53 protein-coding genes and 1 pseudogene (2 of these 54 running past the window's edge) are annotated in these 56,954 nt (G+C 68.4%); 15 read left to right on the top strand and 39 right to left on the bottom strand.

Features of this window, described 5'->3' with window-relative positions; genetic code table 11:
• From QWY84_RS08875 to dctP, 3 genes are all read right to left on the bottom strand, one after another.
• Positions 1–1,087, bottom strand: the 5' portion of a protein-coding gene (locus QWY84_RS08875) for a TRAP transporter large permease (RefSeq protein ID WP_290202223.1). 221 nt of this gene lie to the left of the window's left edge; the window shows 1,087 of its 1,308 coding nt (coding positions 1–1,087); the start codon lies at positions 1,085–1,087; its stop codon lies off the left edge, out of view.
• A complete protein-coding gene (locus tag QWY84_RS08870; protein WP_290202222.1) occupies positions 1,084–1,638 on the bottom strand; it encodes a TRAP transporter small permease subunit in 555 nt (184 codons plus the stop codon). The genes QWY84_RS08875 and QWY84_RS08870 overlap by 4 nt, the downstream gene beginning before the upstream one ends.
• Before the next feature lie 93 nt (positions 1,639–1,731).
• Complete coding sequence (gene dctP / locus QWY84_RS08865) at positions 1,732–2,769, bottom strand: TRAP transporter substrate-binding protein DctP (RefSeq protein WP_290202221.1); 1,038 nt, start codon at positions 2,767–2,769, stop codon at positions 1,732–1,734.
• A gap of 470 nt (positions 2,770–3,239) precedes the next feature.
• Between dctP and QWY84_RS08860 the strand changes: the two genes are divergently transcribed.
• Both QWY84_RS08860 and cfa read left to right on the top strand, forming a co-directional pair.
• Positions 3,240–4,103: a crotonase/enoyl-CoA hydratase family protein gene (locus QWY84_RS08860; RefSeq protein ID WP_290202220.1), complete on the top strand. Its 864-nt coding sequence runs from the start codon at positions 3,240–3,242 to the stop codon at positions 4,101–4,103.
• Positions 4,104–4,221: 118 nt separating this feature from the next.
• Positions 4,222–5,358 carry a cyclopropane fatty acyl phospholipid synthase gene (gene cfa / locus QWY84_RS08855; RefSeq protein ID WP_435372984.1) on the top strand — a complete coding sequence of 379 codons (1,137 nt, stop codon included), beginning with the start codon at positions 4,222–4,224 and terminating at the stop codon, positions 5,356–5,358.
• Here cfa and QWY84_RS08850 read toward each other — a convergent pair.
• Both QWY84_RS08850 and QWY84_RS08845 read right to left on the bottom strand, forming a co-directional pair.
• Positions 5,351–5,983: an SDR family oxidoreductase gene (locus tag QWY84_RS08850; protein WP_290202219.1), complete on the bottom strand. Its 633-nt coding sequence runs from the start codon at positions 5,981–5,983 to the stop codon at positions 5,351–5,353. The two genes, cfa and QWY84_RS08850, sit on opposite strands and share 8 nt — an antisense overlap.
• 158 nt (positions 5,984–6,141) lie before the next feature.
• Entirely contained in the window at positions 6,142–6,813 is a 672-nt protein-coding gene (locus QWY84_RS08845; protein ID WP_290202218.1) for a TetR/AcrR family transcriptional regulator, read from the bottom strand.
• Between the two features lie 135 nt (positions 6,814–6,948).
• Between QWY84_RS08845 and QWY84_RS08840 the strand changes: the two genes are divergently transcribed.
• The 4 genes from QWY84_RS08840 (at position 6,949) to QWY84_RS08825 (ending at position 12,842) form a co-directional block, all read left to right on the top strand.
• Positions 6,949–9,039, top strand: a complete 2,091-nt coding sequence (locus QWY84_RS08840) for a 3-hydroxyacyl-CoA dehydrogenase NAD-binding domain-containing protein (RefSeq protein WP_290202217.1) — start codon at positions 6,949–6,951, stop codon at positions 9,037–9,039.
• 45 nt (positions 9,040–9,084) lie between these two features.
• On the top strand, positions 9,085–10,263 hold the full coding sequence (locus tag QWY84_RS08835) for an acetyl-CoA C-acyltransferase (protein WP_290202216.1): 1,179 nt from the start codon (positions 9,085–9,087) through the stop codon (positions 10,261–10,263).
• A 228-nt stretch (positions 10,264–10,491) separates the two neighbouring features.
• Positions 10,492–12,252, top strand: a complete 1,761-nt coding sequence (locus tag QWY84_RS08830) for an AMP-binding protein (protein WP_290202215.1) — start codon at positions 10,492–10,494, stop codon at positions 12,250–12,252.
• A 170-nt stretch (positions 12,253–12,422) separates the two neighbouring features.
• The gene (locus QWY84_RS08825) at positions 12,423–12,842 is read left to right on the top strand and encodes a DUF4332 domain-containing protein (protein ID WP_290202214.1); all 420 of its coding nucleotides are present in this window, start codon (positions 12,423–12,425) and stop codon (positions 12,840–12,842) included.
• Positions 12,843–12,868: 26 nt separating this feature from the next.
• Here the strand turns inward: QWY84_RS08825 and QWY84_RS08820 are convergent, their stop codons facing one another.
• The 4 genes from QWY84_RS08820 to QWY84_RS08805 form a co-directional block, all read right to left on the bottom strand.
• Positions 12,869–13,090, bottom strand: a complete 222-nt coding sequence (locus QWY84_RS08820; RefSeq protein ID WP_290202213.1) for a YjfB family protein — start codon at positions 13,088–13,090, stop codon at positions 12,869–12,871.
• A 442-nt stretch (positions 13,091–13,532) separates the two neighbouring features.
• Positions 13,533–14,132, bottom strand: coding sequence for a hypothetical protein (locus QWY84_RS08815; RefSeq protein WP_290202212.1), 600 nt, complete (start codon positions 14,130–14,132; stop codon positions 13,533–13,535).
• A gap of 3 nt (positions 14,133–14,135) precedes the next feature.
• Complete coding sequence (locus QWY84_RS08810; RefSeq protein WP_290202211.1) at positions 14,136–15,182, bottom strand: GNAT family N-acetyltransferase; 1,047 nt, start codon at positions 15,180–15,182, stop codon at positions 14,136–14,138.
• Positions 15,183–15,193: 11 nt separating this feature from the next.
• A complete protein-coding gene (locus QWY84_RS08805; RefSeq protein WP_290202210.1) occupies positions 15,194–15,997 on the bottom strand; it encodes a UDP-2,3-diacylglucosamine diphosphatase in 804 nt (267 codons plus the stop codon).
• Positions 15,998–16,208: 211 nt separating this feature from the next.
• On the opposite strand from QWY84_RS08805, the gene QWY84_RS08800 reads away from it, so the two are divergent.
• The 4 genes from QWY84_RS08800 to phoR all read left to right on the top strand — a co-directional run bounded on the left by QWY84_RS08800 (position 16,209) and on the right by phoR (position 19,859).
• The gene (locus QWY84_RS08800) at positions 16,209–16,472 is read left to right on the top strand and encodes a hypothetical protein (RefSeq protein ID WP_290202209.1); all 264 of its coding nucleotides are present in this window, start codon (positions 16,209–16,211) and stop codon (positions 16,470–16,472) included.
• 36 nt (positions 16,473–16,508) lie between these two features.
• A complete protein-coding gene (locus QWY84_RS08795; RefSeq protein ID WP_290202208.1) occupies positions 16,509–17,660 on the top strand; it encodes a glycosyltransferase family 4 protein in 1,152 nt (383 codons plus the stop codon).
• Between the two features lie 150 nt (positions 17,661–17,810).
• A complete protein-coding gene (gene phoB, locus QWY84_RS08790; RefSeq protein ID WP_290202207.1) occupies positions 17,811–18,503 on the top strand; it encodes a phosphate regulon transcriptional regulator PhoB in 693 nt (230 codons plus the stop codon).
• Between the two features lie 6 nt (positions 18,504–18,509).
• Positions 18,510–19,859 (top strand): phosphate regulon sensor histidine kinase PhoR, encoded by a 1,350-nt coding sequence (phoR, locus tag QWY84_RS08785; protein ID WP_290202206.1) that lies wholly within the window; start codon positions 18,510–18,512, stop codon positions 19,857–19,859.
• A gap of 54 nt (positions 19,860–19,913) precedes the next feature.
• On the opposite strand, the gene phoU is transcribed toward phoR, so the two are convergent.
• The 5 genes from phoU to QWY84_RS08760 form a co-directional block, all read right to left on the bottom strand.
• Positions 19,914–20,636 carry a phosphate signaling complex protein PhoU gene (phoU, locus tag QWY84_RS08780; RefSeq protein WP_290202205.1) on the bottom strand — a complete coding sequence of 241 codons (723 nt, stop codon included), beginning with the start codon at positions 20,634–20,636 and terminating at the stop codon, positions 19,914–19,916.
• Positions 20,637–20,678: 42 nt separating this feature from the next.
• A complete protein-coding gene (gene pstB / locus QWY84_RS08775) occupies positions 20,679–21,503 on the bottom strand; it encodes a phosphate ABC transporter ATP-binding protein PstB (protein WP_290202204.1) in 825 nt (274 codons plus the stop codon).
• A gap of 73 nt (positions 21,504–21,576) precedes the next feature.
• Positions 21,577–22,749, bottom strand: a complete 1,173-nt coding sequence (gene pstA / locus QWY84_RS08770) for a phosphate ABC transporter permease PstA (protein ID WP_290202203.1) — start codon at positions 22,747–22,749, stop codon at positions 21,577–21,579.
• A 10-nt stretch (positions 22,750–22,759) separates the two neighbouring features.
• On the bottom strand, positions 22,760–24,007 hold the full coding sequence (pstC, locus tag QWY84_RS08765; RefSeq protein ID WP_290202202.1) for a phosphate ABC transporter permease subunit PstC: 1,248 nt from the start codon (positions 24,005–24,007) through the stop codon (positions 22,760–22,762).
• A 173-nt stretch (positions 24,008–24,180) separates the two neighbouring features.
• Positions 24,181–25,197, bottom strand: coding sequence for a substrate-binding domain-containing protein (locus QWY84_RS08760; protein ID WP_290202201.1), 1,017 nt, complete (start codon positions 25,195–25,197; stop codon positions 24,181–24,183).
• A 214-nt stretch (positions 25,198–25,411) separates the two neighbouring features.
• On the opposite strand from QWY84_RS08760, the gene QWY84_RS08755 reads away from it, so the two are divergent.
• Positions 25,412–26,008 (top strand): glutathione S-transferase family protein, encoded by a 597-nt coding sequence (locus tag QWY84_RS08755; RefSeq protein WP_290202200.1) that lies wholly within the window; start codon positions 25,412–25,414, stop codon positions 26,006–26,008.
• Between the two features lie 65 nt (positions 26,009–26,073).
• Here the strand turns inward: QWY84_RS08755 and QWY84_RS08750 are convergent, their stop codons facing one another.
• From QWY84_RS08750 to phnD, 20 genes and pseudogenes are all read right to left on the bottom strand, one after another.
• Positions 26,074–26,349, bottom strand: a complete 276-nt coding sequence (locus QWY84_RS08750) for a ComEA family DNA-binding protein (protein ID WP_290202199.1) — start codon at positions 26,347–26,349, stop codon at positions 26,074–26,076.
• Positions 26,350–26,478: 129 nt separating this feature from the next.
• Positions 26,479–27,183 (bottom strand): orotidine-5'-phosphate decarboxylase, encoded by a 705-nt coding sequence (pyrF, locus tag QWY84_RS08745; RefSeq protein WP_290202198.1) that lies wholly within the window; start codon positions 27,181–27,183, stop codon positions 26,479–26,481.
• A 2-nt stretch (positions 27,184–27,185) separates the two neighbouring features.
• Positions 27,186–28,355 carry a lipopolysaccharide assembly protein LapB gene (gene lapB / locus QWY84_RS08740; protein ID WP_290202197.1) on the bottom strand — a complete coding sequence of 390 codons (1,170 nt, stop codon included), beginning with the start codon at positions 28,353–28,355 and terminating at the stop codon, positions 27,186–27,188.
• A gap of 1 nt (position 28,356) precedes the next feature.
• Positions 28,357–28,650: a lipopolysaccharide assembly protein LapA domain-containing protein gene (locus QWY84_RS08735; protein ID WP_290202196.1), complete on the bottom strand. Its 294-nt coding sequence runs from the start codon at positions 28,648–28,650 to the stop codon at positions 28,357–28,359.
• 124 nt (positions 28,651–28,774) lie between these two features.
• Positions 28,775–29,092: pseudogene (locus QWY84_RS08730) on the bottom strand (integration host factor subunit beta); the annotation flags it as partial.
• Positions 29,093–29,188: 96 nt separating this feature from the next.
• Positions 29,189–30,880, bottom strand: a complete 1,692-nt coding sequence (rpsA, locus tag QWY84_RS08725; protein ID WP_290202195.1) for a 30S ribosomal protein S1 — start codon at positions 30,878–30,880, stop codon at positions 29,189–29,191.
• A 125-nt stretch (positions 30,881–31,005) separates the two neighbouring features.
• Complete coding sequence (gene cmk, locus QWY84_RS08720; RefSeq protein WP_290202194.1) at positions 31,006–31,689, bottom strand: (d)CMP kinase; 684 nt, start codon at positions 31,687–31,689, stop codon at positions 31,006–31,008.
• Entirely contained in the window at positions 31,682–33,022 is a 1,341-nt protein-coding gene (gene aroA / locus QWY84_RS08715) for a 3-phosphoshikimate 1-carboxyvinyltransferase (protein WP_290202193.1), read from the bottom strand. Before aroA ends, cmk begins: the two co-directional genes overlap by 8 nt.
• Before the next feature lie 10 nt (positions 33,023–33,032).
• Positions 33,033–33,917: a prephenate dehydrogenase gene (locus tag QWY84_RS08710; protein WP_290202192.1), complete on the bottom strand. Its 885-nt coding sequence runs from the start codon at positions 33,915–33,917 to the stop codon at positions 33,033–33,035.
• Positions 33,917–35,047: a histidinol-phosphate transaminase gene (gene hisC / locus QWY84_RS08705; RefSeq protein ID WP_290202191.1), complete on the bottom strand. Its 1,131-nt coding sequence runs from the start codon at positions 35,045–35,047 to the stop codon at positions 33,917–33,919. Before hisC ends, QWY84_RS08710 begins: the two co-directional genes overlap by 1 nt.
• A gap of 20 nt (positions 35,048–35,067) precedes the next feature.
• Positions 35,068–36,153: a prephenate dehydratase gene (gene pheA / locus QWY84_RS08700; protein WP_290202190.1), complete on the bottom strand. Its 1,086-nt coding sequence runs from the start codon at positions 36,151–36,153 to the stop codon at positions 35,068–35,070.
• A gap of 19 nt (positions 36,154–36,172) precedes the next feature.
• Positions 36,173–37,342, bottom strand: a complete 1,170-nt coding sequence (locus tag QWY84_RS08695; protein ID WP_290202189.1) for a phosphoglycerate dehydrogenase — start codon at positions 37,340–37,342, stop codon at positions 36,173–36,175.
• Positions 37,343–37,408: 66 nt separating this feature from the next.
• Positions 37,409–38,491: a 3-phosphoserine/phosphohydroxythreonine transaminase gene (gene serC, locus QWY84_RS08690; RefSeq protein WP_290202188.1), complete on the bottom strand. Its 1,083-nt coding sequence runs from the start codon at positions 38,489–38,491 to the stop codon at positions 37,409–37,411.
• A gap of 63 nt (positions 38,492–38,554) precedes the next feature.
• Positions 38,555–41,143 (bottom strand): DNA gyrase subunit A, encoded by a 2,589-nt coding sequence (gene gyrA, locus QWY84_RS08685; protein WP_290202187.1) that lies wholly within the window; start codon positions 41,141–41,143, stop codon positions 38,555–38,557.
• Positions 41,144–41,325: 182 nt separating this feature from the next.
• Positions 41,326–41,667 (bottom strand): DUF3301 domain-containing protein, encoded by a 342-nt coding sequence (locus QWY84_RS08680; RefSeq protein WP_290202186.1) that lies wholly within the window; start codon positions 41,665–41,667, stop codon positions 41,326–41,328.
• Complete coding sequence (locus QWY84_RS08675; RefSeq protein ID WP_290202185.1) at positions 41,664–42,530, bottom strand: LabA-like NYN domain-containing protein; 867 nt, start codon at positions 42,528–42,530, stop codon at positions 41,664–41,666. The genes QWY84_RS08680 and QWY84_RS08675 overlap by 4 nt, the downstream gene beginning before the upstream one ends.
• Positions 42,531–42,602: 72 nt before the next feature.
• A complete protein-coding gene (gene phnE / locus QWY84_RS08670; protein ID WP_290202184.1) occupies positions 42,603–43,448 on the bottom strand; it encodes a phosphonate ABC transporter, permease protein PhnE in 846 nt (281 codons plus the stop codon).
• Positions 43,412–44,218 (bottom strand): phosphonate ABC transporter, permease protein PhnE, encoded by an 807-nt coding sequence (phnE, locus tag QWY84_RS08665; RefSeq protein ID WP_290202183.1) that lies wholly within the window; start codon positions 44,216–44,218, stop codon positions 43,412–43,414. Before phnE (QWY84_RS08665) ends, phnE (QWY84_RS08670) begins: the two co-directional genes overlap by 37 nt.
• Positions 44,215–45,018: a phosphonate ABC transporter ATP-binding protein gene (gene phnC, locus QWY84_RS08660; RefSeq protein ID WP_290202182.1), complete on the bottom strand. Its 804-nt coding sequence runs from the start codon at positions 45,016–45,018 to the stop codon at positions 44,215–44,217. The genes phnE (QWY84_RS08665) and phnC overlap by 4 nt, the downstream gene beginning before the upstream one ends.
• Positions 45,019–45,098: 80 nt before the next feature.
• On the bottom strand, positions 45,099–46,121 hold the full coding sequence (gene phnD / locus QWY84_RS08655; RefSeq protein WP_290202181.1) for a phosphate/phosphite/phosphonate ABC transporter substrate-binding protein: 1,023 nt from the start codon (positions 46,119–46,121) through the stop codon (positions 45,099–45,101).
• A 333-nt stretch (positions 46,122–46,454) separates the two neighbouring features.
• On the opposite strand from phnD, the gene QWY84_RS08650 reads away from it, so the two are divergent.
• Complete coding sequence (locus QWY84_RS08650; RefSeq protein WP_290202180.1) at positions 46,455–48,824, top strand: esterase-like activity of phytase family protein; 2,370 nt, start codon at positions 46,455–46,457, stop codon at positions 48,822–48,824.
• A gap of 335 nt (positions 48,825–49,159) precedes the next feature.
• On the opposite strand, the gene phnE (QWY84_RS08645) is transcribed toward QWY84_RS08650, so the two are convergent.
• The 5 genes from phnE (QWY84_RS08645) to mtnA all read right to left on the bottom strand — a co-directional run bounded on the left by phnE (QWY84_RS08645) (position 49,160) and on the right by mtnA (position 54,143).
• A complete protein-coding gene (gene phnE, locus QWY84_RS08645; protein WP_290202179.1) occupies positions 49,160–49,969 on the bottom strand; it encodes a phosphonate ABC transporter, permease protein PhnE in 810 nt (269 codons plus the stop codon).
• 20 nt (positions 49,970–49,989) lie between these two features.
• Positions 49,990–50,793 (bottom strand): phosphonate ABC transporter ATP-binding protein, encoded by an 804-nt coding sequence (locus tag QWY84_RS08640; RefSeq protein WP_290202178.1) that lies wholly within the window; start codon positions 50,791–50,793, stop codon positions 49,990–49,992.
• A 103-nt stretch (positions 50,794–50,896) separates the two neighbouring features.
• Complete coding sequence (locus tag QWY84_RS08635; RefSeq protein WP_290202177.1) at positions 50,897–51,793, bottom strand: PhnD/SsuA/transferrin family substrate-binding protein; 897 nt, start codon at positions 51,791–51,793, stop codon at positions 50,897–50,899.
• Between the two features lie 85 nt (positions 51,794–51,878).
• Positions 51,879–52,892 carry a porin gene (locus tag QWY84_RS08630; RefSeq protein ID WP_290202176.1) on the bottom strand — a complete coding sequence of 338 codons (1,014 nt, stop codon included), beginning with the start codon at positions 52,890–52,892 and terminating at the stop codon, positions 51,879–51,881.
• A 201-nt stretch (positions 52,893–53,093) separates the two neighbouring features.
• Complete coding sequence (mtnA, locus tag QWY84_RS08625) at positions 53,094–54,143, bottom strand: S-methyl-5-thioribose-1-phosphate isomerase (RefSeq protein ID WP_290202175.1); 1,050 nt, start codon at positions 54,141–54,143, stop codon at positions 53,094–53,096.
• Between the two features lie 190 nt (positions 54,144–54,333).
• Here mtnA and QWY84_RS08620 point away from each other — a divergent pair, with 190 nt between their 5' ends.
• The 3 genes from QWY84_RS08620 to QWY84_RS08610 form a co-directional block, all read left to right on the top strand.
• Entirely contained in the window at positions 54,334–55,653 is a 1,320-nt protein-coding gene (locus tag QWY84_RS08620) for a TRZ/ATZ family hydrolase (protein ID WP_290202174.1), read from the top strand.
• 78 nt (positions 55,654–55,731) lie between these two features.
• Positions 55,732–56,445 (top strand): bifunctional 2-polyprenyl-6-hydroxyphenol methylase/3-demethylubiquinol 3-O-methyltransferase UbiG, encoded by a 714-nt coding sequence (ubiG, locus tag QWY84_RS08615; RefSeq protein ID WP_290202173.1) that lies wholly within the window; start codon positions 55,732–55,734, stop codon positions 56,443–56,445.
• Between the two features lie 4 nt (positions 56,446–56,449).
• Positions 56,450–56,954: the 5' portion of an HAD-IA family hydrolase gene (locus QWY84_RS08610; RefSeq protein ID WP_290202172.1), read on the top strand. It continues 311 nt past the right edge of the window; only the first 505 of its 816 coding nucleotides appear in the window; its start codon is at positions 56,450–56,452; its stop codon lies off the right edge, out of view.

The following is a 56,954-nucleotide window of genomic DNA, read 5'->3' as shown; positions in this document are numbered from 1 at the left end:
GGTCGAATCCGAAGCCGTTGATGATCGGCATGAACACCGGCAGCGTGATCATCATGATGCCCAGCGGATCCAGCACCATGGCCATGATGAAAATGATGATCAGGATGGCGATGAGCGCGCCCCACTGACCGCCGGGAATGGCCTGCATGAAATCCAGGATCATGGGCTGGGCGCCCATGGACTTGTACGCGGTACTGAACGCGTGCGCCGCGAACAGGATCCACATGATCATGCCGGTGAGCTTGAGCGTGCGCACGCAGGCCTCGCTGAGCATGGCCCAGCTGAAGCGCCGGTACACGATCGCCGACACCAGCGCCCCGAACACGCCGATGGCCGCCCCTTCGGTGGGTGTCGCCACGCCGCCCATGATCGAGCCCAGCACGATCACGACGATGAACATGGGCAGGATCACCGAGCGCAGGGCCATCAGCTTGTCACGGAGGCTGCCGCGATCCTCCTTCGCCAGGGCCGGGCCCAGGTGGGGCTGGAAGTAGCAACGGATGGCGATGTAGAGCGACACCAGCACCATGAGCAGCAGGCCGGGGACGATGCCGGCGGCAAACAGCGATCCCACCGAGACGCCGGTGATCAGCGCGTACAGGATCATGATGATGCTCGGCGGAATGAGAATCCCCCAGCCGCCGCCGGCGTTGATGGCGCCCAGCGCCATTTCCTTGTCGTACTTGCGCTCGAGCATGTTGGGCAGCGCGATGGTGCCCATGCTGGTCACCGCCGCGCCGCTGATCCCGCACATGGCCGCAAAGATGGCGCAGATGCCCACGGTGCCGATGGCCAGGCCGCCCCGGACGCCGCCCCACCACAAGTGCATCATCCGGTAGAGATCCCGCGCCACGCCGGAGCGCTCCAGGATCATGGCCATGAGGATGAACAGCGGGATGGCGATCAGGGTGAAGCTGTTCATGGTGCTCCACATCCTGGAGCCCACCATGTAGAACGCATCCGGACCCCAGTCGAAGTACAGGAACACCACCGACACGCCGCCCAGGACGAAGGCCAGCGGCACCCCCATGAACAGGAACACGAGGAGTGAGCCAAAGAACAGCAGGGTCAGCAGCTCAACGCTCATAACTGCTCCTTCTCCTCGTGATCCTCGGGAAACAGGGGCTCAGAGCCTTCGAGATCGAACAGGACCAGGATGTCGTGGATCAGCTTCACCACGCCTTCCAGGAACAGCAGTCCGGCGCCGATCGGGATCGTCAGCTTCACCGGCCAGACCGGAGCGTTCCACGCGCTGTGGGAGGTCTCCAGCCGACTGACCGAGTCCGCGGCAATGGTATACCCCTCGGTCAGGAGCACCAGGATGAAGGCGAAGAAGAGGAAGGACGTGAACACGTCCACCGCGGCCTGCACGCGGCGCGGGAACCGGGCATAGAAGATATCCACGTTGGCATGGGCGTTGTGGGCCATGATGTAGGCGCCGGCCAGCATGGCATAGGCGCCGAACAGCATCTGGGTCAGCTCCGCCGTCCAGACCGTGGGCGCGCCGACCCCGTAACGCATGATCACCTCCAGGAACAGGAGCGCGAACATGGCCAGAACCAGGTAGGCGAGGACGGCCCGCCCCAGCCAGTCGTTGAACCGGGTTACCCCACGCAGGAGCATGCGCACGGCATTCATTGACAGTCTCCGTCGGCATTCACGCAAACCCGGGCAGGCCGCGGTCGCGGCCTGCCCGGGCGCTACCCGGCCCGTTCCGGGCCGCCCCCCGAGTTATTGCTCGACGTAGCCCAGCTCCGCGAGGAATTCACGCATCTTCTCCACGGCTTCCGCCGCGCGGTCGCTCTTGGCGGCCTCCTCGTCCCACATGGACTGGGCAGCCTCGAGCATGCGGGCGCGAACCTCTTCGGGAAGCTGGATCACCTCGACGCCGTGCTCCGCGCGTGCGATCTCCAGGGCCCGCTGCTCAAGATAGATATACTCGTTGGTCCGGCGCCAGAACTGCTCCTCGATAGTGTTCTTCACCGTCTCCTGCATCTCCTCCGGGAGCTCGTTCAGCGACTCCTCGCTGATCACGTAGGCGTCGATACCGCCGATGTTCAGCGGCGGCCGCACGTGGTAGGGAGCCACCTCGTACAGGGACATGCTCAGCGCACCCTGGACCGCGCCCCAGTGAGCGCCGCCGACCACGCCCGTCTGCAGCGACTGGTAGAGCTCCTCGCCCGGGATCATGGACGCCGCGGCGCCCGCTTCGGTCAGGAACGTCTGCAGGATGCCCGAGGACCGGATGTTCAGCGACTCGAAGTCGTCCATCGACTCCACCGGCTCCTTGAGCACCATCTCCGTGGGATAGACCTTCTCGATCGCGTAGTAGACGTCGTACTCGGCGGCCTCTTCCTGGATCATCTCCTCGATGCCCATCTGCTTGTAGAAATAGGCCGCCTCCCAGACATTCTTGAACGCGTTGGGCAGGCCGTAAACGACACCGGCGGTGGACAGGCGATCCATCTCGTAGGCGGGCGAGATGGTCCCCATGTCCAGCACGCCCCGGCTGACGGCGCCGAAGATCTCGCCGCTGCCGAACAGCGACCCGGCTTCGTGGAGCTCCAGCTGCAGGCGCCCGTCGGTGCGCTCGGCCAGGAGCTCCTTGAGCGTCTCCAGGCTGTCGGAATAGGAGCTGCTGGCGCTCGGCCAGTGGGACTGGACACGCCAGGTGATCGTGTCCTGTGCCGTTACCTGCGCGGGCAGCAGCGTCGCCGCCAGCAGCCCGGCCGTAACAAGGGAGATCCCGGTTCTGAGACTGTATTTCACGGTGGTGTCCTCCTCTGGGTGAATCGTCCTGGCGCCGGCGGTGCGCTACCGCCCTTTTCCTGTTGTTGGGCGCCTCTTTTGCCACACTACAGCCGGCAACCAGTCTGTCAACAGGAGTCGCCGTGGAACGGCGACGCCGCGGACGTTTTCGATTCATGTTATCTTCTTGTTTTTTATGAATTTTTTCAAAAAACAAGGCCTGCTTCCGGCTTCGCAGGAATTACCCTGCACTGCAGCGAAACCTTCTCTCCGCGGGCCCCGGGCCCCGGGAAAATTGTTGTGTCAGACCTGTTCATGCCGTTTCGCTGAAAATCGGCCTTTTCAAGAAACTGCGAAACGGGCCCGGATGGCCCGGGGCGCTTTTTCGAACGGGCCAGAAATGGCAAGTTTGGTATTCCGTGTCAGCAGGTACGCACCACTGCATCACCCGGGGGCGTACCGCACAACCCCCAACCACGAGGAGTCGACCATTGAGCTACGAGACCCTGCTGTACGCCGTCGAGGACGGCATCCTGACGCTCACCCTGAACCGGCCCGAGCGGATGAACGCTTTCAACGCCGTCATGCGGCGTGAGCTCATCGAGGCCTTCGACCAGGCCGACCAGGACGATGCCGTGCGCGCCATCGTCGTCACGGGGGCCGGCCAGAAGGCGTTCTGCGCCGGTGCGGACCTGGAGAAGGGCGGTGACACGTTCAACCGCGATCAGCGCAAGGACGATGACCTCGCCGGCACCATCCGGGACGGCGGCGGCACGGTTTCGCTGCGCATCTTCGAGTGCACCAAGCCCGTCATCGGGGCCATCAACGGCGCTGCCGTGGGTGTCGGCATGACCATGCAGCTGCCCATGGACATCCGCATGGCAGCCGACCACGCCCGCTTCGGCTTGGTCTTCGCGCGTCGCGGCATCACCATGGAGGCCTGCTCGAGCTGGTTCCTGCCGCGGCTGGTGGGCATGCAGCAGGCGGCGGAATGGGCCTACAGCGGCCGCCTCTTCGGCGCAGAGGAGGCCCTGGCAGGCGGCCTGGTACGCAGCGTGCACGCGCCCGACGCCCTGCTGCCGGCGGCCCGGGAGCTGGCCCGGGAGTTCGCGGACGGGACATCGGCCGTGGCCACGGCGCTGAATCGCCAGATGATGTGGCGCATGCTCGGCGCCGATCACCCCATGGAGGCCCACAAGGTGGACTCGCGCGCCATCGCGGCCATGGGCCAGTCCGAGGATGCCCGGGAAGGCGTCAACAGCTTCCTGGAGAAGCGTCCGGCGCGATTCACGCTGTGCCCGTCCCGGGACATGCCGGCGTTCTACCCGTGGTGGCGGCAACGCTCCTTCGAGTAGGGGTGCGCTCGGCTCCGGTCTTTCGCTATGATTTGGGCAAGCACAGCGTCGAAACAGGCAGACACCGGCGTGACGGGAAGCGCCGGCAGGAGGACCCATGGCGGACAAGACCGGAACCATGTTGCCGCGCAAGCAGCACAGCGGCAGTGGCCTGGACCGTCTCATGCAGGACCTGCTCGAGCGCGCGGACATCCGCGTCAACGGTGACCGCCCCTGGGACATCCAGCTCCACGCCGACAACGTCCCCGAGCGCGCCCTGGCTTACGGCAATCTCGGCCTGGGCGAGGCCTACATGGACGGCGACTGGGACGCGGAGCAGCTCGACGAGTTCTTCTACCGCCTCCTGCGGGCCGGCATCCAGGATCAGGTCCAGCCGTTGCGGCTGGTCTTCCACTCCCTGCGCGCGCGCTTGCTCAACCTCCAGAGCCTGCGCCGCGCCCGGCAGGTGGGCGAGGCCCACTACGACCTGGGCAACGACTTCTACGAGGCCATGCTGGACCGGCGCATGACCTACACCTGCGGCTACTGGCGCGAGGCCGACAACCTGGACGACGCCCAGGAGGCCAAGCTGGACCTGATCTGCCGCAAGCTCGGCTTCGAGCCCGGCATGCGCGTGCTCGACATCGGCTGCGGCTGGGGCAGCTTCATGCAGTACGCCGCCGAGCACTACGGCGTGGAATGCGTGGGCCTGACCATCTCCCGGGAGCAGGTCCGCCTGGGCCGCGAGCGCTGCCAGGGGCTGCCCGTGGAATTCCGGCTGCAGGACTACCGCGAGATCGACGAGACCTTCGATCGCGTCGTCAGTATCGGCATGTTCGAGCACGTCGGCCGCAAGAACCACCGCACGTTCATGGAGACCGTCCATCGCTGCCTCAGCGACGACGGCCTGTGCATGCTGCACACCATCGGCAAGAACAAGCGCGGCTCCGCACCGGACCCGTGGATCGACAAGTACATCTTCCCCAACGGCGACCTGCCGGCGCTGGCGCAGATCAGCGATGCCGCCGAGGATCTGGCGGTTATCGAGGACGCCCACAACTTCGGCGCCGACTACGACCACACGCTCATGGCCTGGCACCGCAACTTCGAGGCCGCCTGGCCCCGCTTCCGGGAGCGCTACGGCGACCGCTTCTACCGCATGTGGCGCTACTACCTGCTCAGCTGCGCCGGGCTGTTCCGCGCCCGCGAGGTGCAGCTGTGGCAGCTGGTGCTGTCCAAGCGGGGGCTCGTCGGCGGCTACCGGCGCGTCAGCTGAGCGCCTGCTCCACCGGCGTATCGCCGTCCACCAGCGGAATCCGCCGGTCAACGAGCTCCGGCCTGCGGAGGATGACGGCCAGGGCCTGGGCAACGTTGCCCCGGCTGATGGTGATGTCGTGGTGCTGCTCCGGGGCCGTCGATACCAGGCCCGAGGCCTCCTCGTCGTCGGTGAACCGGCCCGGCGCCAGGATGACGTGGGGCATGGCGGAGCGCGCGAGCACCAGGTCCGCCGCGTACTTCGCCGCCATGTAGGGCCGCAGCTTCTCCGGCGCCGTCAGCGGATCCTCCGCCCGCAGGGCGCTGAGCATGATGAACCGGGAGATGCCCTTGTCCTCGGCGAGCTGGATGGCGCGCACGGCGCCATGCAGGTCCACCAGCAGGGTGCGATCGGAGCCGGTATGGGGGCCGGACCCGGCGGCGAACACCACCTGGTCGCAGCCGTCCATGGCGTGCTCCATATCACCTTCCAGATCCGCCTGCACGGTCTCGATCCCCTGCTCCTGGAACAACGGCTCTTCGGCACGGTGGCGCACCATGGCGCGCACGTCGATCCCGGCCTCGGCGGCCAGCTCGCACAGCTGCCTGCCGACGCGGCCATTGGCTCCGATGATCAGCACGGTCATGACACTCTCCTCCGGGGGCGTCGCCGGCCGGCGGGCACGGCGACACGCCCGATTATGCAGTGCGTTTCAGCCCGCCGCAGCGGGCTCGAGTCTCCATACCCTACGGATCATGCCCGGGTTGATCCACCGGCAATGTTGCGGATACCAGCCGGCCCCGCTTATCCGTCCCCGTAACCTTCCGTCCCGTCCGGGGCACCCTCCTCGCCGCACCACTGCAGCGCTGCCGGCCCGTCCCGGGACACCAGCCCGGCAATCAGGCGCTCCAGCCGCGCCAGGGTCGCCTCGTCGCCGGCGGGGCCGGCCATGACCAGCTGGGCGCCGATGGTGGCGACGTAGAGCAGCAGCGACAGGTCACGGGCGCCCTCGGGATCGTCGGCGCTGCGCAGGAGCAGGTTCTGGTTGTGGCGGATGCGGGCCTCGTCCACGGCGGCCACGGCCCGGGCCGCCTCGTCGTCGCGCCGGGCCAGGTCGCGCACCGCCAGCTCCACGCGCATGCGGCGCACGCTGCGTCCGGACTCGCCCAGCAGCAGGCGCAGGATGCGGTGGGTCTCGGCGCGCAGGTCGTCGCCGGCGGGGGTCAGCAGCTCCAGCTCCGCCATGCGTCGCTGCTGCCAGCGCTGCAGGAAGCTGGAGACGAGATCCTGGTGATCGCGGAAGTGCCAGTAGAAGCTGCCCCGGGACACACCCAGGCGCCGCGCCAGGGGCAGGATGCGCACGGCATCGAAGCCGCCCTCGACAATCAGGCCCGCCGCCGCGTCCAGCCAGTCGTCCCGCGACAGCTGCTCGCGCTCGCTCCGCCGCCGGCCGCCGTCGCCTTGAGCCGTGGTCATGAATACCTCCTGCTGTCGTTGACTACGGATAGCTTGCCATTGTGCGTGCACGGCGTGCGCCCCGGAATTGACGCCCGCGCCGGCCATCGACTACGGTTACCACCATACACATGTGTATTGAATCCGGGAGATGACATGAGCGACGCCCACTACGAAACCCAAGGGAATACCGCCCTGATCCGCCTGGACAACCCGCCCGTCAACGGTCTGGGCCACGCCGTGCGCCGAGGCATCGTCAACGGCATCCGCCGGGCGGAGCAGGATGACAGCGTCCGCGCCGTCGTGATTGCCGGCGCCAACGGGAGCTTCTCCGGCGGCGCCGACATCAGCGAGTTCGGCACGCCGAAGATGCTCGCCGAGCCGACGCTGCCGACGGTGATCAACATCATCGAGACCAGCCGCAAGCCGGTGATCGCCGCCATCGACGGCAACTGCATGGGCGGCGGCCTGGAGCTCGCCCTCGGGTGCCACTTCCGCATCAGCACGCGGGGCGCGAGCGTGGCCCTGCCGGAGGTCAAGCTGGGCCTGCTGCCGGGGGCCGGCGGCACCCAGCGCCTGCCCCGGGTGGTGGGCGTCGAGCACGCCCTGAACCTGATCGTCTCGGGGACCACCGTGCCGGCGACGATGTTCGAGGGCAGCGCCCTGTTCGACGCCTACAGCGACGGCGAGCTGGAGGCCGACGCCGTGGCGCTGGCCGGACAGATCGTGGCCGAGGGCCGGCCGCTGAAGCGGGTGCGCGACCTGCGGGTTTCCCATCCCAAGGCGGAGCCGTTCTTCCTGTACGCGCGCAACGGTATCCGCCAGATGGCCGGGGCTTACCCGGCGCCGCTCAAGTGCCTGGAGGCCGTCCGCGCCGCGGTGGACCAGCCCTTCGACGAGGGCCTGCAGACGGAGCGCCGGCTGTTCGCCGAGCTCATGCAGACGCCGGAATCCGCGGCGCTGCGACACGCGTTCTTCGCCGAGCGCAAGACATCGAAGATCCCGGATGTCCCCGCGGACACCCCGGTGCGCGAGATCCGGCACGTGGGCGTCATCGGCGCCGGCACCATGGGCAGCGGCATCGCCATCAACTTCCTCAACGCCGGGATTCCGGTGACCATCCTGGACATGAAGCAGGAGTCCCTGGACCGGGGCGTGGCCCACATCCGCAGCGTCTACGAGGGTCGCGTCAAGAAGGGCAAAATGAAGCAGGACGAAGCCGAGCAGAAGCTCGCCCTGCTGCACACCGCCACCGACTACGACGCCTACAGGGACGTCGATCTCGTCATCGAGGCGGTGTTCGAGGACATGGGCGTCAAGCAACAGGTCTTCGAGACCCTGGATGCCACCTGCAAGCCCGGCGCCATTCTCGCCAGCAACACCTCGACCCTGGATCTCAACCGCATCGCCGCCTGCACCGGCCGCCCGCAGGACGTGGTAGGAATGCATTTCTTCAGTCCGGCCAACGTCATGAAGCTGCTGGAGGTCGTGCGCGGCGACGCGACGGCGAAGGACGTCCTGGCCACGGTCATGAAGATCGCCAGGACCATCCGCAAGACCGCGGTGGTCTCCGGGGTGTGCGACGGCTTCATCGGCAACCGCATGGTGCTGCCCTACCAGCGCGAGGCACTGATCATGCTGGAGGAAGGCGCCAGCCCCGAGCAGATCGACCGGGCCATCGAGGACTTCGGCTTCGTCATGGGGCCGCTGCGCATGGCGGACCTGGCCGGGGGCGACATCGGCTGGGCCATCCGCAAGCGCCAGTACGCCGAGCACCCGGAGATGAAGCGCCTGGTCATCGCCGACCGCCTCTGCGAGATGGGCCGCTTCGGCCAGAAGACCGGCGCCGGCTTCTACCGCTACGAGCAGGGCCGGCGCGACGCCCTGCACGACCCGGAGGTCGACCGCGTCATCGACGACTGCCGCCGGGAGCTCGGCATCACGCCCCGGCGGATCAGCGACAGGGAGATCGTCGAGCGCTGCGTCTACGCCCTGGTCAACGAGGGCGCGCGCATCCTCGACGAAGGCATTGCCCAGCGGGCCTCGGACATCGACATGGTCTACCTCACCGGCTACGGCTTCCCGGTCTACCGGGGCGGGCCCATGCACTACGCCGACCAGGTCGGGCTGATGAACGTGGAGCGGGCCATGGAGCAGTTCCGTGCCAACCCCCACGTCCAGCCCGGCTTCTGGGAGCCCGCACCCCTGCTGGCAGGACTCGCCGCCGAAGGCAAGACGTTCAACTGAGCTCGTGACGGAGTGGCGGAATCGCCCGCCACTAGGAGAGATCCAATGAATGACGTAGTCATCGTATCCACTGCCCGCACGCCGCTGGCGAAGTCCTGGCGGGGCGGCTTCAACCTGACCCACGGCGCCACCCTGGCCGGGCACGCCATCCGGCACGCCGTGGAGCGCGCCGGCGTCGACGGCGCCGAGGTGGATGACGTGATCATGGGCTGCGCCCTGCCCGAGGGCTCAACCGGCAACGACGTCGCCCGCATGGGCGCCATGCGCGCCGGACTGCCGGTGAGCGTGGGCGGCGTGACCGTGAACCGCTTCTGCTCCTCCGGGCTGCAGGCCATCGCCATGGCCGCGCAGCACATCATCGTGGACGGCGCACCGGTGATGGTCGCCGGCGGCGTGGAGTCCATCTCGACGGTCCAGGCCGACGTCAACACCACGTACATGAAGGAGGAGTGGCTCGCCGAGCACAAGCCCGCTCTCTACTGGAGCATGCTCCAGACCGCGGAAACGGTGGCGGAGCGCTACGGCATCGCCAAGGAGGCCCAGGACGAGTACGGCGTACGCAGCCAGCAGCGCGCCGCCGCCGCCCGCGAGGCCGGCCGGTTCGACGACGAGATCGTGCCCATGGACACGGTCATGGCGACGGCGGACAAGGCCACGGGCGCCATGGGCACGAAGGAGGTCACCGTGGCGCAGGACGAGGGCATCCGCCCGGACACCAGCCTGGAAGGGGTCAGCGGCATCCGTTCCGCCCTGCCCGGGGGCGTGATCACCGCCGGCAACGCCAGCCAGTTCTCCGACGGCGCCTCGGCCTGCGTGCTCATGACGGCCAGGGAGGCGGAGCGCCGCAATCTCCAGCCCCTGGGCATCTTCCGCGGCTTCGCCGTGGCCGGGTGCGAGCCGGACGAGATGGGCATCGGCCCGGTCTACGCCGTACCCAAGCTGCTCAAGCGCCACGGCCTCAGCGTCGACGACATCGATCTCTGGGAGCTGAACGAGGCGTTCGCGGTCCAGGTCCTCTACTGCCGGGACCAGCTCGGCATCCCGGACGAGCGGCTGAACGTCAACGGCGGCTCCATCGCCGTCGGCCATCCCTACGGCCTGACCGGCTCGCGGCTCACCGGCCACGCGCTCATCGAGGGCCGGCGCCGCAACGCGCGCTACGTGGTCGTCACCATGTGCGTCGGCACCGGCATGGGCGCGGCGGGGCTGTTCGAGCTCGCGTAGACCACGTCAACGGGGCGGGGTGCAATCGCGCCCCACCCCACCTCCCGGCCCGGGCCATGCCCCTTGCTGCCCCCTGGAAGCCGTATCGCATCCCGGCGACGAGCGGCTCCTGCCGAATGCGCATCATCCTGCTATTCTGTCTCATGATGGCACACTGGGCGGTGTCCGTGCGGCATCGCGCCCAAGCATCAACAGAAATAGAACAAGAGTCACGAGAGGAGAAGCAAGATGACCGATACGGCGAAGGATCCGGCCGTGAATGCCGGCAAGGGGAGCTTCGAGGCGTATGACGCCCGGCCCTGGCTGAAGTTCTATGCGGACAGCGCACCGTCCGACCTGGACGCCCTGCCCTACACCAGCTTCGGCGACATGGTGCGCCGGGCCAGTCGCGAGCACGCCGCACAGCCGGCATTCACCACCTGCCTGCCCACGGGGACCACGGGCACCCTGTCGTTCGCGGAAGTCGACCGCCTGTCCGACGCCTTCGCCGCCTACCTGCGGTTCGAGCTGGGTCTGGACAAGGGCGATCGGGTGGCCATCCAGAGCCCCAACTGCCTGGCCTATCCGGTCTTTCTGTTCGGCGCGGCCAAGGCGGGATGCGTGATCGTCAACATCAACCCGCTGTATACCGTCCCGGAGATCGATCACGCGCTCAACGACTCCGGGGCCCGGCTGCTGCTGGTCATCAACATGTTTGCGGACAAGCTCCCCGAGGTGGTGCCGGAAAGCCGGGTGGAGCACGTCCTGGTGCACAGCGTCGCCGAGTTCTTCCCGCCGCTGCGCCGGTTCATCGTGCAGACCGTCCAGAAGCTGAAGAAAATGGTGCCGCCGGCGAACATGGCGGTCACGCCCCTGGCGCAGGCGATCCGGGCCGGCGAGCGCCGCATCGCCGCCGGCGATGACGTCACCACCCTGGAGGTCGGCGCGGACGACCTGCTGGCGCTGCAGTACACCGGCGGCACCACGGGCCGCTCCAAGGGGGCGATGCTCACGCACCGCAACCTGCTGAGCAACATCCAGCAATCCTACAACAATCTGAAGGAGGCGCTGCCGGACGAGCGCACGGCCATGACGGCGCTGCCCATGTACCATATCTTCGCCCTGGGGGTGAGCGGCGTGTTCTTCAGCCTCGGCGGGCACAACGTGCTGATCCCCTCGCCACGGCCCGTGGCCAATCTCAAGCCGGCCTTCGCCAAGTACGACATTCGCTTCTTCTCCGGCGTGAACACCCTGTTCAACGGCCTGCTGGCGGAGGACTGGTTCCGCGAGGCGCCGCCGACGAATCTCGCCATCACCATCGGCGGCGGCACCGCCGTACAGAACGCGACCGCCCGGCGCTGGGAAGAGGTGGTGGGCCACCCGATCTACCAGGCCTACGGGCTCACGGAGACCAGCCCGGGCGTTACCAGCAACCCGCTGAACGGCCCGGTCAAGACCGGCAGCATCGGCATCCCCTACGCCGGTACCTACTGCCGGATCGTCGACGAGCAGGACAACCCGGTGCCGGTGGGCGAGCCCGGCGAGCTCATCGTCAAGGGACCGCAGGTCATGGCGGGCTACTGGAATCGCCCCGACGCCACGGAGGAGTCCATGCACAACGGCTGGTTCCACACCGGTGATATCGCCCGCATGGACGAGGACGGGTTCTTCTACATCGTCGACCGCAAGAAGGACATGGTGAACGTCTCCGGCTTCAACGTGTACCCCAACGAGGTGGAAGACGTCATCGCCCGGCATCCCGGGGTCCGCGAGGTCGGAGTCGTCGGCGTGCCCGACGACGAAACCGGCGAGGCAGTGCAGGCCTACGTGGTCAAGGCCGACGATTCCGTCACCGAGGAGGCCATTCGCGAGCACTGCCGCCAGTCGCTGACCGGCTATAAGATCCCGAAGCGGGTCATCTTCCGCGAGGCGATCCCGCTCACCCCGGTCGGCAAGGTGCTGCGCAAGGACCTGCGGGCCGAGGCGCTCCGCGAGCTCGGCCAGGACTAGCGCCCGCCAACGCCTCCCGCGGTCGCCGCGCCGGCGGCGGCTGGTGACCTCTCTGCCCGGGTATGGAAGAATGAACGTCGGACGTGGCTGACGTCCGACGTTCACGCCGCGCCGGCGACAGCGTCCCGCGGGATGCAGGCGGCGCGGCTCCCACGCAGGGAGATGGCACCATGGCACAGGATCTCTTCAGACGCTGGCTGGACCTGCTTTTCTGGTGGCTGCCGCGGGAGCAGCACACGTCCACATCATCCTCGCGGGAGACCTCCGCGGGCCAGTCCGCGGGCCGTGAGGCCGACGACCGGCAGGACGAGACCGGCGACAAGGCCGCGCACACGGCGGCGAGCGAGTCTCCGGCGAGCACGGCCGCCCCCACGTCGGGTCCCGGCGACGACGCAGTCGACGACCTCACGACCATCAAGGGCATCGGCCCGGCCATGGCGGGACGCCTTCAGGGCATGGGCATCCGCACTTTCGACGACCTGGCCGCGGCGGACATCAAGGCGATTACCCGGCAACTGCGGGAACAGTCCGTGGTGATCTCGGAGAAAAAGGTGGAAGGCTGGGTTCAGGCCGCCCGCGAGCTGGTGTAGTCACCGCCCGCGGCCGTAGCGGCAGGCTACGCGCTCGTGTCGACGAACGCCCCGACCCGGTCGCCGGGATTGACCGGTGACCCCGCAGGGGCCGCCCCCGAAGCGTCCGGCAATGCATCCACGAGCTGCTGCGCCGTGGACTCCTGGATATCCAGGGCCTTGCGCGCAACGCTCGTCTGCACCTCCGACTGGATCCGGGCCTGGCTCAGGCCCGAGGCCAGGGATGCGATTCCGGTCGCTTCCGCCATGATACGCAGTCACTCCGTAATGGGCTGGTATGGCCGAGGAAACACCAGTCCGGCTCCGTGCGCAGTGAACCCGTTCACAGTTCGCACACGCGCGTCCCGAGCCCGGATCACAGCGGGCATTGTTGCGCGCCCCGTCGGCCCGGTGTCACCGCCCGGGGCCACCCCGGGAACGATGACGGAGCATCGCTCCGGGTCGGGCCGCGCACCGCCCCGCAGTTGTGCACCGTACTGCGACATGCCCGCTCATGACGCACGGCGGCGACACCCCGCCGCGGTCCAGCACATTGACCCGCCCGTGTCATCCGCCTTTCCGGGTACGAGCCCACATGGCCCGGTTATTGCTTAGATTCTTGAGCGGCAGGAGGCCGCACAGCAATGCTTCTCCTCCTCAATGAAAGGATTCCTTGCGCCCCGGCAACGGGGCGTTTTTTTTGTGTGGCAGTCACCGCGGTCCCGGCAGTGCGGCCCGGAAGTCCTCTCGCACCCCGCGACAGTGATACACGCCCCCGGGCGGGAGATTGCAAGGCACCGGCCGGAAGTCCACGTTCCGGAACAGCCGGCGATAGAGACGCGCGTACACCCAGGGCATGACGGTGAGCTGGCTGAAGCCGACGTCTCCCGGCAGCCGGGCCAGCCACTCGAACATGCGCACGTTGATCGCGTACGGCAGGCTGGGCACGGGCAGACCGCTGACAACCAGGTCCACGTCACCGACGCCGTGCGCGTCCAGCAGGGCCGGCAGGTCCGCGACATCGCCCTGGACGGCCTCCGGTACCCGGTGCCGGAGAACGCCCCAGAGCTCCGGGTCCGCCTCCACCGCCAGCAGCCGGCTGCGCGGATGCATCCGCTCGACGACGACACCGGAGACCGCCCCGGTCCCGGCGCCGAGCTCGACGATGGTCTGAGGCCGCAGCGGATCCACCCCCGCGGCCAGGGCCCGGGCCATGGAACGGCTCGAGGGCGTGACACTGGCGATACGGCGCCCCCGGGCGAGGAACCGGCGCAGGAACAGCCAGCGATCGGACGCCGGTAGCGCGCTCATGGCTCAGGCGCTTCGGCGATGATGGGCGGCAAGATAGGACGATGCGGCATCCGCGCCCATGTACCGGCGCAGCGTGCGCGGATCGGTGGCCAGCAGATCGACCAGGCAGAGGGCATCCAGGCACCGGCCGAAGGAGGCATCGACGCTGAACGCCACCGACCGTGCCCCCAGTTTCAGGTACTGGCGCAACAGGATGGGCACGCCGGCGCCGTCCTTCTCGCCCGCGGCGATCAGTCGGCTCAGGGCTTCCACGGAATCCGCCCGGTCGGCGAGGCGAGCCAGCGCCCGGGCACTGGCGCCGGGCCGGAACGGGTGCCGCGGCTGAACCAGCGGCATCAGCGACGACGCCCGCCCGGGCTTGGCCAGGAAGCGCACCATCATGGCGCGGGAGGCGGCATCGTACCGCCCGGAGATAGTGACCGGGCCGAACAGGTACCGATACTGCGGCGCGTCGCCGATGATGGCGCCGATGGCCTTCCACAGCAGCGCAAGCGGCGCGTAGCTACGCTGGTACTCCCGGCGCACGAAGGAGCGCCCCAGCTCGATGGCCGGCTCCACCTCGGCGAGAAAGCTCTCCGAGAGCCGGAACAGGGTATTGCTGTACAGCGCCGACGCGCGATCCCAGCCCGGAAGGCGATCGGTGAAACCCAGCCGATAGGCCCCCACCACGCACCCGGCATGGCCATCCCAGACCACCAGGTGGGTGTAGTAGCTGTCGAACCAGTCCAGATCGCGCTGGCCGCCGCTGCCCTCCCCCACGTCCCGGAAGGTAAGCTCCCGCAGACGGCCCACCTCCTGGACGACCGCCGGTGCCTGGGCGGCATGCAGCGCATACACGCTCAGCTGGCCGCTGCCGGCCAGCCGGGCCGATTCGGGCAACGCCCCGAGCTCGTCCCGCATGACGGTTGCCGGTGCCGGCGCGTCCACCGCCACCGCCGTCGTACCCCCGCGGTTGCGCCCCAGTGCGCCGGGCCGCAGGGGACCGTGAGCCACCATGGCCCGGGCCGGCGACGACCAGTAATGCTTCAGCAGCGTATCGGGTGCTCGCATGACGGGCTCTCCTAGGCGATCCGGGCGGACACCTGCTCGTCCGGGCGCGCTTGCTCGCGCAGCTCGGCCCATCGCAGCAGTTCCAGCGAGCCGTCGTGGTTCTCCGCCAGCGAGGTGCAGCTCTCGACCCAGTCGCCGTCGTTGCAGTACAGCACGTCACCGACGCTGCGCATTTCGGCATAGTGGATGTGACCGCAGACCACGCCGTCGACGTGCTGCCGGGTCGCCTCCCAGGCCACCATCTCCTCGAAGTTCGAGATGTAGGCCATGGCGTTCTTGACCCGGTACTTCACGTGCGCGGCCAGGGACCAGTAAGGGAAGCCGAATACGCGCCGTACCAGGTGCACCCAGTGGTTGGCGCGCAGCAGCAGGCCGTACGAGCGGCTTCCCAGCATGGACAGGAGCCGCGAGCACTTGACGACGGTATCGAACTGATCCCCGTGCAGAACCAAAAACCGCCGGCCGTCCGCCGTCGTATGGATGGCCTGATCCGTCATGGAGAACTGGTCGAGGACGCTGCCGTTGTAGGCCCGCATGGCCTCGTCGTGGTTGCCCGGCAGGTACACGACCTTGGTACCGTTCCACGCCTTCTCCATGATCCTGCGCACCACCAGCGCATGCTCCCGGGGCCAGTAGACGCGCTTCTGCATCTCCCAGATGTCGAGCATGTCGCCGACAAGATAGAGGTACTCGGATTCGGTCGCCTCGAGAAACTCCAGCAGGTAGTCGGCTCGGGCGCCGCGGAACCCGAGATGTGCGTCGGAAATGAAGATGCTCCGGTAGCGCAGCGGGCGCATGTTCTCTACGACGGCCATATCGGCTTTGCCTCCTGCATGGCTCAGTTTCGACGGAAGTGTGAACATCTCTCTTGAAGGGAGTGTGTCAGCGGCAATTCAGTTCGATGACGCATGCATGCGAACGATCCCGAGCCGGTACGAACTGTCATGAATGTGTCACCTCTACGTCAACACGGTGAGACACGCAAGGGAGATCATGCGGACACGGTCGAATGACGGAGGTGGCACCGTGGCGGAGTGGGAGACCGGAGAAGGCAATATCGTGCAGGCCGGCAGGGTCCTGCTGCGCAGCGACCAGATCGTAATCCACCGGACGGCGGCCCGTTCCCGGGGCGCCCTGCAGGTATTCGTCCCTTGTGTCCGCATCCCGGAGCGGCTCCGCCGCAGGAGCGCGGCGACGGTTCGCCTGGAGGACGGCCGCTCCGGCGACTTCGTGGTGGTGGAAACGCGCCCCGGGCTGCTCTGCCTCGCGGGCCGGGGGGCGTTCCGCTAGTCCGGCCCCGACTTTCGATTGCGCAAGGTATCATTCATGCACATCGGCCTGGTAACGGAGACCTACCGCCCCGAGCCCAACGGCGTCGCCATGACGCTGGGTACGCTGGTGGACCACTTGCGCCACCGCGGGCACGACATCGACCTGGTGATCCCGGCGCGGCCGGATGTGCCCGGCACCGGCGCGAGTTCCGTGCTGGCGCTGCCGGGCCTGCCGGTACCCGGCTATCCGAGCGTGCGGTTCGGCCTGCCCACGGTCCGGCGCCTGGTCGCGCACTGGCGGGAGCGCACCCCAGACGTCGTCTACGTGGCCACGCAGGGGCCGCTGGGATGGGCGGCCGTGCGCGCCGCCCGGCGCCTGGGCATCGCCGTGGTGTCCGGTTACCACACCCACTTCTCCGCCTACGGCCGCTACTACGGGATGGGGCTGGCGGCACCCCTGATCGAGGCGTACCTGCGGCGCTTCCATCAGCGAACCCGGGTCACTCTGGCGCCCACGGCCCGCCTCGCCGCGACCCTGGGCGAGCGGGGCTTCGGCGATGTCGCCGTGCTGCCCCGGGGCGTCGATACCGGACGGTTCCGACCGCAGCGGCGCAATCCGTCGCTGCGGCAGCAATGGGGCGTGTTCCCGGGCAGCCCGGTGATCCTGTACGTGGGCCGGCTGGCGGCGGAGAAGAACGTGGAGCTGGCCATCCGCAGCTTTCGCGCCATCGAGCAGGCCGTCCCCCAAGCGCGTTGCATCATGGTCGGCGACGGCCCGCTGCGGGCGTCCCTGGCCGCCGAGCACCCGGACATCGTGTTCACCGGCTCGCTATCCGGCCCGGACCTGGCCGCCCACTACGCCTCGGCGGATCTGTTCCTGTTCCCGAGCCTCACCGACACGTTCGGCAACGTGGTCCTCGAGGCCATGGCCAGCGGCCTGCCGGTGGTGGCGTTCGACAGCGGCGCTGCGGCGGAGCACATGCGCTCGTTCGACAACGGCCTGCTGGTGCCCTTCGGCGACGCCGCCCGGTTCCGGGCCGCGGCGACGCTGCTGGCGAGGGAGGGGCGGCTGCGCCGGCGGCTCGGCATCCATGCCCGCGCCAGCGTCACCCGGCAGGACTGGACAACGGTGGCCGACCGGTTCGAGGGCATTCTCGCCTGTCATGCGGGCATCGCCGGCCCGGTGCCGGCATCACCGGCCGCCTGACGGGTCTTCCCGACGCTTTCACACAACTGTCATATTACACTGCTCTAATGCGTCCAGTTACTCGGCGCTGGCGACGCTGGGGCCTCATCAATCGCACGAACTTTCGGGACGGGACACTAGAGTCCCGTAACTGGCGTAGCCGAGGGTGGAATGACCGAGAAAACGATTCTGATCGTCGACGACGAGCAGCCCATCCGCGAGATGGTCGAGTTCAGCCTGGAGCGCTCGGGCTACCGCGTGGTGGAAGCCGCCGATGCCGCCGAGGCCCGGGTGGCCATCACCGACCACCAGCCCGACCTGGTCCTGCTGGACTGGATGCTGCCCGACACCAGTGGGCTGGACCTGGCCCGGGCGCTGCGGCGCGAGAACCTTGCCCAGGAAATCCCCATCGTCATGCTCACCGCACGCACGGAGGAGGAGGACAAGGTCCGCGGCCTGGACGCCGGGGCGGACGACTATGTCACCAAGCCGTTCGGGCCGCGGGAGCTCGCCGCACGCATTAACGCCGTCCTGCGGCGGGCCGGCGGCGAGGAAGGCGACGACATCCTGGAAGTGGGCCCGTTGCGCATCGAGATCGCGGCACACCGGGTGCTCGTGGATCAGCGGGCCGTTCATCTGGGGGCCACGGAGTTCCGGCTGCTGAAATTCTTTGTCGCCCACCCCGATCGCGTCTACACTCGCGAACAGTTGCTTGACCGGGTCTGGGGACCCAACGTCTACGTGGAGGAGCGCACCGTTGACGTACACATCCGGCGACTGCGCAAGGCCCTGGACGGGACCGGGGCGGAACGTTTCGTGCAGACCGTGCGGGGGGCCGGCTACCGGTTTTCCCTCCGGGAGTGAGTCACCGTGAACCGGTCGCCCTGGACGGAAGAGATCCTGCGGCTGGCCGGGATCCTGCTCCTGGCGGCCATCGTCGGCCTGGTCCTCGACGCCTTCACCCTGAGCCTGCTGGCGGCCGTGTCGTTGTATCTCGCCTGGCACCTGTACCAGCAGCACCGGCTATACCAGTGGGTGAGCGCCTCCCGCAGCGCGCACCCACCCGAGAGCTCCGGCCTGTGGGGCGCCATTTTCGACCAGTTCTACCGCATGCAGCGCCGGAACAAGAAGCGCAAGAGCCGGCTGCGGACCATCGTCCGGGAGTTCCGCCAGTCCACGGCCGCCATGCCGGACAGCACCGTGGTCCTGGACGCCAACAATCGCATCGTCTGGTTCAACTCCGCCGCCGAACGCCTCCTGCGCTTCCGCACGCCGGTGGACATCGGCCAGCACATCCTCAACCTGGTCCGTCACCCGGAGTTCGTGGCCTACTTCAACAACGGCATGTACGACGAGCCCATCGAGGTGGACAGTCCGGTGGCGAGCGACGTGCGGCTGTCGCTGCAGATCATCCCCTACGGCCAGGACCAGCGCCTGCTGATCGCCCGCGACGTCACCCAGCTGCACCGGCTGGAGAAAATCCGCCGCGACTTCGTCGCCAACGCCTCCCACGAGCTGCGTACGCCGCTGACGGTGATCACCGGCTACCTGGATACGTTGCGCCAGGATGACGGCGCCGCCGCCGAGGAGTGGCGCCGCCCGGTCCAGGAGATGCACCGGCAGGCGGAGCGCATGCGGCGCATCCTGGAGGACCTGCTGCTGCTCTCCCGCCTCGATGCCCAGCCGGACCCGGCCAGGGACGCTCCGGTGGACATCGCCGCCCTGGCCCGGGAGCTGTGCCGGGACAATCGCATGATCGCCGACGGGCAGGTGCAGGTGCACTGCGAGACCGACCCGGCCGTGGGCATCAACGGCGCCGCCTCGGAGCTGCAGAGCGCGTTCAGCAATCTGGTCCAGAACGCGGTGAAGTACACCTCCGAGGGCGGCGAGGTCTCCATTTACTGGTTCCGGGACGGCGAGGACGGCTGCTTCGAGGTGGTCGACACCGGCATCGGCATTCCGCCGGAGCACATTCCCCGGCTCACGGAACGCTTCTACCGGGTGGACACCAGCCGTTCACGGTCGCGGGGCGGTACCGGCCTGGGGCTGGCCATCGTGCGTCACGCCCTGCAGCGCCACGATGCCACCCTGGAGATCGAGAGCCAGCCCGGCAGGGGCAGCCGCTTCCGTTGTCGCTTCCCCGCGGCGCGCCTGGTCGACATGGCCGGCAACGAGCAGGACGAAGCCGCCACGCCGGTCACCCGGGCCGAAGCCCGTTAAGGCCCGCCGGGCCTCCCGTCAACAGGCGCTGCCATCGCCGCGCCGGCGGACGCGTTACCGCCGATCGCCCGTGGCCTCCTGGGCCATCCGCTCAAAGCTGGTGTGACGGACATCCTTGCCCCGCACAAAGTAGACTATGTATTCGCAGATGTTCCGGGACCGGTCACCGATGCGCTCCAGGGAGCGGGCGGACCACAAGATATCCAGGACCGACGGCACGGCCTGGGGATGCTCCTGCATGTAGCTCACCAGCTGGCGGAAGATGGCATCGTACTGCGCATCCGCCTTGATGTCCTCCTGGGCGACCCGAACGGCCTGCTCGGCGTCCATGCGCGCGAAGGCGTCCAGCGCTCCGTGGAGCATGCCCTTGATGTGCTCGCCCAGAGCCTGGATCTCGTCCATGGGTCCGTACTGGCGATCCTGGTCCAGCAGGTGCAGGGCCATGCGGCCGATCCGCTCGGCCTCGTCACCGATGCGTTCCAGGTCGGTAATGGTCTTGATCACCGCCAGCACCAGCCGTAGATCGATGGCCGCCGGCTGGCGGCGGGCGATGACGTGGGTGCATTCCTCGTCCACCTCCACCTCGGCGGCATTGACCAGGTAATCCGAGGTGACAACGCTCTCGCCACGCTGGGTATCGCCTTCCACCAGGGCCACCAGGGCATCCGAGAGCTGCCGCTCCACCAGGCCGCCCATGTTCATGACCTTGGTGAGAATGGTCTCGAGCTCCTCGTTGTACTGCTGCGAGACGTGCTGCGTGATGCTCTTCTTGTCCATAGCGGTATCGATCCATCGTTGGCGGCCCGGGACGGCGAAGCCTCACCCGAACCGGCCGGTAATGTAGTCTTCGGTCTTCTGTTCCCGCGGATTCGTGAACAGAGTATCAGTGTCGCTGAACTCGACGATCTCCCCCATGTGGAAGAACGCCGTGTACCCGGCAACGCGCGCGGCCTGCTGCAGGTTGTGGGTAACGATCACGATGGTATATCGATCCTTGAGCTCATCGATAAGTTCCTCGATGGTCACCGTCGCCAGCGGATCCAGGGCCGACGCCGGCTCGTCCATGAGGATCACTTCCGGGTTGACCGCAATGGCCCGGGCAATGCACAGGCGCTGCTGCTGGCCGCCGGAGAGTTCCGTGCCCGGGGTATGCAGGCGATCGGACACCTCCTTCCACAAGCCCGCGCGTCGCAGCGAGTTCTCCACCAGCTCGTCCAGCTCGGTGCGCGAGTTCACGATGCCATGCAGCCGGGGCGCGTAGGCAATGTTCTCGTAGATGCTCTTGGGGAACGGGTTCGGCTTCTGAAACACCATGCCCACGTGGCTGCGCAGCTGGACTACGTCGACGCTGGGATCGTAGATGTCCTCGCCGTCCAGGGTGATGCTGCCCTCGATGCGCACGCTGGGAATGAGGTCGTTCATGCGGTTGATGCAGCGCAGGAACGAGGTCTTGCCGCAGCCGGACGGCCCGATGAGCGCCGTCACCTCGCGGGCGTAGACGTCCAGGCTGACGCTGTGCAGCGCCTGGGTCTCGCCGTACCACAGCCGCACGCTGTCGGCGCGCACCTTCACCTCTTTCTCGGCAGCCTCCGGGGTGCCGGCGTCCTCCTGCCGCGGAGGCTCGTGCTCGTTCGGCGGCGTCATATCAGCGGGCCGTCCCGTGGTGGCGGTTCGTTCGGCAACGTTGTCAGAGTACATGGCAACCCCTCGAGTGTCGCTACCAGCGACGTTCAAACTTGCGGCGCAGGAGAACGGCCGCCGCGTTCAGGCTCAGAAGCACGGCCAGGAGAACGATAATGCCGGCGGCGGTCTTCTCGACGTAGGCATGCTCCGGCTCGCCCGCCCAGGTGAAGATCTGCGCCGGCAGGACCGTTGCAGCCTGGAAGATGCTCGTGGGCGCGTCGGGGATGTAGGCAATCATGCCCACGATGATCAGCGGCGCGGTCTCGCCCATGGCCTGGGCGATACCGATGATGGTTCCGGTGAGAATGCCCGGCAGCGACACCGGCAACACGTGATCGCGGACCACCTGCCAGCGCGAGCACCCCATGGCGAAGGCCCCCAGGCGGATGGGGTCGGGCACCGCCCGCAGGGCCGCCCGCGTGCTGATGATGATGATCGGCAGCGTCATCAGCCCCAGCGTCAGCCCCCCGGCCAACGCCGACGACCGCGGCACGCCGAAGAAATTGATGAACACCGCCAGCCCCAGGAGCCCGAACAGGATCGACGGCACCGCCGCCAGGTTGTTGATATTGACCTCGATGGCCTGGGTGAAGCGGTTGTCCGGCGCGAACTCCTCCAGGTACACCGCCGACATCACGCCCACCGGGAAGGCAAACAGCAACGTGATGGAGAGGACGTACAGCGTGCCGACGGCGGCCGACATGATCCCCGCCAGTTCCGGGAGCTTGGAGTCGCCGGAGGTAAAGAAGCGCCAGTTGAAGCTGCTCTGGATCCGGCCGGCCTCCGCCAGCGCGTCCACCTGCTCCTGCAGTGGGTCCGCGATGGAGCGGCCGTGCTTGAGGTACTGGTCGATCTCCCCCTTCACGGGCACCCACCGCTGCTCGGTAGTCCCCGCCAGATCCGGGTTGCGCTCCATCTCCCGGGGAATCGTCCGGGTTGCGCCCCGGGTGGCCACCTCCCGTATGTCCCCGTCCAGGGCGAACTGCCCGAGGCGCGCCGCGCGCTCGTTGTAGTCCAGGGTCACCTGGACCTGGTGATGCCAGAACGCGGTATAGCCCTGGCTGATGATGTTGCTGAAGAAGGTCACGATGATGGCCAGCGCCAGCACGATCGCCGACATGCAATAGAGCCGGAACCGCCGCTCCGCCCGGTAGCGCCGCTGCATGCGGGGGTCATCGATGGATCCGGTCAGCCGTCGTGTCTTCATGGAAGTCTGCTCAGTCATACTTCTGCTTGAACCGCCGCACCAGCACCGTGGAGATGATGTTCAGGGTCAGGGTCACGATGAACAGCACCAGCCCCAGGGCGAATGCGGACAGAGTCTGCGGGCTGTCGAAGGACTGGTCCCCGGTCAGCGAGTAGACGATGTTGACCGTCACCGTGGTCATGTCCTCCAGCGGGTTCCAGGTCAGGTTCGGGCGCACGCCGGCGGCCATGACCACGATCATGGTCTCGCCCAGCGCCCGGGACACGCCCAGGAGAAAGGCCGAGATCACGCCGGGCAGCGCCGCCGGTACCACCACCCTCCGGATGGTCTCCGAGCGCGTCGTTCCCAGGGCGTATGCGCCTTCCCGCAGGCTCTGGGGAATGCTGTTGATGACATCGTCGGACAGCGACGAGATGAAGGGGATGATCATGATCCCCATGACGATGCCCGGCGACAGGATGTTGCTGTACGAGGCATCCAGGCCGAACAGACCGGCGATGTCGACCACCACCGGCGTCACCGTGATGGCGGCGAAGAAGCCGTAGACGACGGTCGGGATGCCGGCCAGGATTTCCAGCAGCGGCTTCGCCATGCCGCGGATCCGCGGGGTGGCGTACTCGGACATGAAGATGGCGGACAGCAGGCCGATGGGCAGGGACACCGCCATGGCGATGCCGGTCACCATGAACGTGCCGGCGAACAGCGGCACCGAGCCGAACGCGGCCCCCCGCTCGCCGACCTCGTCGCCGCGCCCGGCCGCCTCCAGGAACGAGTCGCCCGGGCTCCACACGGTCCCGGTAATGAACTCCCAGACGCTGACCTCGCGGAAGAACCGCATGGCCTCGAACAGCACGGACAGTACGATGGCAACCGTTGTCATGATGGAGATCATGGCCGCGCCCAGCAGCAGCCAGCGGATCAGGTTATCCAGCACGTTGCGGGCCCGTAGTGCCGGACGGATGGACCTCAGGCCCACTCCCAGGCCGGCCGCGCCGGTAATCAGGGCCATGAGGAGCACCAGCTCCCGCGGCGGCGTGACGAAACCCAGAAGGTTGAGCAGCGACGCCGCAACCGCGATACCGATGCCCGGCAGCGCCATCCAGACGAAGGAATACCAGCCGTACTGCTGCGGCCTGGAGTGCATGCGCACGCCGTCGGCCACCGTCGCCAGCGCCTTGCGGCGCCCGAGGTAGAAGGCCGCATACCCCAGCGGAATCAACCCGGCCAGCAGCAACAGGATGGTTTCTGCGACACTCACGAGGAGCTCCCCTCATCCAGCCCCATGAACTCGTACTCCCCCTTGCCGTCTTGCATGTGCGCTTCCGGCGCAAGGCCGGAGCCACAACAATGGAGCAGCCCGGACGGCGAGTCGCCGGCCGGGCCGCTGAATCCACCGCCCCTACCCGGCGCGGGGCGGTATGTTACAGACGATCACTCAAGGTCGCTACGCTGCAGGTTCACCCGATCGGCAACCCGCTCCTGCCACCGCGAACGCGCCTGATCTGCAAGGGGAATCAGGCCCTGCTCGACCAGGAGACCGTCGGGGCCGATCATGAGGTCGTCCATGAACAGGCTGACGTACTCGTCGATGCCGGGGGCGACGGAGCCCTCGTGCGCCTTCTTGATGTAGAACCACAGGCTGCGCGCCACCGGGTACTCTTCCGCGGAGATGGCCTCCGTGGTGGGCATCACGCCGTCGACGGACGCCGGCTCGATGACATCGCGGTTCTCTTCCAGGAAGCTGTAGCCGAAGATGCCGATGGCTGCGGTGTTCTCCTGGATGCGCTGGACGATCAGGTTGTCGTTCTCGCCGGAGTCCACGTAGGCGCCGTCGGAGCGCACCTCGGTGTACTCCTCGGAGTAGCCGGCATCCTCGCTCGCCGCTGCCATGACCAGCTCCTCGAACGCGTCACGTGTGCCGGAGGTCGTCGGCGGCCCCAGGATCTCGATCTCACGGTCCGGCAGGCTGGAATCGATCTCGTTCCAGTTGTCATAGGGGTTGTCCACCAGCTCCCCGTCCTGGGGCACCCGCGCCGCCACCGCCAGCAGGATCTGCTCGCGGGTCAGCGCCAGCTCCTCGTTCTCCGTGGCCTGGGCGAAGACGATGCCGTCCGAGCCGATCATCGCCTCGGTGATCTCCTCGACGCCGTTGTCCTGGCAGCGGTCGAACTCGCTGGGCTTCATGCGCCGGGAGGCGTTGGTGATATCCGGATGGCTGGCGCCGACGCCCTCGCAGAACAGGCGGATGCCGCCGCCGGAACCGGTGGACTCGATGGTCGGTGTCGGGTAGTCGGTGGTGGCGCCGAACTCCTCGACGACGTAGCTGGCGAACGGATACACCGTGCTCGAACCCACGATGCGAATCTGCTCGCGCTCCTGGGCTACGGCGACGGAGCTCGCACCGACGATCGCGGCCAGTGCAATTGCGGACTTCTTCCAGTTCTGCATGGAACCACTCCTCAGGTCGAGTTGCCTCGTTGCTGTGGTGAAACGTCACCCGCCGGAGTCCGCTTCAGGTTCACTCCCGGCGCGTTTCGAGGAGCAGACTAGGGGAGAAATATGACAAACTCGTGAAACAAATCAAAACCCGGTACGGAATGGTGCAGTTGCGCCGCGGATCGACCGGGTACGCGGCACACCTGTTCCGAGAGGAGCCCCAGCCATGCAGATCTACTACAGCCTCACCTCCCCCTATGCCCGCATCGTGCGCATGGCGATCCACGAGAAGGGGCTGGGGGCACAGGTGGAACACCACGTGGTGAATCCGTGGGACGACGACCCGGGCCTCATGCAGGTCAATCCCTTGACCCGGGTGCCGACCCTGGTCACCGACGACGGCACGACGCTGACCGAGGCGACGCTGATCACCCAGTACCTCGAGCGCCGCCACCCCGACCGCGCCCTGCTACCCAAGGGCGCGGACAGCCGGGTTCTGGGCGAGGCCGGCATCGCCGTCGGGATCATCGACGCCGCCGTACACAAGCTGCTCGGCCGCAAGGCCGCCGGCGAGGCGTTCGATGACTCCCCGCTGGGCCAGCGCCGGGACCGTGCCATCCGCCAGGCGCTGGACCGGATGGAAGCGCGGCTGCCGGGGGCGATGCCCGAGCTCGGCGCCATTGCAGCGGTGGTGGCCCTGGACTACCTGGATTTCCGCTTCCCGGAGCTCGCCTGGGCGGAGGATCGCCCGCAGCTCGGCGCATGGCACGACGCCCTGCGCACGCGACCCTCGGTGAAGGACACTGCGCCCGTCGACGCCTAACGCAAAGCGCCCGCCGATGGCGGGCGCACGGATTCATCGTGTCGGCACGGCGGTGCCCGGCGGGACTAATCGCTTCCGACGCGCATGCGCTCGCGATTGTCCTCCAGCGTCGCCGGCCCGATGCCGTTCACCTCCGTGATCGCATCCACGCTGGAGAAGCCGCCGTTGGCCTCGCGGTAGTCCACGATGGCCGCGGCACGGGTATCCCCCACGCCGTCGAGCTCCTGCGCCAGCGTATCGGCGTCGGCCCGGTTGATGTCCACGGTCTCCGCCAGGGCAACCCCCGCGGTGAGCGCGAACACAGACAGCGTAACGGAGACAGGACGAATCAGCTTCCACATGGTCAACTCCTTTTGGTCGCTGTGGCACGGACGTCGATGTCCGCGGTTCCGGCAAGCCGCCCGGAACGGAAACCATGCTAGCCACCGGGCGGCGACCGCGCAAGCCGGGAACCCGCCAGAAGCGTCGGGTCAGTCGGCAATCGAGGCGTTGATGCGCTCCAGGGCGTGGCGGGGGTCCGGCGCCGCCGTCACCGGCCGGCCGATGACGAGGTAGTCCGATCCCTGCGCCAGCGCCTCGCCGGGTGTGACGACCCGCCGCTGGTCGTCCGCGTCCGCCTCCGCCGGCCGGATGCCCGGGGTGACCAGCACCGGATCCGGACCGTGCGCGGCCCGCAGGTCCGCGGCTTCCCGGGCGGAACACACCAGGCCGTCGAGCCCCGCGCCCAGGGCCAGCGCCGCCAGCCGCGCAACCAGGGCATCGGGCGAATCCCGGAGCCCGAGGCGGGCGAGATCCTCCGGACCATGGCTGGTGAGCATGGTGACCGCGGTGAGCAGCGGCCGTGCACCGCCGGCCGTGTCCAGCGCCTCCCGGGCGGCGATGAGCATGCGCTCCCCGCCGAGGGCATGGACGTTGACCATCCAGACGCCCAGATCCGCCGCCGCGCGGCACGCCCCGGCCACGGTATTGGGAATGTCGTGGAACTTGAGATCCAGAAAGACCGAGTACCCGCGGGCATGAAGGCGCTCCACCAGCTCCGGACCGGTGCGCGTGAACAGCTCCTTGCCCACCTTCAGGCGGCACAGCGCCGGGTCCAGCCGGGACGCCAGCGCCTCCGCCCGCTCCCGGGAGTCCACGTCCAGGGCAACCACCACTCGCGGCGCTTCGCCCGCCATCGCTATTCCCCCTGTACGCCGTGAACCGGCTTGATCGTCGCCCAGCAGCGGCAGCTGGGGCAGTGCCAGTGCATGGTCCTGGCCTGGAAGCCGCAATTGCGGCAGGCATAGCCCGGCCGATCCCGGAGAAGCGAGTGGAACAGCTCGCGCAGGACTTCCAGGTCGTCCTCCCCCGCCTGGCCGGAACGGGCCAGGTTGAGCTCGATGAGGCGGTTGAGGCCGCGCACCGACGGCCGCGCCCGCAGCTCCTCCACCAGGTACCGGGCCGCCGCCTCCTCACCTTCGTCGCGGCGGATGCGTTCGGCCAGGGCGAGAATGACCGAGGCGCCCCGGTAGTCCTGCTTGAGATTCTCGAGAAAGGCCCGGAAGCCGTCCGCCCGGCCCAGCTGGGTATAGCACTCGTGCAGCCCGACCAGGACCTCCGGCAGATAGTCCCGGTCCTGCTCGCGAACCCGCTGGTAGCATTTCAGGGCCTGCTTGTAGTTGCCCACGCTGCGCTCGATATCCCCCTGGAGGATGCTCGCCCGGGCGCACTGGGGGTCCGCGGTCAGGGCGCGCTTGAGCAGGTTGCGGGCACGGTTGAGCTCGCCCTGGCGCCACGCGGCATCGGCCTGCTCGCAGTAGAACTGGGCGATCATGGGCCCCATGGCGCGGTCGGCATGCGCCTCCAGGCGCGAGGCCACGGCGATGGCGTTGTCCCACTCCTTCTCCTGCTGGTAGATATCCAGCAGGTGGTGCAGCGCCTGCGGCACGTAGGCGCCGCTTTCCACCACCTCCTCGAAGAGGTTCTCGGCGCGGTCCAGCAGGCCGGCCCGGAGATAGTCTTCGCCCAGCTCCAGCAGTGCGTGGGTGCGCTGATCACGATTCAGGGACGGGCGGGCGATGAGATTCTGGTGGATGCGGATGGCGCGGTCCACCTCGCCGCGGCGGCGGAACAGGTTGCCCAGCGCCAGGTGGGTCTCCACGGTGTCGGAGTCCACCTCCACCATGCGCATGAAGACCTCGATGGCCTTGTCGGGCTCCTCGTTGAGCAGGTAGTTCAGGCCCTGGAAATAATCGCCCCGGAGCCCGTCCTGCCCCGTGCGGCGGTCCGGTCCCTCGCGGCCGCGGCGCCCGATCAGCCACCCGGACAGCGCGGCGACCGGCAGCAGAAGCCAGAACAGCTCGACCATGTCAGCGATTGTCTTTCAGCGGCAGGCGGCGGAGTTCGCTGAGTTCCTTCTCGGAGTCGCGTACGCGCCGCCGCAGGCGACGGAGTTCCCTTTGTTTCCCCACGAGCACCCCGAGAGCGGACAGGGCGCCGAGAATCGCGCCCAGGATCAGGGCGATCAGCAGCGCCAGGGACAGTGGCGCGGCCACGACCCCGAAGTAGTAGTCGACGTCCACCCGGGTGGCATTCAGCAGGGCGAAGCTCAGCCCGAACAGGGCAATGACCAGAAGTGCCGCAACCCCGAGTAGTCGACGCATGTTCACCTTCCCGCTGATAGAAAACCGTCCGCACCCGCCCCCGCCGCATGCCGCCGGAACCGGGCTGCGCGACGCCGTGATCGCGGGATGCTAGCGGCCTGTAACAAACCCGGGTTGCAGGACACTAACCCTCGCCGTTGACGCGGTACCGTAGCTCCTTCCCCGGCTTGAAATGTGGCACATACTTTGCCGGCAGGGCAACGGGATCACCGGTCTTGGGGTTGCGCCCGATCCGGGGCGGCCGGTGGTGCAGCGAAAAGCTGCCGAATCCGCGGATCTCGATACGTTGCCCGGTGGACAGGGCCTCGCTCATGTGCTCCAGCAGCGTCTTCACCGCCACCTCCACATCACGATACGCGAGATGCTGCTGCTTGGTGGCAATGACTTCGATGAGTTCGGATTTCGTCATTGTTTTTTCCAGACGAGTCCGTGGGGTTACGGGCCGAACCTTCTGGGCCTCTACCCGTGCTCCGGTGAATGGATCGTTTGCGGAGAGCGCCGGGCGGCGGGGACACCGCCGCCCGGCAGCGAGCCCGGACTAGTCGTCGTCGTCCTGGCTGTTGCCGTCCATCTGCTCCTTGAGCAGATCCCCCAGGGTGGTGGTGCCGGCCGCCGCGCTGCCGCGGCTGTAGTCCTGCACCGCCCTGGCCTCCTCGTGCTCGTCCTTGGCCTTGATGGACAGGCTGACCGAGCGGTTCTTGCGATCCACGCCGACGAACTTCGCCTCGACCTGGTCGCCTTCCTTCAGGTGGCTCCGGGCATCATCGACACGCTCGCGCGCAAGATCCGAGGCGCGCAGCACGCCCTCGACACCCTCGCCCAGGTCGACCACGGCCCCCTTGGCGTCGACCTCGCGAACCGTCCCCGTGACGATGGATCCCTTCGGATGGGACGCCATCCAGGCGGAGAAGGGATCGTCCTCCAGCTGCTTGATGCCCAGGGAAATGCGCTCCCGGTCGGCGTCCACCGACAGGACCACCGCCTCGACCTCGTCGCCCTTCTTGAAGTGGCGCACGGCTTCCTCGCCGCTCTCCTCCCAGGAGAGGTCGGAGAGGTGCACCAGCCCGTCGATGCCGCCCTCCAGGCCGACGAAGATGCCGAAGTCGGTGATGGACTTGATCTGGCCGGTGACCTTGTCGCCCTTGTTGTGGGTCGCGGCGAACAGCTCCCAGGGGTTGGCCTGGCACTGCTTCATGCCCAGGGAGATCCGGCGGCGCTCGCCGTCGATGTCCAGGACCATGACCTCGACCTCGTCGCCCACGGCCACCAGCTTGCCCGGGTTGACGTTCTTGTTGGTCCAGTCCATCTCGGAGACGTGCACCAGGCCTTCCACGCCTTCCTCGATCTCGACGAAGCAGCCGTAGTCGGTGATGTTGGTGACACGACCCACCACACGGGTGTTCTCGGGGTAGCGCCGGGCGATGTTCTCCCACGGATCCTCGCCGAGCTGCTTGAGCCCGAGGGAGACGCGGTTGCGCTCGCGGTCGAACTTGAGGACCTTGACCTCGATCTCCTGGCCGACTTCCACCACCTCGGAGGGATGCTTGACGCGGCGCCAGGCCATGTCGGTGATGTGCAGCAGGCCGTCGATGCCGCCCAGGTCCACGAACGCGCCGTAGTCGGTGAGGTTCTTGACGATGCCCTTGAGCTGCTGGCCTTCCTGGAGGCGCTCCAGCAGCGCCTCGCGCTCGGCGCTGTACTCTTCCTCGACCACGGCCCGGCGCGAGACGACGACGTTGTTGCGGCGCTCGTCCAGCTTGATGACCTTGAACTCGAGCTCCCGGCCTTCCAGGTACGTGGTGTCGCGCACCGGGCGGATATCCACCAGGGAACCGGGCAGGAACGCGCGGATGTGCTTGAGATCGACGGTGAAACCGCCCTTGACCTTGCCGCTGATCACGCCGGTGACCGTCTCGCCGTTCTCGTAGGCCTTTTCCAGGTGCTTCCAGGCATGGGCGCGCTTGGCCTTCTCCCGGGAAAGACGGGTCTCGCCGAAACCGTCCTCCACGGCATCGAGAGCGACCTCGACGTCATCCCCCACACCGACCTCGATCTCGCCGGATTCCCCGTAGAACTCGTTGGCGGGAATCACGGCCTCGGATTTCAGCCCCGCGTTGACCACCACGTGGTCGCCGCGGATTGCCACCACCTTGCCAGTGACGATGGCGCCGGGGCGCATGTCGGTCTGTGCCAGGCTCTCTTCAAACAGTTCGGCAAAGCTCTCGCTCATTGGTCAGTCAGTCCTAGAGCATCAATCCCGGGATCGATGTCTGTTGTTGCGTTGATGAATAAAAACAGTCAGCAGGCCCGCGCCCGCTGACCACCCTGAAGATAGCGCTTCGCTATCCTAACCCTTCATGATAGCCGTTCTTGCAGCAACTTGAGTACCCTCCCGACCACTTCCTCCACGGAAAGGCCGGTGGTATCCAGCTCCACCGCGTCATCCGCCGGCACCAGCGGCGCCACGGCGCGGCTCCGGTCGCGCTCGTCGCGTACGGCGATCTCGTCCAGAAGACTGGCGAGACTAACATCAACCCCCTGCTCCTTCAACTGCTTATGGCGCCGGCGCGCCCGTTCCTCGGGGCTGGCGGTGAGGAACACCTTCACCGGGGCATCCGGGAACACCACCGTGCCCATGTCGCGGCCGTCGGCCACCAGGCCCGGCGCCTTGCGGAAGGCCCGCTGGCGCTCCAGCAGCGCCTCCCGGGCGGCCGGCACCGCCGCCACCCGGGAGGCCAGCTCACCGGTGGTCTCGCTGCGCAGCTCCCGGGTGACGTCGTCCCCGTCCACCCAGACGCGCACGTCGTCGGTTGCCGCCGGCGCGAAGACCACATCCAGGTGCCGGCCGACCTCCGCCAGCGCATCCGGGTCGGATTCGTCGATGGCCCGGTGGGCGGCGGCCACGGCCAGGGCGCGGTAGATGGCGCCGCTATCCAGCAGGTGCCAGCCCGTGGCATCGGTCACCGCGCGGCAGATGGTGCCCTTCCCGGAGCCGCCGGGCCCGTCCACGGCGAGCACCGGAATCGTGTCGTCACTCATGCGCATCCTCAGCGGTCCGGGTTTGCAGCTCCAGCCCCGCGCTCCGCGCGAGCTCCGCGAACCCCGGAAACGATGTATCCACGTTGCGGCAGTCGCGGATGGTAATCGGCCCGTCGCTTTGCAGGCCGGCCATGGCGAATGCCATGGCGATGCGGTGATCGCCGTGACTGTCGATGGTTCCCCCCGCCGGGCGGCCGCCCTCGATGACCATGCCGTCCTCCCGGGGCTCCGCCTGAATGCCGAGAGCCTGCAGCCCCTGGGCCATGACGGCGATACGGTCGCTCTCCTTGACCCGCAGCTCCCGGGCACCGGTGAGCACGGTCCGCCCCCGGGCGCACGCCGCGGCGACGAACACCGCCGGGAACTCGTCGATGGCCAGAGGGACCAGGCGCTCCGGAATCGTGACGCCGTGCAGCGGCCGGGCGCGCACGTGCACATCGCCCACGGGCTCGCCCCCGATCTCCCGGCGGTGCCGGATCTCGATGTCCGCGCCCATGAGCTCCAGGATCTCCACGACGCCCGTGCGGGTGGGATTGAGGCCCACATGCTCCAGCACCAGGTCGCTGCCCTCGGCGATGCAGGCGCCGACCAGCAGGAACGCGGCCGACGAGATATCCGCCGGGATGTCGATGGCGCCCCCCTGCAGGGTGCCGCCCCCGCGCACGCCGCTCCAGGCCCCGGCACGCTCCACGGGCATGCCGAACCCGGCCAGCATGCGCTCGGTGTGGTCCCGGGTGGGGGCGGGCTCGTGCACCCAGGTCTCGCCGTCGGCGTAGAGCCCCGCCAGCAGCAGCGCGGACTTCACCTGCGCGCTGGCCACCGGCATCTCGTAGCGAATGCCCCGCAGCGGCTGCCCGCCGCGGATGGCCAGCGGCGCCGTGCCCCCGGGCGCGGTCTCGATGTGCGCGCCCATGGCCGCCAGCGGCTCCGTGACCCGCGCCATGGGCCGACGCCGCAGCGAGTCGTCCCCCGTGAGCGTGGTGTCGAAGTCCTGGCCGCACAGCAGGCCCGTGAGCAGCCGCATGGACGTCCCGGAGTTGCCCATGTCCAGCGGCCCGTCGGCGGCCGTCAGCCCGTGGAGGCCGACACCGCGGATGCGCAGCCGGCCGTGATCGGGCCCCTCCACGGTAACCCCCAGCCGGCGGAAGGCGGCCAGCGTCGCCAGGGCGTCCGCTCCCTCGAGAAACCCGCTGACCCGGGTCTCGCCCTCGGCCAGGGCCCCGAGCATCACCGCCCGATGGGAAATGGACTTGTCGCCGGGCACGCGCACCCGGCCCGAGAGGCTGCCGCCGGGCTGAACCAGATAATCGACGTACGCGGGATCGACAGGCAATCCGGTCTCCTCAGGATTCCAGCATGGCGACGAAGCGTTCCCGGGTGAGCCGGGCATGACCGAACACCGCCTCCAGCCGCGCGCCGTCACCGGCGCGCACGGCCTCGCGCAGCTCGGCGAGATCGGCCATGTAGCGATCCAGGGCGTCCACCAGGGCGTCGCCGTTGGCCAGGCAGATATCCCGCCACATCTCCGGGTCGCTGGAGGCGATCCGCGTGAAGTCGCGGAAGCCGCCGGCGGCATAGGCGAACACCTCGTCGCGGTCCGACCAGCGGGACAGGGTATCCACCAGGGAATAGGCCAGCATGTGCGGCAGGTGCGAGGTGGCCGCCAGCACCTCGTCGTGGTGGGCCGCGCTCATGCGCACCACGCGCGCCCCGGCCGCCTCCCACAGGGACTGGACCTGCGCCACCGCGTCCTCGGCGGTGTCGTCGCCGGGGGTGAGAATCACCTGCCGGCCGCGGAAGAGCTCCGGGAACGCCGCCGCCGCGCCGGTCTTCTCGGTGCCGGCGATGGGATGCCCGGGAACGAACCGGGCCGCGCCCTCCCCCAGGGCCTGCCGTGCATCCGCGACCACGGTCTGCTTGGCGCTGCCCACGTCCGTGATCACGGCGTGCGGCTCCAGTACGTCCCGGATCGTCTCCAGCAGCGGTCCGGTGGCGCCCAGGGGCACCGCCAGGATGACCAGGTCGGCCCCGCGCACGGCCTCGCGCGGGTCCGTGGTCGCGGAATCGATGATACCGCGCTCCCGGGCGGTCTCCAGGTTCGCCACGGAACGCCCGCAGCCGGAGACCGGCCCGCGCAGGCACCCCGCCTGGCGCAGGGCGAGAACCCAGGAACCGCCGATCAGGCCGGTACCGATGAGTGCCACCGATGCAGTGCCCGTGCCCGTCATCAGTCCCCGGCCACCTGCGCCGAGAGCGCCCGCAGGAAGCGCTCGTTCTCCTCCGGCAGCCCGACCGTGACCCGGATCCACTCCGGCAGGCCGTAGCCCGCCACGGGCCGCACGATCACCCCCGCGCGCAGCAGGCCCTCGTTCACCGCCGCGGCATCCCCCACGCGCACGCACAGGAAGTTCGCCGCCGACGGCAGCACGTCCAGGCCGAGGGCCTCCAGGCCCTGGCGGAGCCGGTCGCGCTGCTCGGTGTTCAGTGCCACCGACGCGCGGACGTATTCCTGGTCGGCCAGGGCCGCCTCGGCGGCCGCCTGGGCGCAGGCGTTCATGTTGAACGGCTGGCGCACCCGGTTGAACAGCTCCGCCACGGCCGGATGGGAGATGCTGTAGCCGGCGCGCAGCCCCGCCAGGCCGTGGATCTTGGAGAACGTGCGCGTGACCACCAGGTTCGGGAACGCGCTCAGCCATTCGGTGGCGTCGGGCATGCCCGGATGGTCGGCGTACTCGCAGTAGGCCTCGTCCACCACCGCGATGACGTGCTCCGGCAGCGAGCGCAGGAAATCCTTGAGCGCCTCCCGTCCGACCCAGGTCCCGGTGGGATTGTTCGGGTTGGCCACGAACACCACCCGGGTGGCCTCGCCCACCCGGGCGCGCATGGCGTCCAGGTCATGGCCGAACGGCATGTCCGTCTCCGGCCCGAGCGCCGGGGCCACCCGCGCGGTCGCCCCGGATGCCGCCGTGACGATGGGGTAGACGGCGAACGCGTGCTCCGAGAAAACGGCCTCCCGGCCCGGCCCCAGGAACGTGGATGCGGCCAGGGCCAGCACGTCGTTGGAGCCGTTGCCCAGGGTGATGGTCTCCGGCGCGACGCCGTGGTGGACGGCCAGGGCGTGCTTGAGCCGGAAACCGTTGCCGTCGGGGTAGCGATGCAGATCCGCCGCCGCGGCGCGGGCAGCCTCCACGGCCCGCGGGCCCGGGCCCCGCGGGTTCTCGTTGGATGCCAGCTTGATGATGTCGGTGAGCCCGTACTCCCGCTGCAGCTCCTCCATGGGCTTGCCCGGCTCGTACGGTGCCAGCCCCTGCACGCCGTCAACGGCCAGCTTCTGGAACGCGGATCGCAGTTCGGTCATGTTTCCCTCGCCACAGGCATTCACCGGGCAGCGCGGGGATAGGACCCGAGCACGCGGAACAGCGAGGCCTGCTCGCTCATCTCCGACAGCGCCTCGCTGACGTTCGGGTCCTCCGCGTGGCCGCGGAGATCGATGAAGAATGCGTACTCCCAAACGCCCTGCCGGGACGGCCGCGCGTCCAGGCGCGTCATGTTGATCTCGTGCCGGGCCAGCGGCTCCAGCAGGTCCACCAGGCCGCCCGGGCGGTCCGCGCGCGAGACCACCACCGACGTCTTGTCGTCGCCGGTGGGCGGCGGCGACTGCCGGCCGATGACGAGAAACCGCGTGGTGTTGCCGGAGATGTCCTCGATCCCTTCCGCCAGCGTGTTCAGCTCGTAGAGATCGATGGCGGCGTCGCTGGCGATGGCGGCACTGCCCGGCTCGGCGGTGGCGACCCGGGCGGCCTCCGCGGTGCTGTCCACGGTGATGCGCTCGGCGCCGGCCAGGTGGTTGTCCAGCCAGGCGCGGCACTGGGCCAGCCCCTGCTGGTGCGAGTACACCCGCCGGATCGCCGCCAGATCGTTCTCGCGGCTGGCAAGGTTCTGCTGGATGCGCAGCTCCACCTCGCCGACCACCTGCAGGGGCGAGGTGAGGAAACAGTCGAGGGTGTGGTTCACCACGCCCTCGGTGGAGTTCTCCACGGGGACGACCCCGTAGTTCATGTCGCCGGCCTCCACCTCGCGGAAGATGGTGTCGATGGACGCCAGCGGCTGCAATTGCACGTCGTGGCCGAACTGCTTGAGGGCAGCGGCCTGGGTGAACGTGCCCTCCGGCCCCAGGAACCCCACCTTCAGGGGCTGCTGCAGGGCCAGGCAGGCGGACATGACCTCGCGGAACAGCCGCGCGATCACCTCGTCGGACAGCGGCCCCTGGTTCAGGGCCTCCAGGCGCCGCAGGATCTCCTGCTCGCGCTCGGGGCGATAGAAATCGCCCTCCTCGCCCTGGGCGCGCTTGATGCGCGCCACTTCCTGGGCGAGCCGGCCGCGCTCGTTGACGAGCGCCAGCAGCTCCTCGTCAACGGCATCGATCCGCGCCCGCACATCGCTGAGCTGTTGCCGGTCAGTCATGCCCGCCCCTCCCCGGGCGTCAGTCCAGCACGCGCACCTTCAGCACGCCCTGGATGCCGCGAACCACGTCGGCGACCTCCCGCGGAATGCTGCCGTGGACGTCCACCACGGTATAGGCGATGTCGCCGCGGGACTTGTTGTACATATCATCGATGTTCAGCCCCGCGTCCGCCAGTGTGGTGGAGATCTGGCCGAGCATGTTGGGAACGTTGGCATTGACCACGGTCATGCGCTCGCACTCCTCGGCCCGCGGCATGTTCACTTCCGGGAAGTTCACCGAGTTGTGGATGTTGCCGTTCTCCAGGTAGTCGCGCACCTGGTCGGCCACCATGATGGCGCAGTTGTCCTCGGCCTCGGTGGTGGACGCCCCCAGGTGCGGCAGGGTGATGCACTTCGGGTGATTCTTGGTCAGGTTGGTGGGGAAGTCGTTGACGTAGGCCGTGAGGTGGCCCTTGTCGATGGCGTCCACCACCGCCTGGTCGTCGACGATGCCCGCGCGGGAGAAGTTCAGCACCACGCCGCCCTCGCGCAGCATGGCCACCCGCTCGGCATTGATGAGGTTGGCCGTGTGGTCGTTGTAGGGCACGTGCAGCGAGATGAAGTCGCTGCGGCTGACCAGCTCGTCGACGCTGTGGGCCTGGCGCACGCCGGCCTCCAGGGCCCAGGCGCTGCCCACGGTAATGCCCGGATCGAAGCCGACCACGTGCATGCCCAGCGCCCGGGCGGCGTTGGCGACCTTGACGCCGATGGCGCCCAGGCCGATGACACCCAGGGTACGGCCCGGCAGCTCGAAGCCACGATAGTGCTTCTTGCCCGCCTCCATCTCCTTGCTGATGGCGGCGTCATCCCCCTCCAGCCTGCGGGCGTAGTCCCAGCCCTGGCAGATATTGCGGGCGGCCAGGAACATGCCGGCGAGGACCAGCTCCTTGACGGCATTGGCGTTCGCCCCGGGGGTATTGAACACCGGGATGCCCTTGTCCGTCATGGCGTCCACGGGGATGTTGTTCACCCCGGCGCCGGCGCGGCCGACGGCGAGTACCGAATCCGGCACCGCCATGTCGTGCATCTTGTACGAGCGCAGCAGGATGGCGTCCGGGCTGGCGATCTCGGAGCCGGTCTCGTAGCTGTCCCGGGGCAAGCGGTCCAGCCCCTTGGCGGAGATGTTGTTCAGTGTCTGGATCTTGTACATGGTTACTCCTTGATGTAGCGACAAAGCAGGCGACAACGTGCGCGCAAGCAAACGCGGGGGCGGTGCTCACCCGTTGCGGCGCGCGAAGTCCTGCATGAACTCGATGAGACGGTCGACGCCGGCCTCGGGCATGGCGTTGTAGATGCTCGCGCGCATGCCGCCGACGCTGCGGTGGCCCTTCAGGGTGGTCAGGCCCGCCGCCTCGGCTTCCTCGAGGAAGGTGCCGTTGAGGCTGTCGTCGGCCAGGACGAAGGGGACGTTCATCCACGAGCGGCAGGCCGGATCCACCGGGTTGCTGTAGAAGGGGTTGTCGTCGATGGCGGCATAGAGCTTGTCCGCCTTGCGCTTGTTGATCTCGGCCATGGCCTCGAGACCGCCCTGCTTCTTGAGCCACTTGAACACCAGGCCGGCCAGGTACCAGGCGTAGGTCGGCGGCGTGTTGGACATGGAATCGGCATCCGCCTGGACCTTGTAGCTCAGGAACGTGGGCGTGTGCGGCATGGCCTCGCCGATGAGGTCGTCACGCACGATGACGATGGTCAGCCCCGCCGGGCCGATGTTCTTCTGGGCGCCCGCGTAGATCACCCCGAACTTCGACACGTCGATGGGCCGCGACAGCAGGGTGGACGACATGTCCGCCACCAGCGGCACGTCGCCGGCGTCCGGCACCCAGTGGAACTCCACGCCGGAGATGGTCTCGTTGGGCGTGTAGTGCAGGTAGGAGGCCTTCGGGTCCAGGTTCCACTCGGACTCGGGCCCGATGCCCATGGGCGTGTCCTGGTCGGCGCCCCAGGCGACGTTGACGTCGCAGTACTTGCGCGCTTCCTTGATGGCCTTGGCGGACCACGAGCCGGTGTGGATGTAGTCGGCCCGGTCGCCGCCGCGCAGCAGGTTCATGGGGACGCCGGCGAACTGCCCCGTGGCGCCGCCCTGCAGGAACAGCACCTTGTAGTTGTCCGGCACGCCCAGCAGGTCACGCAGGTCCTGCTCGGCCTCCGCGGCGATGGAGACGAACTCCTTGCCGCGGTGGCTCATCTCCATCACGGACATGCCGGAGCCGTGCCAGTCGAGCATCTCGCCGGCGGCCTGCTGGAGCACCTCTTCCGGCAGAACGGCCGGTCCGGCGCTGAAGTTGTACACTCGGGACATAGTCATGTCTCCCCTTGGTTCCGAAAGAAATCGTCGTCGGGGCGACGACCGGACCGGGGATCATCAGGTCTCGTCGTCGCCCGGCGCGTCGGAATCGGCCTCGACTCCGTCGCTGCCTTCGTGGTCGTCCAGGGCCTCGACCCGCGCCAGGCCCATGAGCGTCTCGTCGGTATCCAGGCTGATCAGCTTCACGCCCTGGGTGTTGCGGCTGAGCACGGAAATCTCGCTGGCCGGCGTGCGCACCAGGGTACCGCCGCGAGTGATCAGCATCACCTCGTCGTCGTCCGTGACCTGGGTCGCCCCCACCACGTCGCCGTTGCGACTGCCGGTGCGAACCGAGATCACGCCCATGCCGCCGCGCCCGCGGCGCGGGTAGTCCTCCAGCGGCGTGCGCTTGCCGTAGCCGTTCACGGTGGCGGTGAGAACATCGCCCTCGCCCAGGATCAGCAGTGCGATCACCCGGTGGCCGGACTCCAGGCGCATGCCGCGCACGCCGGCCGCTCCCCGGCCCATGGCGCGCACCTCGCTCTCCGGGAAGCGGATGGCCTTGCCCGCGCTGCTGAGCAGCATGACGTCGCGCCCGCCGTCGGTCATGCCGACGTTGACCAGGGCGTCGTCGCCGCGCAGGTCCAGCGCGATGATGCCGTTGCTGCGCGGCCGGGAGAAGTGCGCCAGAGGCGTCTTCTTCACCGTGCCGCTGCGCGTGGCCATGAACACGAAGCGATCCTCGGTGAACTCCTGCACCGGCAGCACGGCGTTGATGCGCTCGTCATCCTCCAGGGGCAGGAGATTGACGATGGGCTTGCCGCGGGAGTTACGGCTGCCCTGGGGCAGCTCGTAGACGCGCAGCCAGTAGCACTTGCCGTGGCTGGAGAAGCACAGGAGCATGTCGTGGGTATTGGCCACGAACAGCTGGTCCACGAAGTCCTCGTCCTTCATGGACGTCGCGCTCTTGCCCCGCCCGCCCCGGCGCTGGGCGCGGTAGGTATCGAGCTGCTGGTACTTGGCATAGCCGTGATGGGACAGGGTCACCACCACGTCCTCGGGGGTGATCAGGTCCTCCATGGTCAGATCGATGCGGTCGTGCACGATCTCGGACTTGCGGCGATCACCGAACTGCTCCTTGACCGCGACGAGCTCGTCGCGGATGACCTGCATCAGCCGATCGGTGCTGTCGAGGATGTCGATCAGGTCGGCGATGCGCTCCAGCAGCTCGCGGTACTCGTCGCGGATCTTGTCCTGCTCCAGCCCCGTGAGCCGGTGCAGGCGCAGGTCCAGGATCGCCTGGGCCTGGGTCTCGGTGAGCTGGTAGCCGCCGTCCAGCAGGCCGTAGCCCGCCGCCAGGCCCTCCGGCCGGGACGCCGACGCGCCGGCGCGCTCCAGCATGTCGCTGACGATGCCGGGGGCCCAGAGCTTGCCGGTGAGGGCCTCGCGGGCCTCCGCCGGGCCCGGCGAAGCCTTGATCAGCTCGATAACCGGATCGATGTTGGCCAGCGCCACCGCCAGGCCTTCCAGCACGTGGGCGCGCTCGCGGGCCTTGCGCAGGTCGTACATGGTGCGCCGCGTGACCACTTCCCGGCGATGGCGCAGGAAGGCGTCCAGGATGTCGCGCAGGCTCAGCAGCTGCGGCTGGCCGTCCACCAGCGCCACCATGTTGATGCCGAACACCGTCTGCAGCTGGGTATGCTGGTAGAGGTTGTTGAGCACCACCTCGGCCACCTCGCCGCGGCGCAGCTCGATGACCATGCGCATGCCGTCCTTGTCGGACTCGTCGCGCAGCTCGGTGATGCCCTCGATGCGCTTTTCCTTGACCAGCTCGGCGATCTTCTCCAGCAGCCGCGCCTTGTTGACCTGGTAGGGCAGCTCCTTGACCACGATGGTCTGCTTGCCCGACTTGGCATCCTCCTCGATCTCGGTGCGGGCGCGCATGATCAGGCGGCCGCGCCCGGTGCGATAGGCCTCGTGGATGCCGCTGACGCCGTTGATGATGGCGCCGGTGGGCAGATCGGGGCCCGGCACGTACTGGAGAAGGTCGTCCACGGTGAGGCTGTCGTCGTCGATCAGGGCCACACAGGCGTCGATGACCTCGCCCAGGTTGTGCGGCGGAATATTGGTGGCCATGCCCACGGCGATCCCGGCGCCGCCGTTGACCAGCAGGTTCGGGAAGCGCGCGGGCAGCACCGCCGGCTCCTGCTCGGAGCCGTCGTAGTTGTCCACCAGATCGACGGTTTCCTTGTCGATGTCCGCCAGCAGCTCGTGGGCGATGCGCGCCATGCGCACCTCGGTATACCGCATGGCCGCCGCGGCGTCGCCGTCCACCGAGCCGAAGTTGCCCTGGCCGTCCACCAGCATGTAGCGCATGGCGAACGACTGGGCCATGCGGACGATGGTGTCGTAGACCGCGGAATCGCCGTGGGGGTGGTACTTACCGATGACATCACCCACCACGCGGGCGGACTTCTTGTAGGGCCGGTTCCAGTCATTGCCGAGCACGCGCATGGCGTAGAGCACGCGGCGATGAACCGGCTTGAGGCCGTCCCGCACATCCGGGAGCGCCCTGCCCACGATCACGCTCATGGCGTAATCCAGGTAGGACTGCCTCATCTCATCTTCCAGGTTGACCGGCAGTATCTCTTTCGCGACGTTGGCCATCGACGCTCTCGGCTGGTGGTTGTGGTAGTACGGCACGCGCCGGCGGCACGACCCGCCCCGGCCGGCCGCGCGGCCGGCCCGGCAGTCGGCCGGGAAAAACGGGGACTATACCACAGCTTGGCGGCGACAGCATGGGACGCCGGCGCCCCACCCCATCGCCGCTGCTGTCGCCGGCCGCGAAATCAGCCCCCGTCGTGCGGGATGCCGCCGGGCTCCGGCCACGGCTCCATGTCGATGCGCCGCACGCGCCGGCCGGCGACCTCCACCACGCCGCCGTGGCGACGGCTGCCGTCGGCGGAGAACTCGAACCGGTAGCGGTGCACCAGGTGCACGCGCCCGTCCCGCGACCGTGCCGGCCGGGTTCGCTCGCGCACCAGGCTCTCGTCCAGGAACTGCAGGCCCAGGTCGCGGCAGCGCCGGGCCGCTGCCCGGCGAGCCTGCTCCTGGGCGGCCATGAGCACGCTCCAGGCAAGCACCACGGCGCCGAGGCCGAGCACCGAAAGGAGAAAGACCTCGCCGGTCATCGCTCCCCGGGGCCGCCGTATTCCTGGCGCGCTCCCTGGGCGGTGACCTGGCGGATGTTCGTCGCCTGCAGGCCGCCTTCCTTCACCGACGAGTTGCCCAGGTCGAACTCGAAGATGCGGTGATGGCTGGGCAGATCCGCCGGCCGCACGCCGTCGGGCAGGTCCGCATCGCGGAAGAACGCGGACGCGTACGGGGAGTCCGGATCCCGGGTGTCGGTAATCCAGAGATTCGCCGCCACACCCTGCAGGAAGCGCATGAAGCCGAAGCCCTCGGGGCTGTGGTGGTAGCAGGTCCCGCGCACCCGCGAGCCGGGCTCGCCCCAGGGCACGCCCGCCGCACCGCCCCGGCACGGCAGCAGATCCGGCACCGTATAGCCGGACACGAAGACATCCGCCTCGCGGCGCAGGGCCGCCGAGACATTGTCGAAGGCGAGCACCTCGACCCGGCAGCCCTCGTTCTGCAGCGCCCGCACCACCTGGACGAAATCGCCGTCACCGGTGGCCAGCATCACCCGCCCCAGGTTCTTGGACTGCAGCAGGGCGTCCACCGCCATGTCCAGGTCCGCGTTTGCCTTGGCGTAGGCGTTGCCCTCGTCGTCGCGGTACCAGCGATAGTTCTTGACGATGACCTTGAAGCCGTACTCGCGTACCGAGGCGAAGAAGTTGCTGGTGCCGGTGCCGTACTGGCGGTCCCGCGCCGCGCGCTCCTCGTCGAAGATCATGTAGGCGTTCAGCCGCACCGGCTCGCCGCCGCCGCGGCAGGCAAAGCGGCGCAGCACGTCGTACTGCATGCCGAAACCGCCGTTGATCTGGATGTTGGCGGCGTCGACATACAGGCCGACGCCGAGCGGGACTGCAGTCATGTGGTCTCCATGGTTGCGGCACGCGAATCCACCATGGTGACCCGCGCCGGGCCGGCGGACAAGGCGCGCGATTCAGGTCACTCGCCGGCGCAGCTGCGCCGAGACCCATTCGCTGGCCATGACCACGGCGAAGATGGCGATGAGAATGACCGTGACGTTGGCCCAGGCGAAGCTGTTCATCTCGTTGTTCAGGGTGATGCCGATGCCGCCGGCGCCCACCAGGCCGATGATGGACGACTGCCGGATATTGATGTCCCAGCGGAAGGTCAGCACGCCGATGATGGTGGGCAGCACCTGGGGCAGCACCGCGTAGATCAGCACCTGGCCGCGGCTGGCGCCGGTGGCGGCGATGGCCTCCACCTGGCCGCCGTCGACCTCCTCGATGCCCTCGGCGACGAGCTTGCTCACGAAGCCCACGGACGACACGCCGACGGCGACCATGCCCGCCATGGCCCCGGGCCCGAACACCACCCCGAACAGCAGCGCCCAGACCAGCTCGTTCACCGAGCGCGAGGCCACCACGACCACCCGCGCCGCCCACAGCGTGGCCGCGTTGAGCGTCGTGTTCTGCGCCGCCATCAGGGCCACGGGCACGGACAGGGCCGCCCCCAGGAGCGTCCCCAGGGTGGCGATGTTGATGGTCTCCACCATGGGGCCGATGACCTGCGCGAAGAACGGCCACTCCGGCGGCAGCATGCGGCCGAGCAGGTCGCCGGCCTGCCGCGGGGCGTCGAGGACGAACGGCCAGTGGATATCCAGCGTTCCCGCCGACCACACCAGCACGGCCACCGCCGCCAGCCAGGCAGCGAAACGGGCCAGGCGCTGGCCGCGGGTGTAGCGCTGCCACGGCCGGGATCCGGGGGCGGAAGCGGCGGCGCCGGTCATGTGATCCGGGCCCGCGTGTAGCCGCTGAACCATTCCGCCACCAGCACCACGGCGATGATGGCCAGCAGGATGGCCATGGAGAAGTCGTACTCGTAGCGGGCGAAGGAGTTGTACAGCACCGCACCGATGCCGCCGGCGCCGACGATGCCGAGAATGGTGGACTCGCGCAGGTTGATGTCCAGCCGGTAGATCATCAGCCCCACGAAGCGCGGCAGCACCTGGGGCGCCACGCCGAACAGAAGCACGTGCGCGGGCCCGGCGCCGGTGGCCCGCATGGCCTCCACCTGGCCGGGATCGATGGCCTCGATCTCCTCGGCCAGCAGCTTGCCGATGAAGCCGGTGGACGCCACCACCAGGGTGAGAACGCCGGCGAACGCGCCGAAGCCGAAGGCCTTGACGAAGAAGATGGCGATCAGGACCTCCGGGAACGTGCGCGACAATCCGATATAGACGCGCGCCAGGGCGTACAGCCACCGCGGCGCCACGTTCGTGGCGGCGGCCACGGCGACGGGCACGCTCAGGACCAGGCCGATGCCGGTGGCGAAGAACGCCATCTGCAGGCTCTCCACCAGCCCGTCCACCAGCAGCCGCCAGCGGCTGAAGTCCGGCGGGAACATGGACGCCACCATGTCCACACCCCGCGGAATACCGCTGATGAAACGCTCGACGTCGAACTCCATGTCGGCGACGGCGAAGGCCACGTACGCGACCGCCAGCACCCACAGGCCGCGGCGCAGCCAGGGGTTGGCGATCCGGGGCGCCGGCCGCCAGCGGCGTGGCGCCTGCGCCGAAGCCCCGCTCACGATGCCGCCCCTCCTGCGGCCAGCATGTCCTCGCCGCCCTCCTGCCGGAACGCGTCGCGCCACTCGTCGGCGCCGTAGATCCGGGTCAGCACCGCCTCGTCCACCGCCTCCGGGGCGCCGTCGAAGACCACGCGGCCGCCGTTGAGCCCGATCACCCGCTGGGCGAAGCCCAGCGCCAGCCCCACGTCGTGGATATTGATGAGCGCCGGGATCCGGCGCTCGCCGGCGAGCTCGCAGATGAGCCCCATGATGGAGCGCGCCACCTTCGGGTCCAGGGACGAGGTAGGCTCGTCCACCAGCAGCAGCTCCGGCTCCTGCATCAGGGCCCGGGCGATGCCCACGCGCTGGCGCTGCCCGCCGGAGAGGGCATCCGCGCGGCTGTTCTCGTAGCCGTCCAGGCCCACCCGGCCCAGCAGCTCGAAGGCACGGTCGATGTCCCCGGCGGGGAAGCGCCGCAGGAAGGCCTGCAGGAAGGACACCGTGGCCAGCCGCCCGGCCAGGACGTTCTCCATCACCGTCAGGCGCTCGATGAGATTGAACTCCTGGAAGATCATGCCGATGCGCCGGCGCACGTCACGCAGCCCGGCGGTGCCGGCGGCCGTGAGATCGGTATCACCCAGGTGCACGTGCCCCCGGGTCGGTGCCACCAGCCGGTTGATGCACCGGATCAGGGTGCTCTTGCCCGCACCGGAGGGGCCGATCACCGCCACCACCTGCGCACCGGGCACCGTGAAGGAGCAGTCACGCAGTGCCTGGTGGCCGTCGGCATAGGTCTTGGTCAGCTTGTCGATGGTCAGCACGGGGCCCTCCGAACCGCCGGGACGAACGACGGCGACCGGCAGCGGCCCGTTTGCCGCCGCCGGTCGTCACGATCCCGCCGCTACTCCTGCGCTTCCAGCTGGTCGCGGGTGTACTCGACGTCGTTGGCATCCTGGATGGTGCGGATGTCCGACCAGTTCCGGCGGTAGGTGATGGGAATGAACCGGTCGGCGTCGCTGAACTCCTCGCCCACGCTGGTGCCGTCGAAGTCGAAGGTGAAGAACGCCTTGCGCACCAGCAGCGCCAGCCGCGGGTGCAGGTTGTGGGCGTGACCGAAGCCGGTGGTGGGGAACGATTCCGTCTCGAAGATCACCCGCAGGTCATCCCGATCGACCACGCCCCGGTCCGCCATGCGGTCCAGCACCGAGGAAGCCACCGGCGCCGCGACATAGTCCCGGTTGGCCACCCCGAGGATGCTGCGGTCGTGGCCGCCGGAATAGGTGACCTCGTAGTCCTCGCCGGGAACGATGCCGCGCTCGGCCAGCAGCGCTCGCGGCGCCTGGTTGCCCGAGTTGGATGCCTGCTCGGTGTGGGCGATGGTCTCGCCGGCGAGGTCATCCAGGCTCTCGATGTCGCTGTCCCGGTGGGTGATAACCTGCATGCGATAGCCGTATTCACCGCTATCGGTACCCATGATGGTGAAGGGCACGAAGCCGCCGATGTTGACGCCGAAGGGCACCGAGCCGGTGGACAGGCCGGCGACGTGCAGCCGCCCGCTGCGCAGCGCCTCGATCTGGGCGGCGTAGGACTGCGCGGAGAAGTAGCGCACGTTCTTGCCCGTCACCTCCTCCAGGTGGTCGATGAACGGCGCGAAGACATCCTCGTACACCGCCGGATCCTCGACGGGGACATAGGAGAAGAACAGGGTATCCGGGTTCTGCCACTGCGCCTGGTCCAGGGGCAGGTCGGCGACCAGGTCGCGGTCGTCGTCGCAGTAGCGCTCGGCGAGGTCGCCGCGGTGGGAGCACTCCGTCATCTGCGCCTGCGCCGTGGCTCCGCCACCAAGAGCGAGCGCGGCGACAAGCGCCACGACCTTGAACATTCCTGCCGCGGGCGCGGGCCGTGTCGTGTTCTGATGCAACATACTCGACCTCTCCTTGAAATGGGCCCGCCGGAGAACCGGCGCGGCCCGTTGACTTGCCCGCATCCTGGCCGCAACGGATGAACTCACGATGACAGCGTCTTGACGTCGCGATGACAGACCCGCCGGCATTCCGGCCCGGGGCGGGCCCGCAACGATGACAACAAGGGCCGTGGTCGAGAGAACGGCGACGACGCTGAGGGCCATGTCGATGCCGGCCATCGCGGGCCCAGCATCCTGTTGGGCGGAGCACGCAAGGCAAGCGGTTTCTGTAGGTCATTCGTATGTAACGCGGTCTGTGCATGCTGCGCCCCGCCATACGAAAGAGGGGGGATTATGCGATACGGCAATCTTGCGGTAATAGGCGCGCTGGGCCTGGTTGGCCTGCTGGTCGTGTTGCCGACCGCGCACTCGGAGCCCAACCACGCGGGCATGCACTACGATAGCCGGTTCCAACGCATCGCGACGCTGCCGAACTATCTCGGCAACCCGGACCCGTCGACCGAAACAGCGGCGGAGATCGTCGACGCCACGCCGGATGGGCGGACGCTGGTCTACACCGACAGCGAGCAGGGTGCAGTGGTCACGGTGTCCTTGCAGGACCCGGCGTCGCCGGAACGCCAGGGCTCCATTGCCGTGGAAGGCGAACCGACGTCCGTCGCCGTGCGTGGCCAGAACCAGGTTCTGGTCAGCGTCAATACCAGCGAGTCGTTCAGCGAGCCATCCGGCCACCTGGCAATCGTCGATATCGGCGATCCGGCTGAACCCTCGGTGGTGCGCCGCATCGATCTGGGTGGTCAGCCTGATGCCGTTGCTGTCGGTCCGCAGGGGCGGTACACGGCGGTGGCGATCGAGAACGAGCGCAATGAGGAGCTCTGTGTGGGTGGTTCCCTCCACGGAGCCGATGTCCCGGAGGACGATAGCGAGGCGGCGTCGGAATGCCGCCAAGCCGGGGGTCTGCCGGGGGGGTTGCCGCAGACCGACTTCGACAATCCGCCGGGGTATTTGATGATCCTCGACCATCAGCGTGATCGGACGCAGCAGGTGGCGTTGACGGGCCTGGCCGGGTACGCCCCGGGTGATCCCGAGCCGGAATTTGTCACGATCAACGCGGACGGGGAAGCGGCCGTCTCGATGCAGGAGAACAATCACATCGCCGTTGTGGATGTGGCGAGCGGCGAGGTGGTACAGGACTTCCCGGCAGGGCGCGCGACGCTGACGGCGGTGGATACCACGAACGACAGCCGCATCCGCCTGAACGAGCGACTCGAGGGTGTGCCGCGCGAGCCCGATGCCATCAGCTGGATCCAGCGCGGCGACGGTGAACCGCTCCTTGCGACGGCCAACGAAGGCGACCTCCGGGGTGGTTCGCGGGGCTTCAGCCTGTTCGGTGCCGACGGTGGGCTGGTCTTCGATAGCGGCAATGCGTTCGAGCACCGGGCCGTGCGGTACGGGCATTATCCGGAGCACCGGTCCGAGGCCAAGGGGACCGAGCCCGAGAGCGTTGCCTACAGCCGCTTCGGGGACGATGAATACCTGTTCGTCGCCAGCGAGCGGGGCGGCTTCGTCGCCGTCTACGAGATGTGGGGAACCCAGCCGCGGTTCGTCCAGCTGCTGCCTGCACCCCTGGAACCCGAGGATGTGCTGGCTCTGCCGGACCGCGACCTGCTCGTTGTTGTCGGCGAAGCGGACAATCCGCCCCACGGTGTGCGATCGACCACCATGGTCTACCGGCTTGGTGAGGGGGCGCCGGCATACCCGCACCTGATCTCCGCCGACGATGCCCACGGACGACCGCTGTCCTGGTCAGCGCTGTCCGCGCTGGCCGCGGTACCGGAACAGGGCGAGCGTGTTCTCGCGGTGGAGGATTCCTACTACCGTCCCGCCCATCTCCTGGCCATCGACGCGGGTGAACAGCCCGCGGTGATTACCGAGCGCATCCGGCTCACCGGCGGTCGTGAGCGGTACGATCTTGAGGGCGTTGCCGTGGCGCCGGACGGTGATCGCTGGCTGGCCAGCGAAGGGGCGGCCCCGGGCGGCATCCCCAACGAGTTGCTTCGGGTCGAGACCAGCGGCGAAATCACCGCGACAGCGAAGCTACCGCCCTCCATCCGCCAGTGCCGCGCCGAAAGCGAGCACCGGAGCACGCTGGACAACGGCTTTGAAGGTGTGGCCGTAGAACCCACGGGCTCCGGCTACCGATTGCTGGTAGCCCAGCAGCTGCCCTGGACCTACACCACCGAGCGCTGTAGCGGCCGCGACGATGACACCGGCGAGACCCGTGTCTGGCGCTACAACCCCGATAACCAGCGATGGCAGAGCATTACCTACGAGCTCGAAGCCACGCCGGAGCAGGCCAGCTGGGTCGGTCTTTCGGAGATCAAGCGGGCCCCGGACGGCGCCTGGCTGTTCATCGAGCGTGACAACCGCAGCGGCGCATACGCGGCAGTGAAACACCTGGTGCGCGTCCCGGACGCCGCCCTCGCGGACGGGCGGATCACCCGAGCGGAGAAGAGCCGGGTTGATCTGATTCCGTACCTGAAGGACGCCCAGGGCTGGATTTCGGACAAGCCGGAAGGGCTGGCGGTCCGGGAAGACGGCCACCTTCGCCTGGTCACGGACAACGATGGCGTCAACGGCTGGGCCGGAGAGACCGCTTTCCTGGATCTCGGGGCCTACCAGGACCTTTTCCCTGGTCGTGACTAACGGGGGTCCGGCCCCGGAGTGATTCCGAAGCACCCGCGTCCCGTCTTGACGGGGCGCGGGTTTTTGATGGACCCGACGCGCCCTGCGGGAGCCCTCCGATCCTCACCGGTCAGTGGGTTCGACCCCAGCATCTTCAACCTGACCCGGAACCGGTACAAGGCGCGCCCGGCGACCGTGCGCGTGGCTCCCGGCCCGGGCACCGGACAATGCCCACCGGTCGGTGTCCATATAAATCCGGGGGCGGAGGACTTGATGGGATTACCGGACCGCTTACCGCGGAACGAGCAGCTGCCCGCGGGCGCAAGGAACACCTTCCGGGGACGTTCCCGGCTGCCTCAGATCACCCGCTTACGGATCGCCGAGGAGATCTGCTCGAAGCCGAGCACGCAGATCAGGATGGCGATGATGATGGTCAGCGCCTCGTCGTAGTTGTACAGCCGCATCGCCGCCGCCAGCTCCACGCCGATGCCCCCGGCACCGACCAGGCCCAGGGTCACGGCCGAGCGCAACGCCTTCTCGAAGCTGAACAGGCTGGTGGCGGTCATCGACGCCAGGGTCTCCGGCATGATGGCCCCGCCGATCACGGAAAGGCGGCCGGCGCCCGTGGACGCCAGCGCCTCGGACGGGCCGGGATGGACCTCCTCGATGCGCTCGGAGAAAAAGCGCGCGGCGAAGCCGATGGTATCCATGACGATGGCGAGCACACCGGCGAGCGGCCCGAGGCCCACCGCGACGACGAAGATCAGCGCCCACACCAGGTCGGGGATCGTGCGCATCGACGCGATCAGGAAGCGCGTGATCACCCGAACCAAAACGTGCGGCGTCGTGTTGCGCGCCGCCAGCAGGGCGAAGGGCACACTGAGAACCACGCCGGCGACGACGCCGACGATGGCGATATACAGCGTCTCGAGCATCGCCCAGCCGACCGTGTCCAGATCCTTCTGGGCCGGCGGAATGGCCCGCCCGACGAAGTCGACCAGGTTGACGGCCCCCTGGGCCAGCCGCCCCGGGGTGACCTCGACCACGAGCACGCCCTGGATGAATAGTGCCAGGAATACCAGGCCCACGGCCCAGGAGAACATCGACGGGCGCTTGAATCGCGGCGGGGGCGTCGGCGCGCTGTTCGACGCAGAGGATGATTGCACGGGTTGCACTCCTTACGTAATCAAGCGGATTCCGCCGCGGCGGCAACGCCGGCGTGCGACGGGGCATGATCAACCCGGACAACCCCTTCGTAGAGGCCGCTCATCGAGGCACGGCCGATGGACTGGCGGGCGCCGTCGAGCTCGATCCGCCCCGCCTTCATGCCGACCACGCGGTCGCCGTATTCGCTGGCGAGCTCCAACTGGTGCAGCGAGCACAGCACCGTCATGCCGCGCTCGCGCACGACCTCGATGAGCAGCTCCATCACCGCGCGCCCGGCGCGCGGGTCGAGGCTGGCGACGGGCTCGTCGGCAATCAGGACCTCGGGGTTCTGCAGCAGCGTCCGCGCGATCGCCACCCGTTGCTGCTGACCACCGGAGAGATGGCGGCAATCACTGGCGGCGTAATCGGCCATGCCGACGCGGTCGAGGCAGGCCATCGCACGCTCCCGCAGCTCGTTCGGCGCGAATGCCGGCAACGTGCGCAGCAGACCGCCGCGCTGCCGGCCCAGCGCACCGTAGAGCACGTTCTGCAGGGCGCTGACATTCGGCACCAGGTTGAAGTGCTGGAAGACGACGCCGATCTGCCGGCGCAAGCGGCGCAGGCGCCGGACTCCGGCACCGGTGAGCAGCTCGCCGTTGATGCGGACGGCACCGGCGTCGGGCCGTGCCAGCCCGTTGAGACAGCGGATCAGGGTCGACTTGCCGCTGCCGTTGGCACCGAGCAGGATCACGCATTCACCGCGCGGGATTGTCAGCTCAATGCCGCGGAGCACGTGCAGCTCGCCGAACGACTTGTGCACGTCGTTGACTTCGATCGCGTTCATGACCGACTTCCCGGGGCAGGAGCCCGGTACGCCCATGGACCGGGTCGGAAAATGAAAAGACGGGAGCACGTCCCTGTGCCCCGCTCGTTCGAGGGTTGCGGCCTTACAGGTCGATGCCGGCTGCCTCGTAGGCCTCCTTGATCACCTGGTAGTCCTCGGCGGTCAGGCTGAAGCCGAGCTCGGCACCGCGGTTGAGGAATTTCTCCTCATTGCGCTCGGTGCTGATCAGGGCTTCCCAGAGGTCATCCCTGTTCTCCCTGAGGGTCTCTCGAAGCCGGGTCTTGCATTCGCTCGCGATGTTGGCCCGGATGATCACGGGATCGCCCGGCAGCGGATCCGACTCGGCGAGCACGCGATAGTCGCCCTCGGGGTCGAGCTCCTCGCGAACGTAGTCGGCATCGTCGTTACCGCCGGCCATGACGTCCACGTCGCCGTTGGCCAGGGCGTGCGTGAACGCGTCGCCGGCCATGGTGATGTCGAGCTCGTCGATGTCGTGCCCGGCCTCGACAAGCATCTGGCTCGGGATAATGTGGCCGCTGGTCGAGCCGGTATCCTTCATGGCGATGCTCGTATCCTCATCGATGCCCTCGAGGGACTCGATACCGCTGTCGGCCTTGGCCAGGAAGGTCGAGCCGTAGTACGGGCGCTTGATGTCGAACAGGATCTCGACACCCTCCTCGACTTCCTGCTGGAACAGGACGAACTCCGAGGGCCCGGCGAAGACCAGCTCGACCTCGTCGTAGCGCAGCGCGTTGCCGGCAGCCGTGCGGTTGCTCAGGCTGTAGAGCTCCAGCTCCAGGCCCGTATGCTCCTGGAACGCTTCCTGGAACGGGCCGAATGCCTCGTCCAGCTGCCCCATGCCCTCGATGCCGGTGTCCGCCATGCGCATGGGGTTGGGGCAGGCTTCCGCAAGGTCGGTGCTGGCGGCAACCGTCCCGGAGCCGCCCAGAAGAACGCTCCCGGTGAGCAGTGCCGTCGTGGCAATAGCGTGACGCAACATACTGATTGACTCCTCGTCGGATGAAATGGAGAAACGGGACGCGCCATCCCTGGCCCGGTTGTCCCTGAAGCTGATACCGGAGGAATCAGAATTCGTAGATGGCGCCGACACCCATCACGTCACCGGCATCGTTCTGCTGGTCGAAGTAGCCGGCCTCGGCCCAGAGGTCGAGATTGTCCGCGACGCCGTGAGAGACACCGACGGTGAACTCGGTGCGGTCGGCGACCACGTCGTCGTTGTCGTGCATGACCTCCTGGACCGCGGCATAGACGTCGCCCGGGCCGTAGGTGACCGTTCCGCGCAGGGCCGCATAGGTAATGTCGTCGCCGGCCGGATCGTTGTCCTCGAGATCCTGGATGGCGTATTTGGCCGCCAGCTCCACGGGGCCGATGCCGTAGATGCCGCTGACGCCGTAGGTGCCGTTGTCGGCATAGTCCTGGCCGGTGACGTTGCCGTTGGCGTCGTACTGGTCCACCACCTCGGAGCCGCGGTCGTCATAGCCGGCGTACACGCCCCAGTTGTCGGCGGAGTAGCCGCCGGCCAGCGAGAAGCCGACCTCGGCGCTGTCCTGGCCCGCGATGGCATTGTCGTCGCCGTCACCCATGTAGCGCGCCTGGGCGCGGAAGGAAAAGCCATTGAAGCTCGGGCTGTAGTACGCGACCTGGTTGTCCTCGGACATGACGGACTCGTCGGTGATCTCCGCGAGCTCGGCGACCTCCGTGGCGTCGATGATCAGGTCCTCGTAGACGCTGTCGAAGTTGCCCAGCTGCACGCGGCCGAAGTTCCCCCGGGCACCGATGTAGCCGGCGTCGAACACGAAGTCGTTATCACTGTTGTCGGTGAGGAACTCGAACTCCGCCACACCGAACAGGGTCACGCCGTTGTCGAGGCGCTGATCGACGCTGAAACCGATAATGGAGCCGTTGTCGGTGAATTCACTGCGCGACTCGCCGGCGCCGTCTTTCTCGGACACCAGCATGGGCGCGAACTCCCCGTAGACACCCACGGTGGTATTGTCACTGACCTCGAAGTCCGCGGCCTGCGCCGACGACGCCATACCTGCCGCGATCACCAGTGCCGTCGTGGAAAGCTTTTTCATGGATTGTTCCCCTTGGGCTTGCGTTTGTGTTGGCCATGGCCCGGGGCCCGGCGACCGTGCCGGAACCTCCCTGGCCGAACCGGGGAACAGATTGGGGAAAAGGGATTACGCGCACGTGTCCGTGCAATGACAGTTCAATGACAAGGGACGCGGCCGCGGGGACGGGTCGTACCGCCGCGGTCCCGGCGGGCGCGGCGGCGATCAGGCGCCGCCGAACAGGGCTTGCATGCGCTCGGCGTCGGGGTTGTGGATGACGCCGGCCTCGGTGACCAGCGCGTCCACCAGCTGCGCCGGGGTGATGTCGAACACGGGATTCCAGGCACTGGCGCCGGGGGCGGCTACCGGATGGCCATGGACGGCGAGAAGCTCGTCGGCCGCCCGCGTCTCGATGGTAATGGCATCGCCGTGCGGCAGCGCCATGTCCACCGTGGAGCGCGGCGCCACGACCATGAAACCGACGCCGTGGTGGCGGGCGGCCACGGCCAGGGCGTAGGTGCCGATCTTGTTGGCCACGTCGCCGTTGGCCGTAACCCGGTCGGCACCGACCACCACCCACCGCACCGCGCCGCTGCGCATCAGCGCCGGCGCCGCGGCGTCCGCCAGCAGCGTCACCGGGATGCCGTCCTGCTGCAGCTCCCAGGCCGTCAGCCGTGCCCCCTGGAGCCAGGGACGCGTCTCGTCGGCGTACACCGCGGTCACCCGCCCGGCGCTCCAGGCGGAGCGGATGACGCCCAGGGCCGTGCCGTAGCCGGCAGTGGCCAGCGAGCCGGTATTGCAGTGCGTGAGCACGCCGCCGGGCTCGGTGATCAGCGTCGCGCCCAGCTCGCCCATGCGGCGGTTGGCGGCCAGATCCTCCGCGGCGATGGCGTGGGCCTCCGCCAGAAGCGCCGCGGGCGGATCCGCAGGCGCCCCGTCCAGGCACCGGCGCTGGCGCTGGACTGCCCAGTGCAGGTTCACCGCCGTGGGCCGTGCCGCTTCCAGGCGCTCCAGGGCTGCATCCAGCGACCGCCTCCAGGCCTCCGGCGCGCCGGCCTGCGCCTCGCGCGCCGCAAGCACGGCCCCGTAGGCCGCGGCGATGCCGATAGCGGGCGCGCCCCGGACCACCATGGCCCGGATCGCCTCCGCCACGGCCTCGCTGCTGTCGCAGTGCATCCAGCTCACCTCGCCGGGCAGCCGGCGCTGATCCAGCAGAGCCACCTGGTCGTGCTGCCAGAGCACGGGGCGAATGGTGTCGAAATCCGTCATCGGCATTGCGCTTCCGGGCCATGCTGAATGGGTGCCGCCGGGGGTTCCCGGACCCCGCTGGACGCGGCTCCTCGCCCGAAGCCGACAGCGCCGGGCGTATATCGTTCCCGCGGGACGGGACCGCACCCCATTGTCGCATACGCGCCACCGGGTGATGATGCGCACTCGGTGCGCAAGCGATGCAACGGAGAACCCCATGGAAGCCGTCGACACCCTGATCAATGCCCGCTGGGTCATCCCGGTGGAACCCGCCGGCACCGTGCTGGACCACCACAGCGTCGCCGTGCGGGACGGGCGCATCGTCGCCGTCGTGCCCACCGACGAGGCCCGGCGGCACTACCGCGCCGAGCATACCCAGGATCTGGCGGAACACGCCCTCATCCCGGGGCTGATCAACGCCCACACCCACGCCGCCATGAACCTCATGCGGGGCATCGCCGACGATCTGCCGCTGATGGCCTGGCTCAACGAGCACATCTTCCCGGCCGAGGCCGCCCACATGAGCCCGGAGTTCTGCCAGGACGGCGTCGAGGCGGCGGTCGCGGAGATGATCGCCGGCGGCATCACCTGCTTCAACGACATGTACTTCTTCCCCGAGGTCACGGCGCGGGTGGCCTCGCGGGCCGGGATGCGGCTGACGGCCGGGATGATTCTCATCGACTTCCCGACCCCCTACGGCGAGGGGCCGGACGACTACATCGAGAAGGGGCTGGCCCTGCACGACGCCTGGCGCGGCGATCCGCTGGTCACCACCGCCTTCGCGCCCCATGCGCCGTACACCGTGGGCGAGGAGCGGCTGCGGCGCATCGCAACCCTGGCGAACGAGCTGGAATGCCCGGTGCACATCCACGTCCACGAGACCGCCGACGAGGTCCGCCAGAGCGTCGAGCACACCGGCGAGCGCCCGCTGGCGCGCCTGGAGGCCAACGGCCTGCTCAGCCCGGGCCTGATCGCCGCCCACCTGACGCAGCTGACCGACGACGAGATCGAGCGCCTGGCGGCCTCCGGCGCCCACGCCCTCCACTGCCCCGAGGCCAACCTGAAGCTGGCCAGCGGCTGCTGCCCGGTGCAGCGCCTTGCCGACGCCGGGATCAATGTCGCCCTGGGCACCGACGGCGTCGCCAGCAACAACGACCTGGACCTGTTCGGTGAAATGCGTTCCGCGGCGCTGCTGGGCAAGGTGGTCGCCGGCGACGCGGCCGCGCTGCCCGCCGCGGACGTGCTGGCCATGGCAACCATCAACGGCGCCCGCGCCCTGGGGCGCGACGCCGAGATCGGCTCCCTGGTACCCGGCAAGGCCGCGGACATCACCGCCGTGGACCTGGGCGTCATCGAGTCCCGGCCGGTCTACCACCCGATCTCGCAGCTGGTCTACAGCACCGGCCGGCACCAGGTCACCAACGTCTGGATCGCCGGACGCCAGCTCCTCCACGACCGCGAGCTCGTGACGCTGGACCGTGACCGCATTCTCAATCGCCTGGACGCCTGGCGCGCTAAACTGCAGCCCAATGCGTGATACAATAACCGGCACGAAACCGGGATAGCGGTGCCGCACGAACGCACCAATGGCATTCCGGAAGCCGCAACGGGCCCTATGGACGCGAGCACGAACGCCAACGAGCAGGAGATCCGGAAGTTCTCGGATGCCGCCAGCCGTTGGTGGGATCCGGACGGCGAGTTCCAGCCCCTCCACGCCATCAACCCGCTCCGGCTGGGCTACATCCAGCGCCATGCGCATCTGGACGGCCGCGACGTGCTGGACGTGGGTTGCGGCGGCGGCATCCTCACCGAGGCGCTGGCCGGCTGCGGCGCGCGCGTCACCGGCATCGACCTGAGCGCCGAGTCCCTGGAAGTGGCCCGCCTCCACGCGCTGGAGACGGGCGCGGAGATCACCTACCGCGATATTGCCGTGGAGGACCTGGCGCGGGAAGTACCGGGCTCCTTCGACGTGGTGACCTGCATGGAGCTGCTGGAGCACGTGCCGGACCCGGAATCCGTGGTTGCCGCCTGTACCCGGCTCGTGCGCCCCGGGGGCCACCTGTTCTTCTCCACCCTGAACCGCACGCGCAAGTCGTGGCTGTTCGCCATCGTCGGCGCCGAGTACGTGCTCGGCCTGCTGCCGCGCGGCACCCACGACCACGCCCGGTTCATCCGGCCGTCCGAGCTGGCCGCATGGTGCCGTCACGCGGGCGCCGTGATGGACGATCTCACCGGCTTGACCTATAACCCGGTCAGCCGCGAATACCGGCTGACCCGGGACACCGGTGTGAACTACCTGGCCCACTGCACCAGAACGGGGGATGCGTAGCACCGTGAGACTCGACCGTGCCATCGATGCACCGCTTGCCGAACCGACCTCCCGGGCGCCGGATCGCGCGAGTGGCCGGGAGCAGCCGGAACCTTCCGCAGCGCGCGGTCCGACCCGCCACTTGCGGCCGCCCCATGTGGACACGGTGCTCTTCGACCTGGACGGCACCCTGCTGGACACGGCCCCCGACCTGATCGGCGCGGCCAACGACCTGCTCGCGGAGCAGGGACTGCCTGCCCTCGCACCCGGCCTGTATGCCCCGGTGGTCTCCCACGGCAGCGCGGCCATGATCGCCCGCAGCTTCGACCTGGCCGCCGATGATCCGCGCATGCAGCCCCTGCGCCAGCGCTTCCTGGCGCTCTACCGGGACCGGGTCAGCCGCCTGACCCGGCCGTTCGACGGCGTACCGGAACTGCTCGACCGCATCGATGACGCCGGCCTGCGCTGGGGCGTCGTCACCAACAAGCCGGCCTGGCTCACGGAACCCCTGCTGACGGATCTCGATCTCA

Origin of the sequence: Aquisalimonas lutea (assembly GCF_030409225.1) — a bacterium.
GTDB classification, from domain to species: domain Bacteria; phylum Pseudomonadota; class Gammaproteobacteria; order Nitrococcales; family Aquisalimonadaceae; genus Aquisalimonas; species Aquisalimonas lutea.
This window is presented reverse-complemented; position numbering and strand designations above follow the sequence as displayed.

Coding starts and splice junctions, on each gene's coding strand:
- QWY84_RS08620 (WP_290202174.1), top strand. CDS start 54,334: ATGGAAGCCGTCGACACCCTGATCAATGCCCGCTGGGTCATCCCGGTG.
- phnE (WP_290202184.1), bottom strand. CDS start 43,448: ATGGTTCAGCGGCTACACGCGGGCCCGGATCACATGACCGGCGCCGCC.
- QWY84_RS08820 (WP_290202213.1), bottom strand. CDS start 13,090: ATGGCGGAAGCGACCGGAATCGCATCCCTGGCCTCGGGCCTGAGCCAG.
- serC (WP_290202188.1), bottom strand. CDS start 38,491: ATGTCCCGAGTGTACAACTTCAGCGCCGGACCGGCCGTTCTGCCGGAA.
- phoU (WP_290202205.1), bottom strand. CDS start 20,636: ATGGACAAGAAGAGCATCACGCAGCACGTCTCGCAGCAGTACAACGAG.
- QWY84_RS08870 (WP_290202222.1), bottom strand. CDS start 1,638: ATGAATGCCGTGCGCATGCTCCTGCGTGGGGTAACCCGGTTCAACGAC.
- QWY84_RS08630 (WP_290202176.1), bottom strand. CDS start 52,892: ATGAAAAAGCTTTCCACGACGGCACTGGTGATCGCGGCAGGTATGGCG.
- mtnA (WP_290202175.1), bottom strand. CDS start 54,143: ATGCCGATGACGGATTTCGACACCATTCGCCCCGTGCTCTGGCAGCAC.
- pheA (WP_290202190.1), bottom strand. CDS start 36,153: ATGACTGACCGGCAACAGCTCAGCGATGTGCGGGCGCGGATCGATGCC.
- QWY84_RS08735 (WP_290202196.1), bottom strand. CDS start 28,650: ATGCGTCGACTACTCGGGGTTGCGGCACTTCTGGTCATTGCCCTGTTC.
- QWY84_RS08825 (WP_290202214.1), top strand. CDS start 12,423: ATGGCACAGGATCTCTTCAGACGCTGGCTGGACCTGCTTTTCTGGTGG.
- QWY84_RS08845 (WP_290202218.1), bottom strand. CDS start 6,813: ATGACCACGGCTCAAGGCGACGGCGGCCGGCGGCGGAGCGAGCGCGAG.
- pstB (WP_290202204.1), bottom strand. CDS start 21,503: ATGACGCCGCCGAACGAGCACGAGCCTCCGCGGCAGGAGGACGCCGGC.
- cfa (WP_435372984.1), top strand. CDS start 4,222: ATGTTGCCGCGCAAGCAGCACAGCGGCAGTGGCCTGGACCGTCTCATG.
- pyrF (WP_290202198.1), bottom strand. CDS start 27,183: ATGGCGGGCGAAGCGCCGCGAGTGGTGGTTGCCCTGGACGTGGACTCC.
- QWY84_RS08675 (WP_290202185.1), bottom strand. CDS start 42,530: ATGACTGCAGTCCCGCTCGGCGTCGGCCTGTATGTCGACGCCGCCAAC.
- QWY84_RS08695 (WP_290202189.1), bottom strand. CDS start 37,342: ATGTACAAGATCCAGACACTGAACAACATCTCCGCCAAGGGGCTGGAC.
- QWY84_RS08680 (WP_290202186.1), bottom strand. CDS start 41,667: ATGACCGGCGAGGTCTTTCTCCTTTCGGTGCTCGGCCTCGGCGCCGTG.
- QWY84_RS08835 (WP_290202216.1), top strand. CDS start 9,085: ATGAATGACGTAGTCATCGTATCCACTGCCCGCACGCCGCTGGCGAAG.
- QWY84_RS08710 (WP_290202192.1), bottom strand. CDS start 33,917: ATGACGGGCACGGGCACTGCATCGGTGGCACTCATCGGTACCGGCCTG.
- phoB (WP_290202207.1), top strand. CDS start 17,811: ATGACCGAGAAAACGATTCTGATCGTCGACGACGAGCAGCCCATCCGC.
- phnD (WP_290202181.1), bottom strand. CDS start 46,121: ATGTTGCATCAGAACACGACACGGCCCGCGCCCGCGGCAGGAATGTTC.
- QWY84_RS08755 (WP_290202200.1), top strand. CDS start 25,412: ATGCAGATCTACTACAGCCTCACCTCCCCCTATGCCCGCATCGTGCGC.
- QWY84_RS08635 (WP_290202177.1), bottom strand. CDS start 51,793: ATGTTGCGTCACGCTATTGCCACGACGGCACTGCTCACCGGGAGCGTT.
- QWY84_RS08750 (WP_290202199.1), bottom strand. CDS start 26,349: ATGTGGAAGCTGATTCGTCCTGTCTCCGTTACGCTGTCTGTGTTCGCG.
- gyrA (WP_290202187.1), bottom strand. CDS start 41,143: ATGGCCAACGTCGCGAAAGAGATACTGCCGGTCAACCTGGAAGATGAG.
- cmk (WP_290202194.1), bottom strand. CDS start 31,689: ATGAGTGACGACACGATTCCGGTGCTCGCCGTGGACGGGCCCGGCGGC.
- QWY84_RS08810 (WP_290202211.1), bottom strand. CDS start 15,182: ATGCGAGCACCCGATACGCTGCTGAAGCATTACTGGTCGTCGCCGGCC.
- QWY84_RS08650 (WP_290202180.1), top strand. CDS start 46,455: ATGCGATACGGCAATCTTGCGGTAATAGGCGCGCTGGGCCTGGTTGGC.
- rpsA (WP_290202195.1), bottom strand. CDS start 30,880: ATGAGCGAGAGCTTTGCCGAACTGTTTGAAGAGAGCCTGGCACAGACC.
- pstA (WP_290202203.1), bottom strand. CDS start 22,749: ATGAAGACACGACGGCTGACCGGATCCATCGATGACCCCCGCATGCAG.
- QWY84_RS08815 (WP_290202212.1), bottom strand. CDS start 14,132: ATGAGCGCGCTACCGGCGTCCGATCGCTGGCTGTTCCTGCGCCGGTTC.
- hisC (WP_290202191.1), bottom strand. CDS start 35,047: ATGACCGAACTGCGATCCGCGTTCCAGAAGCTGGCCGTTGACGGCGTG.
- QWY84_RS08805 (WP_290202210.1), bottom strand. CDS start 15,997: ATGGCCGTCGTAGAGAACATGCGCCCGCTGCGCTACCGGAGCATCTTC.
- QWY84_RS08840 (WP_290202217.1), top strand. CDS start 6,949: ATGAGCGACGCCCACTACGAAACCCAAGGGAATACCGCCCTGATCCGC.
- lapB (WP_290202197.1), bottom strand. CDS start 28,355: ATGGTCGAGCTGTTCTGGCTTCTGCTGCCGGTCGCCGCGCTGTCCGGG.
- QWY84_RS08760 (WP_290202201.1), bottom strand. CDS start 25,197: ATGCAGAACTGGAAGAAGTCCGCAATTGCACTGGCCGCGATCGTCGGT.
- QWY84_RS08830 (WP_290202215.1), top strand. CDS start 10,492: ATGACCGATACGGCGAAGGATCCGGCCGTGAATGCCGGCAAGGGGAGC.
- QWY84_RS08850 (WP_290202219.1), bottom strand. CDS start 5,983: ATGACCGTGCTGATCATCGGAGCCAATGGCCGCGTCGGCAGGCAGCTG.
- ubiG (WP_290202173.1), top strand. CDS start 55,732: ATGGACGCGAGCACGAACGCCAACGAGCAGGAGATCCGGAAGTTCTCG.
- QWY84_RS08640 (WP_290202178.1), bottom strand. CDS start 50,793: ATGAACGCGATCGAAGTCAACGACGTGCACAAGTCGTTCGGCGAGCTG.
- QWY84_RS08795 (WP_290202208.1), top strand. CDS start 16,509: ATGCACATCGGCCTGGTAACGGAGACCTACCGCCCCGAGCCCAACGGC.